Genomic DNA, 57,671 nt, shown 5'->3' with positions numbered 1-57,671 from the left:
TGCACGGGCCCTGTGCATGAATCCGCGCATCATGCTCTTTGACGAGCCCACCAGCGCCCTGGACCCGGAAATGATCAAGGAGGTCCTGGATGTCATGACCGAGCTTGCCGAAGAGGGCATGACCATGATCTGCGTCACCCACGAAATGGGTTTTGCCCGCACCGTGGCCGACCGGGTCATCTTCATGGACGCAGGGGAAATCATCGAAGAAGCGCCCCCCCAGGACTTCTTCACCAACCCCACCTTTGATCGCACCCAGCTCTTCCTCAGCCAGATCCTTACCCAGTGACAGGGCAAAAACAACTCCGGCGGCACCATGTGCCGCCGGTAACGCTGCGTTGCCCATACGACGCAGAGATGCCTTCCCGACGCACCTTGCGTCTGCAAGTCATGTGTCAGGCGTAAAGGCACCCCCACATTGTTATAAAACACCTGCATGACGAAAAGGACCTGCCCGTCCGTCATGCCTCATCGATATTGCCACCCCCGGCGTTGGCCCGCATCTGCCCCACCTGAAAGCTCAGGCCCACGCAGTGACCCCGGGAAAGGCAGGCGTCCACATCCGCTTCGTCCACAAAGGTCTTCATGGGCCGTTTCCAGCCCGAGGCTTCCACCACCCAGGCGTGTTCGTCTTTGTCGTAGGTGATGCGCAGGTCTTTGCCGCACTCGCCGGAATCCGGATAAAAGCTCCGAATCCTGTCACAGATATCCTTGCTGTTGAACATATACCCTCCTTTTCGGATCGCCTCTCGGCCTCTCCGGGATGCACGCGGCCCTTGGCCGGGAACCTCCGGCAGGCCGGTGGATGGTTCATCGCCACTTCAAGAACGGAAACCTGTCGGGAAGGAATATGAAAAAAGGAGAGAAAAGCAGTAAACGAAACGGGGCGAAGCGAGACGTGTGACGGTTTGTTTTCATGCTATGCCATTATACCATAAAACCAGAAGGATACTCTTCGAAAAAGAGGAAGGATCCGTAAACGGCCCAGGTCTCACCAGAAAGCCGTCCCCATAAAAAAAGCCCTTTGGTTGCATCACGCAACCAAAGGGCTTTGAAGGTGAAAGATCAATCAGCCGCTACACGGCTTCTTCGACCTCCATCTCGCTTAAGGGGGTAGAGGCGATCTCGCGGTCGAGATCCTTTTCAAGGGCCGCCACCACAAGGCCGGAGGAGTTGTCCCCGAAGATGTTGGTGGTGGTGCGGAACATATCGAGAATTCGGTCGATACCCGCCACGATGGCGATACCTTCCAGGGGAAGTCCCACGGATTCGAGCACCAGGGTCAGCATGATAAGACCGCCGCCCGGGATACTTGCCGTGCCGATGGAGGCCAGCACAGCGGTCATGACGATGGTCGCCTGCTGGGCGATGGAGAGATCCACCCCGTAGATGTTGGCCACGAACACGGCGCCGACGGCCTGGTAGAGGGCGGTGCCGTCCATGTTGATGGTCAGGGCCATGGGCAGGGTAAACCCGGAGACACGCTCAGGAACCCCGAGCTGCTTCTGGGCACGCATGGTAAAGGGAAAGGCCGCAGCAGCGCTGCAGGTACTCAGCCCCACAAGGGCCGGTTCAAACACCTTTTTGAAGTAGTGGATGGGGCTGACCCGCGCCAGGAACTTCACGGCGCCGGTATAGACGATGAGCACGTGGAGGGTACTTGCGATGAGGGTGGCCACGATCAGCTTGCCCATGGGCATGAGGATCGCCAGGCCGAACTTTCCGGAAGTCCAGGCGATGAGGGCAAACACCCCGTAAGGGGCCATGCGGATCACGATGTCGGAGAGTTTGAACATCACCTCGGCCAGGGCCGCAAAAAAGTCGGCCACGGGCTTGCCCTTGTCACCGGCAAGGGAGAGGGCGCCCCCGAAGAGAAGGGCAAAAATGATGATCTGAAGGACGTTGCCTTTGGCAAGGGCTTCGGCAGGGTTCAAGGGGACCATGTTGACAATCATCTGCATGGGAGAGACCTTGTCGGGCCGGGCAACGCTGGTCACCTCACCCAGGGCGAGTCCCGCGCCCGGCTGGAAGACGTTGGCCACCACCAGGCCGATGACAACGGCAAAAAAAGTGGTCACAATGAAGTAGGTAACGGTTTTTATCCCCAGGGAGCCGATCTTCTTGGGGTCCCCGGCACTGGTAACGCCGGTGACGAGGGTGGACAGGATCAGGGGAACCACGATGAGCCGGAGGCACCGGATGAAGATATCCCCGATGGGCTTCAGGTATTCGGCTTTCTCTCCCAACAGGATCCCGGCAAGAAAACCGGCAACCAGACCAATGATAATTTTGTGATACAATTTCAATTTCACGTCTTCATCTCCTAAGGGTGTAATAAATCGCAAAGCGACAGGATGCCTTCGGCGGTGCAGGCCGAAACCCCGTGCCGGAAGCCGTGGACCGGCTTCGCTGCCGCGGCATGGCCGGAATAAACAGCAATGCCGCCAGGCTGGACAGGCACGAACACAACAAACGTATGGAATGAGGAAACCAGGGCGCTGCCCGTAAAGCCCGTTCGATCAATGACGGCCTGTGGCAAGCCCGATTCGCATCGAAGCGCCTTAAGGGCGCGTGGGAAATTCTTCTGATGCGCTGTGGGATGGAAAATGTGATGACAGAAAAATCATTATCCGAATGGCAAATGATTGCAAGCAAAAACTGATGAACTTCATAAAAAATGTATATTATCAACAAAATAGGGGAATACCCCAGGCATTTTAGGGGTTTCCCCAATGGACACCCGGGGTGGGTATCGCCTACCTTGAGGGTCCGTGGAATAGAAAACATCCGTGGGGCTGAAAAAGAAGGTGTGATGACAATGCGGATCTATTATAGTAAATGCCCGGTCGTGGGAATCCGGGCGTTTATGACCACCACATGGAGCCGTACCATGAAGCCTTTTTTCAACGCAAAAAAAATTTCGACACGACAGGTCGCGACGGGTATCCTCATCCTTCTCGCCATGGCCTTCGGACGCCCCTTTCCCTGCGCAGGGGAAGGGGCCGTCACCCTGACCTACGCCACCAACACGGCACCGGTGGGCCTGCGCGGCATGGCCGAAAAAGCCTTTGTCGATGAGGTGGAACGCCTGGGCAAGGGAAAAATTCACATCAGGGTCTTCTGGGAACAATCCTATCTCAAAGACAAAGAGATCCTGGAAGGGGTCAAAGACGGCACCGTGGACATGGGGCACGTCAACATCAACTACTACCCCAGCCGCCTGGTCATCAACGGCGCCATCACCCTCTTTCAGCAGGGCCCTTCCGACTACGCCAACCGGATGTGGGTCTACGACACCATCTACGATGAAATCCCCCAGCTCAACGCCGAGTTCCTGAAGTACCGCCAGAAAATCGTCTACACCTATTCCGTGCTTCCCATTGCAGGGGCCTTTACCGAGCCCGTTTCCTCCCTTGCCGACTTCAGGCACCGCAGGGTGCGAGCTTCCAGCCGCTGGCTCCTCAAGGTTCTGGAAGGTGCCGGTGCCATCCCCGTCTCCCTGCCCTGGGCGGATACCTACATGGCCCTTAAAACCAACGCCCTTGAGGGGATCTACACCAACATCGACGCCATCCATCGCGTGGGGCTCGACAACGTGGCCCCCAACATCCTGGTATTCAAAGAGTTCTGGAACCCCGTCCCCTTCCATGTTACCATCAACATCGACACGTGGAATCGCTTGCCCCGGGAGGTCCAGGAGATCATCCGCACCGCATCGGCCAACTCCAAACGCCACTTCGCCGCCCTCTATCACCCCATGCTCAATGAAACGGTAGCCGCCCAGAGAGCGGCCGGTTGCGTCGTTGCCTTTGCCCGAAAAGAGGAAGTCGACACCTGGCTGAAGCTCCCCGAGGTTGGTAAAATCAAACAACTCTGGGTCAAGGAGGTAAGCCCCTTGATTCCTAAAATGGAGGCCAGGCGCATCCTGGAAAAGATGGAATCCATTGTGGGAGAAGGCATGGCAAAAGATCCCGACGCAAACTGAGAGGCATGCCCCCCCCTTCGTCTCCCAACCGTATCAAACTGTCCCACGAACCGTATCCAGGCGGGTCACTATGACCCAGGCCACCTCCTTTCCCTCACCGGAGCCCCCCTCGGTTGCCCTCTATTCCCATGCAACAAAAAGCGCCCCACATAAATATATTGACATATTAATTCATGCCATTGTGCGTCACACCGGGCCGGTGCAGCCACCTGAAAAATAAAAACACATCGCCCCTGGCCCTTCTTTTGCAGTTCCTGCATACCAACACGCACGGCGTGGGTTGAAAACAAGCATTCAACTGTCATCGTCACATCATACCCAAAGGAGTAACCACCATGACACACGCAGAAGCAGTCTACGGATTTTATATTCCCACCGTCACCCTCATGGGCGTTGGTTCCCATAAGCAGCTCGGGGAGCAGATCAAAACCCTGGGAGCCAAAAAGCCCCTGCTGGTCACGGACAAGGGGATCACAGACGCCGGTCTCACCGCACAGATCGCAGACCTGATCAAAGACGACACCGGCTGCGAGGTCGTTGTCTTTGACGAGACCGTGCCGAACCCCACGGATAAAAACGTGGCCGACGGCGTGGCTGTGTTCAAAGAGAGCGGCTGTGACATGATCATCACCCTGGGCGGAGGCAGCCCCCACGACTGCGGCAAGGGCATCGGCATCGTCGCAACCAACGGCGGGACCATCCATGATTACGAAGGGGTGGATCAGTCCACACAGGCCATGCCCCCCTTCATCGCCATCAACACCACGGCCGGTACGGCCAGCGAGATGACCCGGTTCTGCATCATCACCGACACCTCGCGCAAGGTGAAGATGGCCATCGTGGACTGGCGCGTGACCCCGGCCATCGCCATCAACGACCCCCTTCTCATGGTAGGCATGCCCTCTTCCCTCACCGCGGCCACGGGCATGGACGCCCTGACCCATGCCGTGGAGGCCTACGTCTCAACCATCGCCACCCCCGTCACCGACGCCTGCGCCCTTAAAGCCATCGAACTGGTCTCCGACTACCTCCGCCCGGTGGTGGCCAACGGCGATGACATCGAGGCCCGGGACAAGATGGCCTACGCCGAGTACCTGGCCGGCATGGCCTTCAACAACGCCAGCCTCGGCCATGTCCACGCCATGGCCCACCAGCTCGGAGGCTTCTACAACCTCCCCCACGGGGTGTGCAACGCCATCTTGCTGCCCCACGTCTCCCGATACAACCTCATCGCCCGACTCGACCGGTTCGTGGATATCGCCATTGCCATGGGGGAAAACGTGGAAGGGCTCTCCACCCGTGAGGCAGCGGAACTGGCCATCACCGCCATTCAGACCCTCTCCCGGGACATCGGCATCCCCGAAAACCTCACCGCCCTGGGCGTGAAAAAAGAAGATCTCCCCATCATGGCGGAGAACGCCCAGAAAGACGCCTGCGGCGTCACCAACCCCAGACGGCCTTCCCTTGAAGACGTCATCGAAATCTACATCGCAGCCCTTTAAGCGGAAAAACAAAAACACGGAAAAGCGAAAAAAGCCTCCGGCGGTCCTGCCGGGGGCCAACCTTTTGAAAAGGTTACCAAACAGGTTTTTATATAAGCTCACAGGTTGTGTGTGGGGGGGGGGGACGGGAGGGGTCCCGGTTTATCGGATATATCGTGGGGATTGATGGCACCGCCCCCAAAGGCCGGTAGCCCGTCGGGTGCACTCTGCGCACCGCGTTCGGGTCACCCAGGGTTTCGGTTTTACCGAGGCATTCGGGGCATGGCAGGCTTTCGTTTTGGTGCACGGAGTGCACCCTACGATTCGGCTCTTTCCAGGTCGCGGCCCAAAGGAGAACCAAAGCCTTCGATACTCCCCGAACACCCTTGTTCCCTGGAGTGCGGCGCTCCGTTTCGGCCGATTTTTCTCGGTTTTTTCGAGGGCCGTGGACAAACGATAACCAAGGCCCAAACGTCATTATAGACAAACGATTAACCCCATCTTTATGAGATCAGGCAAAAGTTTAGCCGCGGAGACATAAGCTGAATAGTTGCCCTAATGTTAGGGTTCCAGCAGCTTCCGGTAGAGGGTCTTTCGACTCACCCCCAGGAGCTCCGAGGCTTTGGACCGGTTGCCGTTGACGTGCTCCAGGACTTTGAGCATGTGCTTGCGCTCGATCTCTTTGAGGGGAAGAAAGGGGTCGTCGCCGCCGTCGCCACCCCCTGAGGCCAGGAGCTCGGCCGGAAGGGCCTGCTCGGTGATGAGGCTGTCTTCGGCCAGGATCACGCCACGCTCAATGACGTTATGCAGCTCCCGGACATTGCCGGGCCAGTCGTGGTTCATGAGGCACTGCATCACCTTTTTGGAGACCCGGCAGGCGGGCTGTTTGCCCACCCGAAGCTGTTCGAGGAAATACTCCAGGAGCACGGGGATCTCTTCCCGCCTCTCCCGCAAGGGGAGCAGCTCGATGTTGAACACATTGAGCCGGTGGTACAGGTCCTCACGAAAGCGTCCTGCGTCCACTTCCTTTCGCAGGTTGCGGTTGGTGGCAAAGAGGAACCGCACGTCTACTTTGCGCTCCTCCTTTTCTCCCACCCGCCTGAAGGTCTGGGTCTCCATGACCCGCAGCAGAGTGGCCTGCACCCCCACCGGGAGTTCACCGATTTCATCTAAAAAAAGCGTGCCTTCATGGGCCATGGAGAGAAGCCCGTCCCGGGACTCCGTGGCACCGGTAAAGGCCCCCTTGCAGTGGCCGAAGAGCTCGCTGCGCACCAGCTCTGCCTGAAGGGTCGCGCAGTTCTTGGTGATAAGGGGCTTTTCCGCCCGGGCGCTCTGTCGGTGAATCACCCGGGCCACCACGTTCTTTCCGGTTCCGCTCTCACCGGTGATCAAAACCGGCACCTGCACCGGTGAAACCTTGTCGATAAGAAACCGCACCCGATCCATGGAACCGGAATGGCCGATGATCTCCTGGGGATAGGCGGTTCGCTTCGCCTGCCCTCCTGACTGCCGGGCCATGGCCTCCCGCCGGGCCCGCACATGCTGAAAGGCCTTTTCAACCACCTGTTCCAGGGCATCCAGGTCAAAGGGTTTGGTGATGTAATCGCAGGCACCGTTTTTCATGGCCTCCACTGCGTCGTGCACCTCTCCGTAGCCGGTGATAAGGATCACCTGAACCCCGGGAAGGTCCTCCTGAAACTGCGCCATGAGCTCAAGGCCGTTGGCGTCGGGCAATCGGATGTCCAGGAGAATCACGTCAAAGGCCCAGCGGCGGATGGCGGCAAAGGCCTCGTCACCGCTGCCGGCTGTTTTGATGACCCGCCTGGGCGAGGCCATCTCTTTTTCGATGAGGCGGCGGATGGATTTTTCATCGTCCACCACCAGGATGTGCATCAGGTCCGAATGGGTCATTGGTTCTCCCCCATGGCCGGTATGGGAAGCTTCACATGGAAGGTGGATCCCAGGTTCTCGACACTCTCCACGGTGATCTCCCCTTTGTGCTGGCGAATGATGTTGTAGCAGGTGGACAGGCCGATGCCCGTGCCCTGGCCCACGGGTTTGGTGGTGAAAAACGGGTCGAAGAGTTTGTCCAGATTGTCCGACGGAATGCCGCAGCCCGTGTCCCTGACGGAGAGCACGATCCACCGGTCTGTTTTTCCGGTGCGGATGGTAATGGTACCCTTGTCCCTTATGGCCTCAAGGGCGTTGAAAATGAGGTTCAGAAGCACCTGCTTGAGCTCTGCCCCCACCCCCAGAACCGGGGGCACCGACTCATCCAGTTCCAGACAGATAAGCCGGGAGGTGCGACGGTTCAACTGGTACCGCAGCAGCTTCAACATCTCCAGCACCAGGGTTCGCAGGTCCACAGGGGCAAACACCCCCTCTTTTCTGGGGCTGAAGGTAAGCAGCTCGTGGACAATGTCCCGACACCGCTCCCCTTCACTTAAAATCGTCTCCAGGTACTCGGTAAAATCGGCCATAAGCTCCCGGGACTCGCGGGTGTCGTCCAGGCAGGCCTCCAGCCGGGACAGACGCCGGGTAAGCCCCTTGGCAAACCCGCTCACCGCCGTCAGGGGGTTGTTGATCTCGTGGGCCACCCCGGCGGCCAGCACCCCGATGGTGGCCATCTTCTCCGCGTGGTAGTACCGCGCCTGGTACTCCTTTTCCCGGGTCACGTCCCGCATCAGCAGGAGAAAACGGTAGCTCCGGCCGTTGGACCAGCGCATGGGAGAGGCCGTGATCTCGACCTGGTGGTTCTTCCCCCCCAGGGAAAAGATGGCCAGCTTCCGGCACACCCGGTTCGTCTCCCGGGCGATGACCATGGGGCAGTCCGGGCAGGGAGAGGTTCGATTCCTGAACACCCGGTAGCACACCTTCCCCTTCGGATCCTCCCGCTGAAACGCCTCGCTGAAGACGTGGTTCACCGAGATGATGGTAAAGTTAAAGGAGACCACCGCCATCACGTCGGTGATCCCGTCCAGAATGGCCTTGATCTCCCGCTGGCGGCGCTCCAGCTCTATGTTGGAGTCCCGGAGCTCTGCAATGGTCTTTTTGAGTTCGCCGAAAAAGCCCAGCTTGGTGTGCTCCAGGCCGATGATGTCTTCAAGGGTCGTTTGTCTCTTCATCACCATGCCGCCTCACAGATCCCCATCATATCCTCCACCGTGGCCTTCCGCGGGTTGCTCAGCACGCACGAGTCCTGGATGGCCATCTCACAGATCTGGGAGAGGTTCACCCGGGACGAAACGATATCCCTCAGGCGGGTGGCCACCCCCAGGGAAGCGAAATACGATTCCAGGCGCTCGATGCCCGCACGGGCTGTGGCCTCCGGGCTCGTCAGGGTTTTGCCGAGGATGATCCGCCCGATATCGGCCACCTTCTCCGGGCAGGCCGCCATGTTGAATCGCATCACGTGGGAAAGCAGCACGGGGTGGATCAGGCCGTGGACCACATCCAGCATCCCTCCCAGGGAGTGGGCCAGGGCATGGTCCACCCCCAGACCGGCGTTGCTGAAGGCCATGGCAGCAGAGGTGCCTGCGATGCTGAGCTGCTCCAGGTCGTCCAGACAGCCGGTTTCTAAGGCCCGGGGAAGATGGCGGATGATCAGCTCCATGGCTTTGAGAGAGTGAATTTCCGTGACAGGAAAGGCGATGGGGGAGAGATAGGACTCCACGGCGTGGGCAAAGGCGTCGATGGCCGAGGAGATGATGAGTTCACGGGACTTGGTGGTAAGCAGGATGGGATCGATGATGGAGATGTTGGGTACAAGGGTCCGGCTGATGATGGACATCTTCACGTGCCGCTCCACGTCCGTCACGATGGCAAACTGGGAGATGTCCGAGCCGCTCCCCGCGGTGGAGGGCATGAAAATCATGGGCGGCAGGGGCCGCTGGATCCGGTTTGCCCCTTCGTAGTCGTGGACACGCCCGCCGTTGCTTGCCACCAGCGCGATGCCCTTGGCCGCGTCCATGGGGCTTCCCCCGCCCAGGGCGATGACCACGTCACACCCCTCTTCCTGATAGAGCTCGGCCCCTTGCTCGATCTGCCAGTCCCGGGGGTTGGAAGAGACGTTGGAGTAGTGCACCCACCCCAGGTTTTTCTCTTCAAGGATCTCAAAAATAACATCGATCCAGCCGCTCTGTTCCAGCCCCGGGTCGGTGACGAAAAAAATCTTTTCCGCCCCCAGGCGCCTGGCACAGACGCTGGAGTACTTCAGGCTTTCCCGCCCGAAAAAAATCTCAGGCACGGAAAATTTCAGGACACCCATGGCAGTCCGCACACTTTCTATTCGTGGTCAGTATTTTATAGAAACCATAAATATATTTTAAGTAAATAGTTTCCTTATTTTTTGCAATCCTTCATTACCTGCAGCGTGGTGCCCTTGCCAATGTCAAGCCATCTTGAAAGGAGGGACTCCAGGAGCCATGGGCATGCTGCATGCAACCGCTGTTTCGATATCAAACCACCGTGATTTTCGCCAGGAAAATCCCTTCAAAAACGCCACGCAACGTCAGGGGCCCAGGCCCCTCGCCTGAAAACGAGCAAAGAGAATCACCACACCCGCTAAAAGCCCAACTCCACGAGTCCCTTGATAATGGCGTACTTGGTCAGCTCGGCCGTGCCGGAAATCTTGAGCTTCCGCTGGATATTGGCGCGATGGGCCTCCACGGTCTTGGGGCTGATGAAGAGCTGCTCGGCGATATCCCGGTTGGCGTGGCCCTCGGCGATGAGCTGGAGCACCTCCCGCTCGCGGTCGGAGAGCTTGTCGAGGCCTTCGGGTTCGGCGGTATCTCCCTCCTTCTGCTTCACGTAATAGGTGATCACCTTGCTTGAAATGTCCGGACTCAGGTAAGACTCGCCCTTGTGGGCCACATGGATGGCCTGGATGAGATCGGTGGTGGCCGATCGTTTCACCAGGTACCCGGAGGCACCGGCTCTGAGGGTCTCAAAAATGTACTCCTCGCTGGTGTGCATGGAGAGAATCAGGATTTTCAGCTCCGGGAACTTTTTTTTCAGCTGACGCGTGGCGTCCATGCCGTTTAATTCCGGCATGGTGATGTCCATGAGCACCACGTCCGGTGCGAGCTGCTCCACCATCTTGACGGCCTCCCGGCCGTTTTCCGCCTCCCCCACCACCTCGATATCGGGCTCCGCATGCAGCAGGGCGCAGAGCCCTTTGCGGACAATGGTATGGTCTTCGGCCACAAGCACCTTTATTTGGTTCATGTCGTCTCTTCCTTTTTTGCCTTCCACGGTATCTCCGTGACGATGGATGTCCCCTGGCCCGGGCTGGACCACAGGGTGAACCGCCCCCCCAGAAATGCGATGCGCTCACGCATCCCCAAAAGCCCCAGCTTGTGGTTCATGTCCCCCCCGGAGAGGACCGACTCCGGCTCAAAACCCACCCCGTCGTCCTCCACGGTAAAGACGATCATCCCGTCGGTGCGACGTTTCAGGGAGATGGTCACCCGGCTGGCCCGGGCATGTTTGACGATATTGTTCAGGGCCTCCTGGGCCAGCCGGTAGACGGCCGCTTCGATCTCCTCGGAGGGCCGCTCGGGAAAATCCGGGGCATCCAGGATAAGGGGGATATCCACCTTTTCACCGATTCGGCTCAGGTACCACCTCAGGGTGGGCCCCAGGCCAAAATCCCGCAGCATGGGAGGCCAGAGATTGATGGAGAGGTCATGGGCCTGCTCATACAGGCGGTTAACGATCTCTTCGGTGTCTGCAAGGAGCCCGGTGAGGTTGGCCCCGGCCCCTGAGTCGATCATCTTCTTCATGGCCGCAAGGTTCAATGTGGCGGCGGTGAGGGCCTGGCCGATCTCGTCGTGGAGCTCAAAGGAGATCTTCCGGCAGGTGGTCTCCTGCATCTCAAACACCTTGGCGGAAAGCCGCTCCAGCTCGTAGCCGTGCTGGAGGGTTGCCTGCATGAGGTTGACGCTCTGGATGGCCACGGCAAGGGAGGTGGCCACCTCCTTGACGATATCAAGGTTTTCGATGAGCAACCCGGGCTGATCAAACCGACACAGGTTCAAGGCCCCGATGAGCTCCTCGTTGGCCATGAGCGGGACACTCACGTAGCCGTCCATCCCCCCTTCCGACCGGTAGAACCCGGAGAGCAGTGCGTTTTTTCCGGCCTCATCTCCAGCCACCGTCATGCGCCGTCCCCGGGCAAGGGTTTCGGGATCAAACTCTCGGATTGGGTACGAGCTCCCTTCAGGCACCACGCGTCCCGAGGCTGTGTCCACGGCCACCACCGTGGCCCGCTCTTTGTCAAAATCAAAGGAGACCACACAGGCCCAGCGGCAGTCGTATAGATCCCGCACGTACCGGAGCACGTCCCGGACCGTCTCCGATGAGAAACTCCCGTCCAGAACCGCCCGGTCGATGGAGTTCAAGACGCGCAGCTGGTTGGAGTAGTAGGTCAGGGAAATCTCCACCCGTTTCCGCTTGAAGGTGTTGGCCACCAGCACCAGAATAATCATGCCCAGCCCGGCGATACTCAGGACAATGCCCCACACCAGCTTTTTGTAGGTGCTGTAAAAGGAAAAGGGCACATTGATCACCTCGGCCCCGGCTGGAAGGACGGCCTTTTTGAGCCTGAACCGCTCCATCTGGCTGTAATCGAACATATGCCGGTTCAGGCTCTCCTTGAACACCGGGATGGCCTGGACCGAGTTGCCGGACAAAAGGCGCAGGGCGATTTCGGCGGCTTTCTCTCCGTGGGCACTGCCGCTGGCCATCATCCCACCCACCACCCCGTAGCCCAGGTAGTTGTCCCAGAAGGTGTAAATGGGCGCGCTGGAGGCACGTGCCACGCGCTGGAGCCCCTCCTTCATGGAAAAGGTCCGCCCGGTGCGGTCCACGGTGAAATTGACAAACAGCACCACCGTGTCTTCAGGCAGGTGGCTCACCTCCCCCTGGAGCTCTTCCATGGTCATGGCCGGGATGAAACGAAAAAGGGACGGGTCGTCCATGGCTTTAAAATAGGTAACGATGGTTTTCAGGATGGCAATGCTGGTGTCGGTCTGGTCCACCACCACCAGAATCTCCCGGGTCCGGGGATGAAGGCGAAGGGCGGTGCGGACGGTCTCCAGGATGTCGATGCGCTCCACCACCCCGGTAAAGCGGTCGTGGCCGAACATCTCAAACTCTTCAAAATAGTTCACCCCGCAAAAAACCACCGGGGTGTCGGCAAAAATTTTTTTCTTCTCGTCCAAAAGAAAGCGGAAGGCCGAGTCATCCGTGGCGATGATCACGTCAAAGGGAACCTGTCGGTATTTTTCGTTGAAAAAATCCGCCAGGCGACGCGCCTGGCCCGCGTTGTCGAACCGTTCGGCGTCCATGTACTCGTAATAGACACTGAGGACCATGGACGAAGCGTCCGCACGCGCCAACCCTGCGTCAATGCCCTTTGAGATGCTGTCGTTCCACACGTGCCCCTTGTGAAAGGAGTGCAGGATCAGAATGTTCTGGTGGGGAGGTTCCTGGGCCTGGGCCTGGGGCACCAGCAACAGGAGGATCACGGCCGTGCACATCCATGAAACAAAAACCCGAACAGCTCTCTTGGCATCTGACACGATGGAAACCCCGAAACATAAAAACGGCCAGCGGCTGCACCCGAGGCCCAAAACAGGCCAACACCTTTGACCTGCGACAAAAACGCCCAACACCCTCGTTTGACGGGGGATGGTGGAAATCTATCAGCGTGCCCTGAAGAAAGCAAGCCGCGGTCCCTTGAAGGGAGCGCTTTTTCGTGTCATCAACGCAAAGCCCTTCCCAAGCAGAAACGTTTTCGATAACTATGGGCGTTAAAAGAGTCAACACCGAAACCCGGAGGCGTGTTCCACGGCCCCCAGAAAACGGAAAAACACGTACCTAATTAGCACTGAAGGACCACCCCCCATGCAATCCCCAACATTCGACCCCACCATGCTCCTGAAAGTCGCCCGAACCCCCATGCCCTTCGGAAAATACCAGGGCGTCCTCCTCGTGGACCTGCCCGAGCCCTATGTGGTGTGGTTTCATCAAGAAGGGTTTCCCAAGGGAAAGCTGGGGGAAATGCTGGGACTGGTCTATGAGATCAAGGTCAACGGGCTGGAGTATCTGTGTGAGCCGCTGAAATAGATAGTGAGTAGTGAGTAGTGAGTAGTGAGTAGTGCTCGGGAATTTTTACCCTCCTGCGTGTCAATGACTTCCGCACAAAAGCACGCCCCAGTTAGCAACCCGGCCAATAAAGGATTTTGCCCGGGTTTATTTCGGGAGTCGAGTGCACCTTCCTTCTGGTGTATTATTTTTGCGCCGCCCTCTATGACCTATTCACCATTACTATTCGCTATTCACCATTGACCACTTACTATTCACGGTTCACTATCCACCACATCCGTCCCCGGAGATCACCTTAAACGCCATCTTTTTGCGTTCCCTCTTCCAGAATTTTACGTTATGACAGCTCTATGACCACTCTCATCCTCACCGAAAAGCCCTCCGTGGCGGTTGACTTCTCCAAGGCCCTGGGCGTTCGCACAAAGCGCGAAGGGTACTTCGAGGGCAACGACACCCTGATCTGCTGGGCCGTGGGCCATCTGGTGGAGCTGTTCGCCCCCGAGGATTACAGCCCATCCTTTAAGAAATGGTCCCTGGATACCCTTCCCATCCTGCCGGAGCCCTTCAAGTACAAGCCCATCAAAAAAAGCGGTAAGCAGCTCTCGGTCATCAAGAAGCTCCTCAAAACCCCTGGACTTTCACGGGTGATTATCGCAACGGACGCAGGACGCGAAGGCGAGGTCATCGCCCGGACCATCCTGTTGCAGGCGGGATTTACGGACAAGGGGCGGATCATGCGCTTCTGGACAAGCCAGGCCCTTACCCCTGCCGTGGTGAGAAGCACGTTGAACCGGCTGAAACCCATCACCGACTACGACCGTCTCTGGCGTGCGGGGTACTACCGGCAGGTGGCGGACTGGATGGTGGGGATGAACGGGACCAGGGCCCTTACCGTGCGCCTGGGAGACCTCTACTCCGTGGGCAGGGTCCAGACGGCGGTCCTGGCCCTTCTGGTGCAGAGACGGCGGGAACGGGAAAACTTCAAGCCCGAGCCCTACCTTCTGATCAAGGTTCACTTTAAAAACGAAAAAGGCACCTGGATCGGCACCTGGTTCAAGGGCAAGGAGACGCGCCTCTTTGACCTGGAGGCAGCCGAGCGTTTAGTGGAGCGGCTCACCGCCGACACCTTGCCAGGCGAGGTGCTGTCTGCGGAAAAAGAGAAAAAATCGGAGCCCCCGCCCTTTCTCTTTTCCCTCACCGACCTCCAGCAGGAGGCCAACAAGCGGTTCGGGTTTCCCGCAAAAAAAACCCTGAACGTGGCACAGGGGCTCTATCAGGACAAAAAGTGCCTCTCCTACCCCCGCACCGACTCCCGGGTCCTGGGAACGCAGAATCTGGATATGGTCAAAAAGCTGGTGGAAAAACTCGCCCCGACAGCCCCGGCCCTGTTTGAAGGGGTGGACCACGGCCGCATCTCCCTTAGCAACAAGCGGGTCTTCAACGACGCCAAGCTCACGGACCACCACGCCCTGATCCCCTTAAAAAACCTGCCCCCGAGCGCCTCGGCAGACGAAGCAAAGATCTTTGAGCTGGTGCTCCGGCGGTTTGCCGCGGCCTTTCATCCCAACTGCCACTACGAAAACACAAAGATCGTCACCGGATTCTCGAAAGAGACCTTCCAGACCACGGGCAAAATCATCCTCTCTCCGGGATGGCGAAAGGCCTGGCCCGTAAAGGCCAAAAAAGAAGAAGAGGCCCACATCCCGCCCCTGGCCAAAGGGGACCCCGCCCACAAGCAGAAGGTGGCCGCCGAAAAGAAAGAGACCACCCCGCCCCCGGCCTACACCGATGCCCTGATCTTGAAAGAGATGACCAACCCGGGACGTTACGTTTCAGAAAAGGCCATGAAGGACCTCTTCCGGGGCGAGATCGGTATCGGCACCCAGTCCACACGCGCCCAGATTCTGGAGATCCTCATCATGCGCGAGTACGCAAAACGCGAGGGAAAAACCCTCACCGCCACGGACAAAGGCTGCTACCTGGTGGAGATGCTCCAGAAGACCGCCGTCAGCAGGGTCCTCACGTCGCCTGAAGAGACTGCCCGTTGGGAGATGAGCCTCAACCGCATCGCCTTAGGCGACAACGACGGTTCAAACGAGAATTTCCTTGCCGCCATCAAAGGGTTTGTCGAAAAATCCATGGAAGAGCTCAAAACCCTTGCCATGGAAGGCCAGGCGCCGGCCTCCCGCAAGAAGACCGGCGAGGTGGTGGGTCGCTGCCCGGCCTGCGGGGGCGAGGTCATCGAGGCCTACAAAAACTACACCTGCTCCTGCGGCTTCACCATCTGGAAAAAGATGGCCGGAAAGAACCTCACCCCGAACATGGTGGGACACCTCCTGCGCACCAAAAAGTCCGGTCCCTACAACGGATTTCTCTCCAAAAAGAAAAAGCGGTTCTCCGCCGCCATCCTCCTTGTACAGAAAGAGGGCACCTGGCAAACCACCTTTGACTTCGACACCAAGCCCAAAAAGACAGACAAAAAAAGCGAAGGCCCCGTGCCCTGGGCCTCCGAACGGCCTTCCTGCGAGTCAAACCAGGCCCAACAACCCGCACCCAAAACGTCCAAACCAGACGCAGCCCAGAAACCCCTGCCTCCCTGCCCCGCCTGTGGCGGCACCATCATCGAAGGCAAGAGGGGCTTTGGCTGCGCCAACTGGCCCGCGGACAAAGGCGGCTGCAGGTTTGTCATCTGGAAAACCCTCTTCGGCAGAGAGCTCACCCGCACCCAGCTCATCTCCCTGCTCTCCCTGAAACCCACCCGCCCATGCAGGCTCACGCGCCCCGACGGCCAGCCTGTCAAAACCCGCATCCGCCTCACCAACACCCCAAAGGGGTGGGTGGCCATGGCAGACCCGGACGAACTGGGACAGCATCATTTTCAGGTAGTTGCCTGCAGCCACGGCTAAACGTGTGCCCCCGGAAGCCAACCGTTTGTCAATTCTTATGAGCGGGGTTTCCGTCAAGGCGCAGCCCTACCGAAGCAACGGAACAGTGACAAGAACAAAGGAGTACCCCGCATCTTTGTTGCGAGGATTTTAGGGCTATGACAAAAATAAAATATACACGTATTGCCGTCTATAGCATTCCATGAAGGCCTTACCGATCGGTGAATTCCCGCCACCGCTCAAACGATCAATATTTCAGGATGTATAATTATTTTCCGGCCGAGCCCCTAGTTGCCTGACGCAAAGCGCGACACGTCAACGAGATGATTTTTTTTCCCGGAGGCAACCATCAGGGTGTGCATGGAAGGAAAGAGCAGCGGAACGCAATGTGATGCGACGCGGCTAAAAACAAGCCTGTTGCTTCCCTTGTTCACGTCTATCAACTCACCGTGGCTATGCCCTTGTCCCCATTTATCTTTAGACCCCATCAGGATAATTGAGTTCGGTCGCCCCCCTAAGGCAACGGCTGAATAAGCATGCTTGATACCCGATACAAAATGGTATTCTCTCGCAAGGCCCGGGACACTCCAGCTGTCGATCTGGCCTTTTTGTGTCACGGTATAGAGTTTGTCGCATGTATCGCTGAATGTAACGTTAATGACCCAGTTCCCCACTTCATAGGGTTGTATGGCCCCTTGTTTCACAAGAACAAGTTTATCGTCCTGACGCGTCACTTCCCAGACATCAATACCACCCGTTGAAGAGCCTACTGAAAGCCAGCGCCTGTCAGAACTCAAAGCCATTGATGTAGCAGAGCCCTCGAATTTATAGGTATCGTCATACATACCGCTTCGGGTGTCAAATACCTTTACGCGGCCTGAGCCGCATGCAAATACGACCTTGTAATCTTTTGTTTCTTCGAAGATTATAGACGCTTTACGCGCATCGGCAATTGTGGTTACCAAAGTCCCTGTCCTGAGATCCCACACTCTCGTTGCATCGTCAAAATGAGAATTTGTCAAGCCCATGGTACCGTCATCTGAGATGGTGATGTTGGTCACCCGCATGTTATGTGCCTTGAATTTCTGAGGAGCTTTCGTTCCGCTGGTATCATGCCACTCAACCATTCCGTTTTCATACCCCACACCCAGCACCCCGCACGCGGGGTTGTAGGCAAGCGCTTTAACCGAAGAACGTGTATCATACTGCAACCCCTCCAGGTATGCCCGCAGACCGGATTTCACGAATTCTGGTTTGGATTCCTGAAGTTCCGGGGCCTTTGGTTTGACGAACCGAGGGACCAGCAGGATGCAGAGGAGAACAAGCAGGACGGCTAACAACCCCTTTTTTTGGTATTCATTCATCATATATTTTTCTTTCAGCTATAGCGTAAATGATACATCAATTTCCACGAGACACCGTCTTTCGGTGGGTACCGGTCACATCAGTAAGAAAATGAGGCCCGAATCAACTTTTTTTCTTTGTACGTAAAATCAAATGCTTCCGGGAGCATGCCTTGATACACGGATCGATCAATTGCTCCCACGTGATATATAGGCGTGTCTTCGCGAATCCCGGTGACTGTGGAGGTCCCGGAATCACAGCAGATAAGAATACCGTTTACCTTGACATCGCTCTGATTATAAAAAATCCAGTTGATCGATGTCCGGCTCTCGAGAAACAGAAATACCGGGCCCTCGTCAGGGAGGGATACACGGACGTTATTGTAAAAATCGTCGGTGGTCTCACCCGAAATGTGAACGGTCCTGGCTGAATTCCTTAACGCTTTTTCAAAAAATACCTGGAGGTCATCTTTGCTGGGTGCATCGGGATAGTTCTTGACCGTTGCGCTAAAATTTGCCCTGTACCCATGGTTCTTGTACTCAATTCGAAGACGATGCGTTCCGGTTTCAAGGGGAATGGAAAGGCTCCCATTGGAGTCCAGCCCGTTGGGTATGGACACATCATCCAAAAAAAAGGAGGCCACTCCGTGTGTCGTCGAAGCGTACGATATGGGCAGGCTGCATGGCTCCTGGGCGTCAATGTTCGCCTCCCAAACGGCTTCAACGCTGCTGGCAGGAATTTTACAGAAAACGTCATCCTCATAATTAATGGAAGGACGCGGGACCGTTTCTGAGCTCACATGGTCCGTCCCGTTAAAATACATGGCCGAAAAGGTGCTGACTTTGTATGGCCGCGGTAAATTCAAGGGAGGCGGGTCCAATGGTTTGCTGGCGTCTGAAGGAACGCCAAGGCTGACTCCCCCCGTTTTTTTGAATCGCTGAAGCTCTTTGTTCAAGTATGACAACCGCGATCGTGTTGATTGTGTGGCAAGATTGAGATCAACAAAAAAACGTCCCTCACGGACTATGCCGCACGCCGTATTTCTCTCTTTCATCCACTGTATCTGTTCTTTTTTTAGCTTTCGTTTCTGCCTCTCGGTCAGAAAGCAACGCAATTGGTCATACGTTTCATTGAGTTGGGTATCTGCGGCCACATAACTCTTGGTGAGACAATAGACGCCATCAAAATCATTTGTTGGGTTGTCACAATTTCCTGCCAGAGCAAAGGCAGGCAGAAAAAGAAAAGCACTAAAAAAAACGGTCCGAAGTGTTTTCATCATACCCTACTTTCTAAAGATAAATATCGCGTAACATTTTCATGACTTAAGCAACCCCCGTCACCTTTAGACATAGCGTATAGAAAAGAAGTAAAAAAGTATATCTATATTATCTTTAAAGTGGAATACACCCCCTTACCTTCAGCCTGAGCCTCTCGCCCCCCCTCTTGTCTAAAAATAGTGCTTATGCTAAACCCTTTTTCAGTCAACAGGCGTTCCTTCCAGAGGACTTACCGCGTAACCATCCGGCGGCACCTCATACAATAGACACCCGCGCCGACCAGGCACAATACCTTGCGGGAAATCAGACTGTTTGCCTTTTTCGGCACCCGGCAGTGTGCGTGAGCGCCCGTATAGTCACACGCCGACGCCACGGACATATCTTAAAGGAAAGATCATTGAAGTTACTAAAACTGACGGTTTTACTTTTGGCAATTGGCTATTTTTCCGGGTGCATCGCAGCAAAACAGGGTGGCCCTGCTCCCCAAAACGCCCCAGCCAATGGCGCACGCTATACCCCCCTTGAAAACAGGATAAAAGAGATCGAGCACGCGTTAGGCGCCCGTGTGGGGGTCTCGCTGTATGAAGTGGAAACGTCAGAGTCATGGAGCTATAAAGGAGACATCCGCTTTCCGCTGATGAGCACGTTTAAGACATTGGCCTGCGCCAAAACCCTTCTTGATGTGGAACAAAAAAAGGTATCATTCGACGATTCAGTCGTTATAGAGAAAACGTCACTCATCACATGGTCACCGGTAACCAAACACCACGCAGGCCAGGCGTTCTCATTGAAACAGGCATGCGCTGCCATGATGATCATGAGTGACAACACGGCCGCAAATATCGTTTTAGATAAAACGGGTGGTCCAACGGCGTTGACAGCATTTATGCGCTCTATTGGTGATGCCGTCACCCGGTTGGATCGCATGGAGCCGGAGCTGGGTGAAGCCCTTGAAGGGGACGTGAGAGATACAACGACACCGAATGCGATGGCGGACAGCCTGCACGTCCTGCTTTTTGGCGATGTGTTGTCAAAGGCCTCAAAAACACAGCTCACACAGTGGATGAGGAGCAATAAGATCTCGGGCAGCTTGCTTCGTTCCGTACTTCCAGATGGCTGGACCATTGCCGATCGATCAGGGGCCGGCGGTCATGGCTCCAGGGGGATAACGGCTGTTGTCTGGCCTGAAACGCAGCCGCCATTTATCGTCTGTGTGTATTTAACACAGACAAAGGCCTCTTTTGACGAGCGAAACAAAGCGATTGCCGAAATAGGCCGGGAGCTTTTCAAGCTGTATGAGTAGCAACGCCGACGGACAGGCCCTTCCCTATCCTTCACGCCATAAGGAGCCTGTCCATCGTATGGATTTGTCCGGGCCTTTCAAAAGGCCAGCAGCCGTTTGTCCGAAGTGGAATAAAACAGACTGCCAAGCAAAGGGAAATCATTGTGATTGCATCAGAAAAAGAGGCGTTATGTCTCGTAAAAGACATGGGCGCGTCTGAACATTTGCTGAACCATGTCAGACTGGTTGGTGAGGCTGCGCAGATGCTTTTGCACCAATGTGAAAAACTGAACGTCCCCATCGATTCAGAGTTTGTTAAAATGGCTGTAGTCATTCATGATGCTGGCAAAATCGTCCATCCCCATGAGATATCGGCCCCCGGGTCCAACCATGAACCCGCGGGAGAAAAAATGCTTCTGGAAAAGGGTATCTCCCCCACGTTGGCTCGATGTTGCCTGTCCCATGCCCGATGGCAGGACATGGAATGCTCTCTTGAAGAACTGATCCTTGCGGTGGCTGATACACTGTGGAAAGGCAAACGGATCGACTCCCTGGAACTCCGGGTTATTGATCATATCGCAGGGAGCCTTAAAAAAGATCGATGGGATGTTTTTCCAGCACTGGACTCTCTGTTTGAAGCCATCGCAAACGATGGCGACAATCGCTTGAGTCGAAGCAAGGGCGGTTAATCCGGCATGCCATCAGCGCCGGGGCTGGACTATCGTTATTCGGAGCACAAACGCTAAACAAGACGCACATGCTTTCACCCCCTCAACGCCACCCTTGCATTGAACAAAGCAGCCATGACAACCTGCTGTTTCTTCGCAAACATTCACGCATTCAATTTCCCAGGACTTCCAAGCCCTTCTTTTCCGGGCGTCCTTGCACCGCCTGCAATGCCACCCCTACCATCACCTCCGGGCAGGACCCCGCGGCGTTGTCCTTGTCTTATCCTCAGCATATATGATAAACTCTTGGAAAGTCATAAAGATTCACCCCATAAAACTTCCCGTTTTTCATTTCAGGTTCCCCCATAAGATCACGTCCATGCCAATACCGGGCGAGCACACGAAAGTGGAAAAGGGCGTTTCAAAGCAGCCCTCGTTCCTCACACCACGTAATAAAACCTCACTCAGGCGAGTGTTAACAAAAAATATTGGAGGGCCAAATGAATTCTGGTCTTTTCGAATCCTTGCCTATTACTTGGTTCTATCTTGGTACAGCTATGCTCATGCTTGGATTTTATGAAGTGGGCTGTCAGATCGGCTTACGCGCGAAAGCCCGCCAGGACAAGGATGCCGAGACGTCCTTGGGGCCCATGGTTGGCGGCTTGTTGGGAATGCTGGCCTTTGTTCTGGCCTTCACCTTTTCCATGGCCCTGTCCCAGCACGACCTCAGAAAAAAGAATGTTCTCGAAGAAGCCAATGCGGTCGGCACAGCATACCTGAGATCCGACCTGATTGATACGCAGCACGGAGCGGAAGTGAAGCGGCTCTTAAAAGAATATGTGGACATTCGCCTGAAGGCGGCCATGAACCGCGCAGACATACATGTCGCGCTGGAAAAATCCGTCGAAATCCATGACCTCATATGGATTCAGGTTTCAGCCGCAGCGTCGGAAAACCCCACCACAAACACCGCACTGATGATACAGGCCACCAATGACGTCATCGACATGCATGAAAAACGGGTAACGGTTGCCATCCACAACCGGATTCCCCACAGTGTCTGGGTAGCGCTGGCTGCCATCACGGCCCTTACCATGCTGACCATGGGCACTCAGGTTGGCCTCACCGGTAAACGAAGATTCGTCGCAGTGATCCCCTTGCCCCTTGCTTTTGCGGTGCTCATGACCCTCGTCGTGGACCTCAATCGCCCTCAATCCGGTCTTATAACCGTGGGGCAACAGTCAATGATCAATCTTCAAAACACCATGGGACACGAATAAAAACAGGCCTTGGTACAAGCCATGCTCAATACCATTGCTCAATTTATGCCTTTCGTCGGGACCGTCGTACTGGTTGGAGCCACCCTGTGGGCCATCTTCTGGCTCCTCATCGGCAGGCACTCAGCCCTTGGAGATGAATTGAAGTTCCCTCGTCAACTCATCCTCCTCGGCCTGGCCATCATAGGAGTACTTGTCACCCTCCTTGTTTTGCCCGTAAGCGAAAACGCCCGGAACCAGTTGATAGGGTTCATGGGAATTTTAATATCCGGGGTCCTGGCATTTTCCTCCACAACCATCACCTCCAATCTTATGGCCGGGGTGCTGCTTCGCATAACAAAGCCATTCAGGGTCGGTGACTTCATCCGCGTCGGAGATAATTTCGGCCGGGTTTCCGAGCGGGGGTTGTTTGATACGGAAATCCAGACAGAAACACGTGACCTGATTGCCCTGCCCAACACCTACTTCATCAACAACCCGGTGACGACCACCCGCAACTCCGGAACCATCATCTCTGCAACGCTCTCCCTCGGCTACGATGTGAATCACCTCGAAATCAAGCGCCACCTCACCCAGGCAGCCCAAGCATGCGACCTTGAAGAGCCCTTCGTGCATATCCTGGAGCTGGGCGATTTTTCCATTACATACCGCCTGTCCGGTTTCCTCGGAAAATCAAAACACCTGATTTCCGAGCGTTCGAATCTGTACGGCTCCATATTGGATACATTGCACGCAGGCGGAATAGAGATTATGTCGCCCTCCTACATGAACCAGAAAAAACTTCGTGATGAGACGCGTGTGATCCCTCCCGCCCGCGCGGTTCACCCACCCGAGGAGGAAAAAACGCTGGCAGAAGACATTGCCTTTGACAAGGCCGAAAAAGCGGAAGAGTTAGAGAGGCAAAAGCAGATGTTCCTCAAAGAGATTGAGGAGTTGGAGAGCAGCTTAAATAAAACCACGGATGAGTCAGCAATAAAGAAAAAAAAAGACGCCATTGAGACAAATCGAAAGCGCCTGAAACTACTTATAGAAACATCCCGGAAGACCAAAGCCGACACCGAATGATTCGATCATTCCCCTAATTTTCAAGGCCTTCCACCAGCCGTGGCTGGTGGAAGGCCTTATTTTTATAAGATTCCTATATTATGCTGTTTTGAACCCAAGACAGTCGAGAATCCTCGGAAAAACACCCTGTGGAAAAATAAACGATTTTACTCTGCCTCATCCATTTTTTTCTGTAACCAGGCCAATGTTTCCGGAAAGGTCTTGAAGGTCACGGCCGTGCCTGTTTCATCGTAGGACTCACCGATAATACTGGCCCTGGTTCTCAGTTGACCCAAAACATGACCTTTTGCGTAAGGGATCACCATCGTGCCTTCGACCATGTTCCCCTGAAAAAAATCAAGGATTTCCTTTCGAACCGAGGCCACATCCTCGGGGTTATGGGCAGAAATAAAAATGCCGTCGGGGAATTCATCCTGCAGCGCTTCCAGCTCTTCTGTTGTGAGCTTGTCCCTTTTGTTCAGGATCAAACGGCTCGGGATATCTTCTCCCCCGATCTCCTCCAGGACCGATTTCGTGACCTCCAGCTGCGACCGAAATGCGGGATCAGAGGCATCCACGGTAAACAAAAGCAGCGATGCGGCCAGGGCCTCATCCAGGGTGGATTGAAATGAGGCCACCAGGTCGTGGGGTAGTTTCTTGATAAACCCAACGGTATCCGAGACGAGAACGGGCGGAAAAGCCTCCGGCTGCATGGATTTCACGCGGGTGTCAAGGGTTGCAAACAGTTTATCTTCAACCAGCACGTCGCTGCCGGTGAGCTTTCGCATCAGCGAAGACTTTCCGGCATTGGTGTAGCCGACAAGGGAAACCTGAAAATTTTCTTTCCTGCGACTGCGCCGCCTGACCTGCTCCTTGTGAATATCGACAAGGCGTGCCCTGAGCTCGGATATGCGATCCCGGATGCGCCGCTTGTCCAGTTCGTGGGACGTCTCCCCTGCCCCTTTGGCCCCGATGCTCCCGCCTTGACGATCCCCCCCCATGCGCGAAGCCCGTATCCTCGGCGCCAGATAAACCAACTTGGCAATCTCCACCTGAATGAGGGCCTCCCGGCTTTTGGCGTGGCGGCTGAAGATTTCGAGGATGACTCCGGTTCGGTCCAACACCTCAACCCCGGTGGCCTCCTCAAGGTTCTGCAGCTGCTTGGTGGTGATTTCGCCATCATAGATGACAACATCGGCATGGGCGGAGTCCGGTGCCATGGGGCCACCACTTGAGACCCCGTCATCCGGATCATCCAAGCCGTCGGAGAAATCATCCTCGTCCACGTCGTCACAGTCCGTGTCCTCTGACTTTCGACTGAACCCTTCGACAACGCCGGTGCCCCCGGTATAGGCGGCAAGCTCTTTCAATTTGCCTTCCCCCACAAGGGTTCCCGTGTTCGGCTTTGGCCGGCGCTGCGTCAGCGTGGCCACGACCTCAAGCCCCATGGTTTTGACAAGGCGCTTCAGTTCAAGGAGCGACGACTCGTTCTCGTCGTCGGAAAGGCCTTGGGTTTGAACTGAAAACAAGACCGCCCTCTTTTTTCCGTCGTTGTGCTGTGATTGATGAATCATCGTTTGGTCTGGCCATCCGTATTCAGTTTAACAGGTTGTTTTTATCTGTCCGAAGGGATCTATCCTCATTGTTCCTGCTGTGGTCTACCCCATTGTGTCACAGGAACGCAACAGATCAAACGCCTGTCTGTTTTTATGTGCCACGGGGCACCCACCCGATGAAGCCCTCTACGGAAATGAAATATCAAAACCAAAGGGGGGACAGGCACGATACGCCCCCCACAAATACTCTCATCGCCAAAACCAGATAGCTTTTTATTGCAGCACATTCGTCTCCATAGTATATATAATTAATTTTTTTATATTGTTCCAAGCCATTACCTCTCGCAAATACACAACAAAAATAAAATTATTTCTAATCCTTAACCATATTCGCCCAATGCGTGTTTTCAACAAACCACAGAGGTGCTCACCTTAGGAATCGGTTCCGGCGCACGGTATCACCGACATCAAGTATAGACGGGAGACAACAATGAATAGTAGAAAAGCCGCAACATGTTTAGGACTTGTAACACTTATTATCATTCTGCTTTGTTTACTGCCTGAAAGCATACTGGCCCGGGCCGGGGGAGGAGGCGGAGGGGGCGGTTTCAGTGGCGGTGGGAGTGGGGGTGGGGCTGGCGGGTCACTCATCGCCATTCTCCTGGCCCCATTTCTTTTTGTCTATTCATTGGTTATGACCATCCTGCTCGCCAAAAAAAACACAAAGAGCAAAGCCCTTCTGTCCCGGCTTGAAGCACTGGACAGCTCATGGGACATGAACAAAACCAAAGCACGTATTGAAATGGCTTTTTTCAAGGTTCAGGAAGCGTGGACACGTCGAAACCAGGAGGTTGCAAAAGCCTACATGAGCGAACGCCTTTACAACAAACACAAGACCCAGACAGACCAGATGCTTTCCCAAAACAGGCAAAATATCCTGGAACAGATAAACCTGACCAATGCTCAAATTGTGGAGGTGGCGGACTTCAAGGACGATACCAAGGACCGGCTCTGGACTTTTATCCGTGGGAGCATGATCGATTACACCATTGATACGGAAACAGGAGACATTCTTTCCGGTAAATCCGATACAGCGGAGTCTTTCCAGGAGTTATGGAAGTTCATGAAGAACGATAAAAATGAATGGATACTGGATGAAATAGACCAGAATATCGAATTCACGGATTTAATGGGCTTCACCTCGTTCAGCGAAGAGTTACCGAAACAGGCCTAACCCTTCAGACCATTTACCTTCCTTTCCCCTGCAGATACACCACGGCGCCCCCTCCTGGAGGGAGGCGCTGTGCCGCACACAAAAAACCCACCCAATACCAACGGCTCTCCGCTTCCTTTGTTGCAGGATCGAAACGCCTTATTCCAGGGAATCGACACCACCAAAGGACTCATACCAGTCGACTTTCCTTGTGATGACCATGATGGCGACAAGAATCAGGAACAGACCAGCCGAGCCCAATACCAGAGATAAGTTTTCGAGCTGCAGGATGACGTAAAAGGCCCCGAAAAGGACAGACAGCAGCATGGAAACAATGACGGAGTCCTTTGCGCCGGAGAGAAAACCCGCAGAGTAAAACCCGATGGATGAAATGCTCGCGACTCCGGCAATAAGATATGCACAGGAAAACCCAAGATGCTCGGACAGGGAGAGCAGGAGCAGGTAAAACAGGGAAAGGGAAATACCGACCAGGATATAGTGCATGGGGTGAATACGGCTCTTTTTCACCACCTCAAAAATAAAGAACGTTAAAAAAGTAATGGTGATGATCACCAGGGCATACTTCACCGACCGCTCGGATTTTGTGTAGAAATCCACGGGCTGGACCAGCTGCACCCCGAAGGAAAGGGGATCCAGAGTCGATGAAGAGATGAATGCATGCTCCTTGCCCGACGTCCAGGCCCGGGCAAGGAGTCCGTCGTAATTGGTCACATCCCAGTGGGCGGTGAACCCGTCCGGGCTGATCTCCCTGGATGTGGGAAAGTATCGGCCCTGGAATCCGGGATGCTCCCAGGTGGAGCTAAGATCCACGATATTGGTGTTGCCCACGGGGGTGACATTCAGCCGCCCGGCTCCCTGCAAGGGCAGGTAGATCTCAAAGGAGAAGGGGTGAACACTGTCGTCCGGCGAGCCCTGAGCATGAAGTGCTCGCCCCAGGGCACTGTTTTCAAGCAACACCGAGGCGTGAAGGCCATTTATTGGGGCCCCCGGTGTCTTTCCGTGACGAATTCGGCACGGCTCATCCTGCCAGAGAAACCGGGCCTTGCTCTGGACCCCCTGGAGCTGCGAAATCCCCGCACTTAAAAAGGCTTTGTCCCAGAGGATCCTGTCCACGGCCGGTTCGCTCTCAAAAAACGAAGGAAGCGCAAAGGTTCCCTTCAGCGTGATTTCCGATTTATAGACAACCACCTCGTAAATTCCCCGTCGCCTCTTTTCCGGGACCAGTTTTCCCGAGGCTTCAAGTGCTTCGGGCATAAAGTGGACATAGCGGGTCGCATTCTCCTGGTCGACAAAGGGAATGGTCAGCACAGGACCGGTGACCGTCTGCTCTCCGCCCCAGGTTTTGGAGACCTCGCGGGCAGCCTCCATGCCCCGCGTCCTCCGCTCGGTGACAAGTGATTTTATGGCGGTGAGCGGCACAAACATCACAACAACCAACACGGCGATAATGCCGGTTTTCTTCAAAAACAACGCATTCATGGTCCACGTCTCCTGCTGATTTTTTATTGATATGATCGACTGTCGAGGCTATAAAATCAGGGCCGGAAGGCGTGTGCCTGTCTGCATGGCCCAGGTGGAGCTCCGAAATCGCCGGCCCCAATGAGGCCATCACACGCACACCCTTTTTAGCCCGGGGACATGAACCCAATATGAAGTGGATATGAAAAGAGTATAAATTATGGATTCTCTTGTCCTGATCGTGGAAGACGAACCGGCCATTGCCGAGAACATACGATATGCCCTGACCACAGAAGGGTTTGAGACCCTGTGGCAAACCGAAGGGGTGGGTGTCCTGAAGCTCCTTGAGGAAAGGCGTGTGGATCTGATCGTTCTGGATATCGGCTTGCCCGATATCAACGGAATGGAACTGTGCAAAGCCATCCGAAAAAACCACACGGTACCTATCATCTTCCTGACGGCAAGGTCCCACGAAGTGGACAGGATTGTCGGGCTTGAAATTGGGGCGGATGACTACATGGTCAAGCCCTTCAGCCCCAGGGAACTGGCTGCAAGGGTCAAGGCCATTTTGCGAAGGACGGCCGTGGCCACCGCCCCTCCTCAGAAAATAAAGGGGGATCAGCTCTTTCAGGTAGACGAATCACGCCTGAAGATCAGCTATTTTTCCACCCCCCTTGACCTCTCCAGGTATGAATACAGGATGCTGTCTCTTTTTATTTCCCGGCCAGGCCAGATCTTTTCCCGGGACAGGCTCATGGAGAGGGTCTGGGACGAGCCGGGCATGAGCATGGACAGAACCGTGGACGTGCATATCAAAAACATCCGTGCCAAGCTCAAAAAAATACGGCCGGACATGGATCCCATCCGGACACACCGAGGCATCGGATACTCCCTGAAAGAGACGTCATGAAGCTTGCAGCCCGGATCCTCATCGCCTTTTTCCTGATACTCTCCCTTGGATTTTACTATATCACCCACGATACCCTGACCAGCATACGGGGCCGCTACCTGGAAGGTGTGGAAGAGTCCCTTGTGGACGGAGCCCGAATCATGGCTGCCATTGTCTCCCATGACATGGAAACCGGCACTTTTGCCCCCGACAAGCTCCGGGGTGCGTTTGCCCATGCCTATGCCCGGGAATTTGCCTCAAAAATTTATCACCTGAACAAAACCAGCGTGGACATGCGGGTCTATATCACGGACAACCGGGGAATTCTTCTCTTCGACTCCCTGGACAAAGAGCCGGCGGGTACCGATTATTCACAATGGCGCGATGTCTCACTGACCCTCGAAGGAAAATACGGCGCACGATCAAGCCGCGAAGGCGTCGACCCGAATGCTCCGACGGTTCTGTATGTTGCAGCCCCCATCCTCATCGAAGACCAGATCAAAGGGGTCCTCACCGTGGGCAAGCCCACCACCAACATCAACAGTTTTTTGCTTATTGCCAAATCAAAAATCATCAAACGAAGCATCATCGCCCTGACTGTGGCCCTCGTGGCAGGTTTATTCCTCATCCTCTTCATCACGCGTCCCATCAAAAGGCTCACCCGGTATGCCGAGGATATCCGAAACGGAAAAAAAGCGGCCCTGCCCAGCCTGGACCAAAGTGAAATCGGCGAAATGGGACGGGCCTTCGAAAGCATGAAAGAGGCCCTTGAAGGACGCCAATACGTCGAAACCTACGTCCAGACCCTCACCCATGAAATCAAAAGTCCCATCTCGGCAATCCAGGGGGCCGCAGAGCTTTTGGAGGAGGAGATGCCGGCACCGCAGCGCCTGCGCTTTATCCGCAATATCCAAAATGAGTCCAGGCGAATCCGGGAGCTCGTTGACAGAATGCTGGAGCTGGCAGCCATCGAAAACATGAAGGGGTTGAAGCAGGTCGAGCCCGTGGCCTTCCACTGCCTGACCGACAGCGTCACCGAACGGCTATTGCCCCTTGTCACCCAAAAAAGAATCCATCTCGTCCAGGAAATCAACCGGGACCTTACGGTCACAGGGGATATCTTTCTGTTGAAGCAGGCCATCTCCAACCTCATCCAGAATGCCCTCGATTTCAGCTCCCCCGGTGAAACCATCCGCATCGCAACCGACAGCACAGGTTCATTGGCCTTTTTTTCGGTTGAAGACCGGGGACCCGGCATTCCCGACTATGCCCAGAGCAGGCTCTTTGAAAAATTCTTCTCCCTGCAGCGCCCCGGGAACGCCAAAAAAAGCACCGGCCTCGGGCTGAACTTCGTCAAAGAGATCGCCGAGCTGCACCGGGGTGATATCACGATAGAAAACCGAACCGGTGGCGGTGCCCGGGCGACCCTGACCGTGCCTGTAGCCTAACCCGGAGAGTCCATGAGAAAACGACGGATTCAAATGTGCTCGTATTTCGATTGATTTCGCCTGAAATGCATGCACCCGAAAAGTTTTTGCGGTGCTTTATCCAAAAAGCGACCCGCCGGAGGCAACTTGCAGTTCAATGCGTTTGCCCTGCCCCCAGCTCTGCATGATGGATGACTTTTCCCATGGATGCTGTATACTCGTTTGACGCGGCAGGCGTCTCTTCCAAGTACTCTTGCAGAGACTCGCAACCAACGGCCGAGGCTATCCAAGCGGTCGTGTTGGATAAAAAAAAATACTATACATTATCAATAAAGGATAATTAAGATGTCTAACAATGAGGATTTACTGCGAATCAACGCCAACGTCAGCATCACCACAGCCACCCTGCAGGCCATTGTTGCCAACGTCAAACGCAAAACCGGGAAAGATGAGCGGGGAATTTACCGCGTGGACACTGCGGACGCGGTGAGCGATATGATCACAAAGTTCCTGCTCGAACAGGATTTTGAGTCCTATGCCATGGACGAAGCCAACTACTGATGCCTCCCCGCACAAGCGAGGCACACCATAAAAAAAGGCGAAACACATCGCCCGCAAACCTGTGTTGCGGGCGACGCCCGGACCAGGCCCCGAATCAGGAAAAAATATCGCTGGGCTTATAGGGGTGCGTGCCTTCCACCACCTCCACCCCGGCCTTGGCCTTGATCTTGTTGATCAGGGTCTCGCTGTGGGGACAGTGGTCGGTGATACAGGGGGCAATATGAACCTTGGTGGGGGTCTCACCCATGGGCTTGTTCCACAGGTTCACCTGGGCCAGCCGCGTCACGATGGTGGCCCCGGGGCAGTCCCCGCAGTTCAAGAGCCCCATCAGCTCGGCGTCTTCTTCATACCGCTGAAACTCGCCTTCACGGCGGTTGAACCCCACCATGCACCGCGAACAGCCGATACACACATCATCCATGGCCTTCTTGCAACCGACAATCAGAATCTTTTCCATGTGCTCCTCCGAAGGTTGATATGATCAGGCCCCGGGCACAACACAATGGCTGGAATCCGTGGATGTGAGCTGCCATTCTGGTGCTGCGGATTCCCACCCCGCCACACATGCCGGGTTGAAAATACCCTTGCCATCGAGCCCTGGACCTTTACTTTCCAGCCCACATTTCCTACGCTGATAATACTTAAGCCATATCTCTATAGATTTGCAAGGAAGGGATTATTTTAATCAGGAGTCAAAACACTATGAACCTGTTCATTACCGGCGCGGCAGGTAATCTGGGTGGGATGCTCGCATCGCATATCGTGGCCGAAAACGCCCCCGCCAAGCTGATCTTGATGGAACACCGAACCCCCGTGAGCAAGGCCCTGCGCAACAACCCCGAAATCGAGATACGCAAAGGGGACCTTGCAAGGCCGGAAACGCTGAAGGGTTGCCTGCACGGCGTGGACACCATTGTCCACTTTGCCGGAGTCCTCTTCAAGGCAGGCCCGGAAAAATTCCTGCCCACCACAAACACCCTATACTTTAAAAATCTTGTGGACGCGGCAAAGGCCGAAGGAATCCGGAAGGTGATTCTTATCAGCTTTCCCCACGTGGAAGGCCCGACAACAAAAGCCTCACCCGCGACAGGACATCTGGACGGCTCCCCTGAGTCCGTCCACGCACAGACACGCCTTGCAGAAGAGAAATACCTCTTTCGTGAAATGGAGACACCCATTTCCCTGCGTGCGGGCATGGTGTACGGCAGGGGCATCCTGATGATAGATGCGGCACGGTGGTGCGCCGCACGATCTCTTCTCGGGGTATGGCGCGACCCCACCCCCATCCACCTCATCTCCCGAACAGACTTTTGTCGAGCAGTCGTGGCCGCGGCAACAAACAAGGAGGCAAAAGGCATCTACCATGTGGGCGATGAGGGGGACGACACCCTGCAGTCGTTCCTCGACCTATCCTGCGACCTGTGGGGCATGCATCGCCCCTGGCGGATGCCTATCTGGATGATCTACACCGCCGCAGCCGCCTGTGAAGGGTTCTCCAGGCTCTTTGGAACCCGCAGCCCGCTGACCCGTGACTTCATCACCATCGGCCGGGTGGGATACCACGGCGACACCCGACGGTTTCGTGCCGAGTTGCTCCCTGAGCTGGTTCACCCCACCGTGGACTCGGGCCGTGAGCTGTTGAAGACAGGGCCCCCACCTGCAGCCCAGACAGCTTGAGGACGGGTTCACCCAAGGCATAACATATCCGGGTTCCGCCCTTTCGCCTCAGCCCATGGAATGCGTTCAGGCATCATGGACAGGCCTGAGCCCCCTCTTCCTTTCTCTTTTGCTCATCCGATTCATTTCTGCTATAGTCCGTCGTTTTTTGCCGGAGCCATACCTGTCGGACGCATGTCACATGCCCTTTCCCCACGGTCAAAAGCACCTGCCAAGAAGAATAAGAAAACCGTTTACCCCGAGATTAAAAAACAATCATGACCCACCAGTCATGCCATCTGAATTAAGCCCATTTGCGGAGTGTTTCCATGGAGCAGTTTCATACAACAAACAAAATAACCTTTGACCCCCAAGACATCCGGTCTATCAAGACGGGTCTCCAGACATACGGTCGTCTTATACGTTCTGAAGAAGCCTTTACCGAGGACATGTTCTCCTACTGCAACGTATATGTCGAAACCGAGTCCGGGACGGCCATAACCCTTTCGGACATCGAAAACACCTCCCTTGCCGAGGAGGTCTACCGGTTCAAAAGGGGCTCGGCCGCACCCGTGGAGAGCACCCGCCTCGACGAGTTTCTCTATTCCGAGACCCACCTCTTTCTCAAGGCCTGTGACCACCCGGAGCTAAAGGCAGAAATCCTGGACGCGGCCATGGCCATCGTGGAGTACGCCCGCAAGCAGAACGACACCTCGGCCATGTGGATTGACGATGTCGCCGTGTTCGGTGTGGACATCCTGTACATCATTGCACGCAGGTTCCCCGAGTACACTTATCTCCTGGGGGCCTATTTCATCCCTTACTGGGACACGGAGCACGCCGACTACATTCTGGGCTACCTCCCCATGCTCGTACGCCGGTGCGGCATCACCCGGGACCTCATCAAGGCCTTCTGTTACTGCGACAACGCCGAGGTACGAACCATGATGTTTGCCTCCCACGGCATGGACACCGAAGGGATGATGATCGATGCATCGGAAGAAGAGCGCGACCTTCTGCGGCACCTTCGCAAGCACCCCGACGACCACGCCTACTTCAAAGAGGCCATGAAGGAACGGTTTGCCAGCCAGCCTTTCCTCCAGTACAGCGAAGATGAACGGGACCATGTGGAGCGCCCCATTGACGGGTTTTACATCACCATGCTCACCAGCGGCGAAGAGTATGTCGATGAAGACGACCACCTTGAAATCCTCAGCCGAAAAGGGGTGCGGGACCAGGCCGACAACGAGGCAGCAGAACTCCACGACGAGATCGAGGCATTCCTGGGTCGTCCCCTGGTCTCTCCACGACCCGCCGAAGAAGAGGATGACGACGACTGTTATTACTACCGTGGAGAGGCCACGGAGCAGTGGCAGTCTTTCATTGAAGGGGCCTTTGACAACGGGGAGGCCATCTGGGCTTATGTTGAGCACGGGCATAAACCTGAGGTCCTTGACACCCTGGCGCCCTGCGATCCCATGGACCTGGCCGGAAAAGGCAATCACAAAATCCTGAAAACCTTTACCTGGCATGTGGGAGGGTTTGACAGCCTCCTTGAAGAGTTCCACGCCACCATCCGGGACCTTGTCTACGACCACTGCGACGAGGACCTCACCTCCTCAGAGGTCGCCCGGGGAGAACAGTGCATCCTCCGATTTTTAGATGTGTTCCACCGGTTTTTCGGTCAACAGCCCTTTGCCATGGACACGGTGGATTTCATCACCGATGAATGGGAGATGCTATCCGAAGCGGACTTCCAGACCCGATACGGCTCAGACTGGCGCCAGGCTTTCAAGCAGAACCTCAGCACCTTCACCGGAGACAACGACAACGTCTTCGGCAAAAACCTTACCGCCTGTACCAGGCTGCTGCGCGAGCACCGGGAGGACGCCACGTCCCTCCTGGCCGATCTCTTTTCCCACAAAGATCCAGGCCTCATGACCCTTGCCGCGTGCGCGCTTCACACCGACTTCACCGAAAACGCCCACGACACCCTCACCGATACCCTCGTCACCTACGTGGAGACCCATTTCCTCCCCTTTTTCTTTGACGAGGTGGAAGACCACTCCAGCTTTATCTGCGCAGAAAAAGCCCAAAAGCTCCGTGACCCGAACCGGCCCGAGCACATGCGCCCCACACAGGAAGAGGCAGAAAGGCTGGAAAAAGCCCTGGCAGACTGGAACCGAGTCAAAACCTACGTCCGCGGGGTGAAGCCTGCGGCCCCTCCAAGGGACCTCATCATGAAAGCCATGAAGGTGGGCAAAGAGGGACTCACCCCCGAGGAGCTGGCTCAGCTCCAGCCCCCCAAGGGGGAGCGCCTCACCCACGAGGAAGCCCTTGAGATCATGAAAACCCGCCTTGGGGTCCGCGAAAGCCGAAGCCATGCCAGGCAGGCCCATTATGAACTCTTCACTGGCGTCTCCGACCACATCCAGAAAATCCAGATCACGGCCTATTTCCTGGCCCTCATGCCCCTTTCCATCAGCAAAGCCGCTTCGCGCGCCCTGATGCTCATGGCTGATCTGGCCCCGGTAAAGAGCCTGCGAAACCTGAGTTTCATCCACCGGGCCTCCTACCGCGATGAGTTCATGGACACCGTCACGGACGAAATCACCTTTGAGGACAACCTGGAGAGGCTCAAATTTCCAAAACCCGGTATCTGGGCATGGAAGGTGGAGCGGTGCCAGAACAACGAGGACAAGGCCTCCCTTTACCACAGCCTCATGGAGATGTTCACCGAAGGGGAGACAGAGGAAGACCGCAGCTTCTTCGGAAAAATCCACGCCAACAACAAGCGGGACCTCAGGGACGGGCTCGGGCTTCTGCCCAAGTCCACACAGCTCCATTTTTTCAAAGACACCCAGGAAGCCTTTCCCGACTTCGGGTTCGACCTGGGCCGGCAACTCTTTTTCGACACCCTCACCACCGTGCTCAACTCAAGCCTGACCTGCCCGGAAAGCGTCTTTGTCAGCCGCGCCCGAAGCCATGGCGCCATCCTGTCAGTGGCAGACCCCACAGCCAGCGCCCCCATCCTTGGGAAGGTGAGTCCTGTCCCCTCCGAGGCCGAAGCCCTGGAGCAGGCCGAGTTGGAAGAGGCCGCCAACCCGGGGGACAACGGCTACCGATGGCTTCTCCTCCAGGAAACCGACACCGGATACGTCCCCCTTCTCCGCCCCTGGATAGTGCCCATCCTCTTCAGGGAGATGGCCCAGGGGTACGGCTCCTTCCTGTACAGCACCCGTGTGGCGGTGGTCTCGGCCTCCTGCCCCCCTGAGCTGATTGAGAGCCTGCACCAGGAAATGACCCGGGATTCCTTCAAAGCCGCCATGGCCGACGATGCCCTGGCCTATGTCCGTGGAGAAAAGCCCTTTGACGAGGTGGCCCCCATCGCCGCCCACGCCATTGAAAAGCTCTCCTTCGAGATGGAGAGTTACTACGACTGCAGGATAAAAGACTTCATCTGGACCATAGACGAAGCCACGCGCCTCCGCGCCCTCACCTTCCTGGCAGCGGCAAGCCCCGAAGGCCTTGAAGCGGGTTGGGAAGAGTTCCAGGGATCCTTTGGCGCGTATATCGCCTACGTCAAGCAGGTGAATCCCCCTGTACATTGCCTCTTTTCCTTTATCCTGGACTGCAGGGAGGCAAAGGCCCTCTTGGAACTGGCAAAGGAAGCGGATCTCGTCCCCTGCCTTGCAGGCCTCAAGCCCCAAAAACGCCTTGAGGCCCTTGAGCTGATCGACGAAGAGCCCTCGGCCCTGACCCTTCTCCTGGCCTTTAAAGACGACGGTTCAAGGCAAATCCGTGACCTGGTGGCCCGAGCGAAAAAAGCCGCCCCCGAGGCACAAGCCCTTCCCAGGCTGACCCTTGTGGACTTCGGGCCTTACGCCCTGGAGCCTGACGCCTGCGACGAAACGCCTGCACCGGGTGCCTCGGTCATGGCCCACAACCCACGGATCCTGGAGGAGACCCTCCTGATCCCGGCCCAGGTCGGTACCAGCTTCGGTATCCGGTTCACCTGCAACGACGCGGACGCCCCCGAGGTGCTGTCCCATCGCGTGCGGATTCTCCACCCCGCCCTTTCGGGTGAACAGGGAGCCGTCACCAGCACCGAATGGGCTCAAAACGGTGTGGGCCAGGGACGCATCTTCGCTGGCTGGACCTTTGAGACGGCAGCCGAATGCGTTCCGGGCATGTGGACCATCGAAATCCGGGACACGGACAACTCCCAGACCCTGCTCGCGCAAACCTTCCGGGTGGTGGCCCCTGCCGCCGCGCCTCCCGGACTGGAGCGCATTATCCGGGAAGGGGCCGCCGCCCCTGGGATCGAGGAAATCCAGGCCCCGGGAGCCCTCCACCTTATTTCAGGAGAGCTCGTGGTCTGCGATGCAAGCCATCCGCACAAGGCCATCAGCCTGGTTCACCCCCTGCCCAACGGCACCCCCTCGGTCCGTCTCCACCTTCAAAAAGAGACCCGAAAGATGGCCTTTGGCGAAATCAGGTACAGCAACGACGCCGTTGCCAGCTGGCACCCCGCGCCTTTTTCCCATGGAAAGACAGGAAACTGCCCCGATGTCTGCATCACCTCGGGAACCCTCTGCATCATGGACCGGAAAACCCACGACCTGTGCATGGCAAAACAGGTCTCCTTCGGGGAAGCCCCAGGCCCCCTCATGCAGCCCGACCCGGACAAGGCCCACAACGCCTTGGTGTTGAAGGCAGGCACCTCACGCGTCACCTGCCACGGCGGGTACAATGTCTCAGGGGAGTTGGCCACCTTGGCCTTTGCTTTTGATGACTAAATTATGGTGATGCCTTACCTGGGCAAAGTGCATAAAAAAGCCTGCGGCACAAACCATGCCGCAGGCTTTTTGAAAGCTTGTTGTAACTGTTCAGCCGCTAAAAAGAGGCCCCATGGGGTGCCCAGCATAAAGAGCCTGTCCCCTGTTTCCTGTCCCCTGTTTCCTGTTTCACTGTTTCTGAGTCCACCGGGCCCTGATTGATTGCCAGGGTCCGGAACTTTTCCCACCAAAACAAAAAACGCCGTGCCCATGGGGCTTCCCATGGTGCACGGCGAACATAAAATCGCGCGTTGCTATGACTTAAAAATTAAAATTATTCATGACGTCGCTGAAACCGTCCACCACAGTGGCCACCTGATGGGCCATCATGATATCCCGCAGCAAAAACACTGCCACCATGGCCCAGATACCATAGGTACAGACCTGCAATTCCAAGCCGGTGCTCTCGGTTTTCTGCTTCATCAACAGGGCCACGCCCGCTACGGCCACGGGGACCATCAGCCACCAGCGGATGGAGAGACCTCCGATAAAGCAAAGAATAACAAAAAGAAGGATCAGACCAACACCCGCAAACGTCAGGGGGTTGAACGTCTTAATGGCCTCCATGGCCTGCTTCTGATCCATCGGTTCAGTCTGGGTGGTCTCTGTCTGTTGTTCGTCCATCATGTCCTCCGTCAATCAACGTCATTCATTTCCGGGACACCAAGCAAAGAAGCCCAATACTTCGCATCCCCCTGCAGCCAAAAGCCCGGTGTACCAGGAGACATTCGTGGTCGGCCCGGGGCTTCGAGCCAAAAACAAGACATCCAAGCCAGTGATTACTCTTTTAAGAGTAAAATTACAACACAATCTCCGCAAAACAAGCCCATAAACATAAGGCGTTACAAAATACCTCTAAAAGGTTCCTTCACCGGAATCAAACAGCACAAATCCAATACCTCTCATGATCAAAATACATAGAAAAGCACACCTTCTATGGTGAAAGTGCATGGAAGAAGGCCTCCGGCGGCGGGGTGTGCCACCTCGAAAGCAGGTAACGAATGCGTTTTCCCCTTCGTTCCTCAGGGAAAATCGCACTCGCTATTGATTCAGATTAAACCGAATCTGTTTATCTAATTTTTCAAAAATTTGTCCCCCGGCAGGGCCGCCGGAGGCACCTTTAACCGAGTGGCCTCCGGCGGCAGGGTGAGCCACCTTGAAAGCGGGTTTCCGCTGCGCTTTAACGGTCACCCGAGGGGCCAGGCAAAAAAAAAGCCTGCGGCACAAACTGCTGCCGCAGGCTTTGGTTGACCGTCTTTTTGTCTTGGTCAAACCGCCGAGTAATAACTTGAAGGCACACCGGTGTAGCGCCCGATGTAGCCAGGAAACCTCTTTTCGCCCTGCTCCAGTATCTCCCGGGCCTTGTCCGGCTGGTTGAGTTCCGAGTACACGATAGAGAGGTCATAAAAGGAATCCATGTGCCGGGGCGTGGCCGCCTCGGTGGCCTTGAGAAGGCTTGCGATGCCTTCCTCCGTCCGATTGAGCCGGTGAAGGCTCAGCCCTAAACCTTTCAAGGCGTACGGGTTCTCCGGGTCCATTTTAAGGACCTCTTCGTTGGCCTCCTTGGCCTGGGTAAAGTTGCTCAGGTTGTAACTGACAAAGCCGAACAGCTCCAGGGCATCCAGCCGCTGGGGAGCAAGCTCCAGGACGCGCTTCAGGGTCAGGGAGGCGAGCTGCCATTTCTGCTGATTGGCATACGCCCAGGCCGTCTCCATTAGCTCTTCCGTGTCGGTATATACCGCCAGTTTTTCCCGGGTGACCTCCATGGTGGTGTGGTAGACGCAGTACTGGTTCTCCGCATGGATGGACCCGTTCAAGGTCAATCGGGTGTTGGGACAGCCCCCCAGGCAGGCATCGCCATAGGCGCACTCTCCGCAGAGGCCGCTGAGGTCCGATTTCTTGAGGCTGCGGGACCAGTTGAACGCATCGGGATCGTTCCAGATCTCTGTCAGCGGGCGCTCCCTGATGTTTCCCTCGATCATGGAGGCGTCTCGGATGGACGTGCACCCCAGGATATCCCCGTTATGGAGGATGCCGAAACTTCGCTTGCCCGCGTTGCACCCCTGCCACAGCACCGCCGTGGGGACATTCATGCTGATCTGACGGACGATGCTCTCTTTCTCCGTGTAGTACCCCAGGCAATCAGCGGGGAACACCTTGATGCGCCCTTCCATCGTAACCTGATGGGAGTAGTCGATGAGGTATTCGATGACCGAGGGATCCACCACAGACTCCCGATCTTCGGCTATGTTGCCCATGGGCAGGCCGATCTGGATCTGCCAGAGGTCCACGTTGTTTTCAAGGAGGATTTCTTTTATCTCGTCGAGCTGGTGGAGGTTGTGCTTGGTCACCGTGGTGTTGGAAGCGCTCACATGGTTGCAGGCGTTGAGGACCTGAAAGGCGCTGATCACCTTGTCAAAAGCCCCTTTTTTCCGAATGGCGTCGTGGGTCTCACGGTTGCCGTCCAGGGAGATGGAAATGGTCTCCACCCCGTTGGCCTGGGCCGTCTTCACCATCTCCTCGTTAACCAGCCAGCCGTTGGTGATGATGTTTGGCTTGATGCCGTTGGCGGTGAGTCGACCGGCGAGCTTCGGCCAATCCGTTCGGGTCAGGGGCTCCCCCCCGGAGAGGGTAATCCACTTGAGTCCCACCCTCTTCAAGTCATCACAGAGGTCCAGGGCCTCTTCCGTGGTCAACTCATCCGGCAGAGGCTCCGCACAGGACGACCCGCAGTGGTCGCATCGCATGTTGCACCCCATGGTAATTTCCCAGACAGCGGTAACAGGCAAATAATCCATGCTCCGATCCTTTTCGTATGTGGGTTCCGGGTCAAGGACTGCAGCCACCGCGTTGTCCCGGTGGCTGCAGGACGAATCCGTTAACAGCAGCAGCCTGTGGCGGGATTACAGGGTGCGGCGTAAGGGGGCATTGCAAAGGATGCCTGTGCCATGGGCGCAGCGTACAGGGCCTGCACCGGCGTGAAGGACGGTGCGGCGTACAGGGGCTGGGCCGAGGCACCACTGCGGGTCATGGGGGCGGCATAGAGGATGGTAAAGGGCGGCAGACCCATTCTGGGATCCGCGGTTTGACAGGTGGCCGGGGCCGCATACATGGGCATGGGTTGCGGCATGGGCGCCGCATAGACCGGCTGAGCCATGGCGTTGCCCTGCATCATGGGAGCCTGATAGAGCATGTTCGCGGAGGCGGCGGCCGTGCACGGATCCGTGGTGCAGGCCCCGAGGGGTGCCGCGTACATGGGCATGGGCTGAGCCATGGCATTGGCCTGCATCATGGGGGCCTGGTAGAGCATGCTCACGGAGGCAGCTGCCGTGCACGGATCCGTAGTGCAGGCACCCAGGGGTGCGGCATACACGGGCATGGGCTGGGCCATGGTGTTGGCCTGAGCCATGGGGGCCGCATAGAGAATGACCGGGCCGCAGGATGCGCAGGCGGCCTGTCCGGCGGTTGCCATGGGCGCCGCATAGGCAAGCATGGTGGCCGAAGCATCCATTCCAGCCATGGGAGCGGCGTATTTCAGGACAGGTGAGGCCATGGGGGTGGCATACTTCAGCACCATGGAGGGCCCGGACTCCGGGCTCACGGCATCGGCGCTGGTGAAACGCTGGGATTGCATGGCCTCTTCAATATCGTCGGCCGCGGTTTTGGACGGAGCCTTGATCTCAATTTCATAGGTTTCGGTCTGGGCCGGCTCATCAAGCCGCCACGGGGCAATAAGGATAAATTCTACTTTGTAGGTTCCCTCTTTCAACGCCAGGAAATCAAAGGCATGGTTGGAAGGGCCGCCATAGGCGGAGGAGGCGGGTGTTACGCAGGAGCCAAAAAGTGCGATTCCGCCGTCCAAGGAGGAGAGATACCACCCATACCCGGTGGATCCCACGTTGGACTGCAGGACAATCTGGAGCGGTTGCCCCACGATGGCCGTGACGCTCTTTGCTTGCGACATGACAGTTCTCCTTTGTTCATTGGGGTTATGTGGCACCCGAGGTGTCGCGAAGGTTCGAAAGGCCTGACGCCTCAGGGTTATGGGCCATATCGGGGTAATACTTCAGGATGGGCTCGGGGGTGCAGCTCTGGACCATGTCCGGGGGAGCCTGTGCCTGAATCGCCTGAAGATGCCGGTTGACCTCGTGGACTTCGGACGGTGCAAGGGCAACCCCGCTTCGAAAGAGGTAGTTGCTGCCGAAGAACCCGAAATCGTCGTAGAGGGCCTCATGGAGGACCTCCGTTCGGCGTTGCTCGTCCCAGAGCCTGGAGCCCGGAATCTGGCAATACCACTGGATCAGAATGCGTATACCGTAGGTTTCCTGAAGGCCCGCCGCAAAATCGATGGTCTGCATCACCTCATCACGGGTCTCCCAGGGCAGGCCGATAATAAAAGAGAAATCGGCTCGCCCGGCGATGCCGTATTCGTTCAGCAAGGCAGCCGCCCTGGTGATATTTTCCGTGGTGGTCCCCTTGCCCGCTTTCTTTAAACCCTCATTGTACCCGCACTCGGCCCCCACCAGGAATTGATGGGCAAAGGGAAGCGCCGACTCCACAAACGTCGCGTCGAGCATGTCGTTTGCCCTGGAACTGAAAATCGCCTGTACCTGAAGCCCTTTTTCCCTGAAGCCTCGAAAGATCTCGATGGCCCGCTCTTTTTTCACGCTGAACTCGTCGTCAATGATCTGAATAATCCCCTGGGTCGTGAGGTGAAGAAACCCCATCATGATCTCCACACGCCGGACAAACTCCTCTGCCGGAAGCCCCCGCCATGTTTTCCTGTGAGCCGTGGAGCAGAAGATGCAATCAAAGGGGCAGCCCCTGGAGGATTCGATACCAAGGCTGGGGTAGATCCCGGGATGGATGCAGCCATAGTCCGGCATGGGCAGTGAGGCCATCTCGGCTTCTGAAAGCAAAGGGGCGGTTCGGGTCCGGTGGATCTTGCCGTCGCCTCCTTTGACGGTCAGGTTGCTGACCTGAGACAGGTCCCCACCGCGCTCCAGCGTGTCGCAGAGCCTGGGAAAGGCGACATCCCCCTCCCCCCGGATGCAATAATCGGCCGATGTCGTGGCAAGCAGGTACGTATCGAACAGGGTGGCATGGATGCCCCCCAGAACGATGGGAACCCGTGGATGAAACCTCCGGACCTGATCGATGCATGTCCTGGCCGTGGGCCAGGCAAGGGAAGTGGTGCCGATCCCCACCAGGTGACTGGACATGATCAGCCCGGCGTGATGGGACAACTCATTGGAACCCTGGGCGATGAGGTCGATGATGATGACCTCGTGGCCGTGCCTGCGAAGAATCGTCGCAAGCAGGTAGATGCCGTACGGGGGACAGGATTTCACCGCATCCATGGCAATGGGGGTCAGGAGCCCCTCATGGTAGTCCATCAGGGGAGGCGCAATCAAAATGATCCTCATGGGTTTATCCTTGATCATACAGCCGAAGGCAAGGGGGTATCAAAGCGCTGTATACGCCTGTTGCATGGAGTCGGTAAGAAAAGCTCTGGGGAATGGATGCCGGCGCTATAGCCGAATTTTCAAGATGACGGGAAGCGCTGCCTATCTATTGAAATTTTAGATAATTGCGATTGGTATTTTGGTGCAGATTAACGTATCGTCAATCAAAAATCAACCACTATGTCGCCCCCGTTTCGCCAATCGGCGAAATCCCCGTTCAAGCCTTGTGCCAACGGGCCTGAACCCCTCTTGGAGTATCGACGATATGACGGTCTCCGAAAAGGTGGCGATAAATGCTCGGGACTCGTAAAACACCCGGGCTATGCACATGCATGCAAAGGCAGGGAACAAAAAAAAGGGGCCCCTTCTTCTTACCGCACCTCCTGCATGTCCTGTCGCCTCCCACCCGTCGCGGCCCAAGGCCCTGACCTCAATGACAATGCCGGGGTTTCTCATGAGGATGGTTAAACAAAACTAAAACAATTGACATATTCCCTCATCCCCGTTAGAAAAACAGGAAGGTTTACGCAAGAACACTTTGTTCACATTCATTCGAGTTAGGAATGAATGCCGTATGGTAAAGACCTTTATATAACCAAACCCTTTACACGTCTTTTTTTACGAGCCCAAACCCTGGGTACACTCGTCGGGGAACTCACAGCCCACTCACGCGGCGGAGCATCTTACCGTCAACGGGTCGCTTCTCAAAGCGGCCGCCACCTCACACCCACCAACACAGGGGTAGCCATGCTGACACAACGACTAACAGGCCTGATTGCTGGCGCACTGCTTCTTTTAACACCTGCGGTATATGCATCCGATGTATCCGACTACAGGGGGAGCTGGGAATATCGCGCCCTGTCTCACCAGGGAGAAATAGATCGCAACGCCCCCTTTGGCAAGGCAAGTTTTCTCACCACCCACAACTCCTACAACGCAGGCGTCTACTCCCAAAACGGGAGTTACATCGACCCCAACCACAAAATCAGCCTCACCGACCAGCTTCAGATCGGCATCCGCGCCCTGGAGCTTGATGTGCACCACACTTTCTCGTCAAGCGGGTTCTGGCCCTGGGAATGGAAGTTCTCCCAGGAGCTGAAGTTGAGCCACGCCAACGGGGACACCGGCACCCACCCCAACGACCGCTTCTTCACCCAGGGGCTGCAGGAGATCAGAAACTGGCTCAACGCCAACCCCGACGAGGTCCTCATCATCTATCTGGAAGACCACATGGAAGGCCACTACGACAAGGCCATCGGCGAAATGAACGGGATCATCGGCGATCTGGTTTACAAGCCCGGCGGATGCAAGCGCCTTCCCATGGACCTCTCCAAGGCCGATGTCCTGGCCGCAGGCAAGCAGATCCTTCTCATCGGCGGCAACTGCGCCACCACCAACTGGGCCAACTACGTCTTCAACGGTCATTTTTCCTCCACGGAATCACTGGAGAACTTCGTGCCCTGCCCCACCTGCACCGCAGGCAACAAAGACGTCGCCTATATCCAGAGCCACCTTGTCCGCATCTATGAGGATTCCACCACCCTCTCGGCCCTCTTCGGGGACCCGGGCCCGCCCATTACCGCTGACGACGCCGCCCAGATGGCCGAATGCGGCATCGGCGCCATCGGCCTGGATCAGGTGGTTCCCTTTGATTCGCGCCTCAAGGCCCAGATCTGGAGTTGGGGAGAAAACGAGCCCAACGACGCCGGGGGCGAAGACTGCGCCGAACAGCGCAGCGACGGAAGATTCAACGACCTGCCCTGCTCGACCATGCGCTGCGTGGCCTGCATGGACCCGTCAAACGGAGACTGGTTCATCACCGACGGCATCTACACCTGGGCCGAAGCCCGCACTGCCTGCGACACCGAATTTCCCGGAGAAGGCCTTGTCTTCGGCGTCCCGGTCAACGGTTATGAAAACGCCCTGCTTCGGGACCTCAAAGCAGGCTTCGGCATCGACGCCGTCTGGATCAACTACTCAGACCGCCTGAACGAAGGCCAGTGGGTCGCCAACCCGTACGACAACCGCGCCCTGGGCAAGCCCACCGCCCAATCTTCCACCTACAACGGCACCGCCCACGCCTCCCGCGCCGTGGACGGCAACCCCAACGGCAACTGGGCCGCTGGCTCCGTCACCCACACGAACAACGATCCCAACGCCTGGTGGCAGGTGGACCTGGGTACCCAGATCGACATATCCCGCATTGAGCTTGCCAACCGCACCGACTGCTGTGCCGACCGCCTCAGCCACTTCTACCTCTTCATCTCCGACGCCCCCATGGACAACCGCCCCCTTGCCGACCTGCTGGTGGACGACTCGGTGACGCGCCACTACCAGGAATCCCTGTCGGTAACCACCCTGACGCTTCCCGTCTCCGCGCAGGGCCGTTACGTGAAAATACAGCTCGACGGCACGGGTATCCTCTCCCTGGCTGAGGTGGAGGTTTACGGTGAGTAAGCATTGAAAGGAACAACCCACATGAACGTCGCCTCCGGCAATCCTGCCGGAGGCCTGTTTGAGCTGAAAGGCTATGAAACCGAGGTACCAGGATGGAGAGCACCGTGGATAACAAAGGTGGCTGGACATTAAGCGGAGATGGCCCGGAAGCGTATGAAAGGTATATCGTGCCTGCGTTCAGTGGGGCCTGGGCACAGGATATGGTGAACAGGGCCCGGCTGCAGGGCGGGGACAGGGTCCTGGACCTTGGATGCGGCACGGGCATTGTTTCCAGGCATGTATGGAAAGCCATGGGTGAATCGGTCTGCACCAGCGGCATGGATGCAAACGAGGCCGTCCTGCAAAAAGCACGCGCCCTGAGCCCGGAGCGCACCGTTAACATCGGATAGAACCACGGCAATGCAGAGTCTCTGCCCTATTCCGATGCCACGTTCAGTGTTGTGTTGTGTCAGTAAGACTTGCAATATTTCAGTGATGCCTGCGCTTACCCCTCTTTCCGGCCCCCTTTTATTGGGCAGTTTACCCACCAACTAATTATTTGATTTTATGTGCTTAAACATCACAGCACTGCAATTGCATGGAATACCACAATCGGGGCACTTATAATTAAGTTCTTTGCTTTCTTCATGCCAAAATTTTGGAAATTCATGACAATTGACGAAGCCAAGAGATGATAGTACACCACCAATATTAACACCTTTTTTTCCTTTCCAAGCTGTACTTATTATAACTTCCGCCTCATTTAATGGTTCGCTTTGAATTGTTTCTTTAACAATTTTTCTTCCGATACCACGTCCTTGAAAAAATGGTTCGACAGCTACTGTATTAATAATGACGAGTTTATCCTTTTGTGAGCTATAAACAATATCTTTGAATTGAGAAATTTCCTTATTTTTTAGTTCTTTTTTCAAAGATGACTCGTTAAGGTATTTTGATCTACTGAAACCAAGAAATTTGTTTGTCTTTTTGTCGCATGCCACAAAAACAACGTCTTGGTCTGTGAAATCATTTTTGGTCAAATAGTCAACACCTAACGTTCGCGATGATAAGTCCAATATGTTTGTTGTGTATTTACCTTTGGTATCTATAAAAACGTTTATTTTTATTTTTTTATGAAAAAAGTATTTACCTGAATTGATCATCTTATTTTCATGATCAAATCCAGACCAAATACCTTCTAAGTCGCCGTTAGAGTTTTTTTGTAAAAAAAAATTTCCAACCCCAGTATCGTAAATACTTTTTGCAAAATAGACGCCATAAATTCCGTTTGTGCTAACTTTCCCCTCAATCACCCAAGATTTCCCAGGAGTTAATTCTGTTTCACCTTTTATATTTACACCATTTTGATTTATGTTCGCAGGTGCTTTAGCAGTGACAGTTTCACCATCAACGATATCTTCAAAGCTTGTTAAATAATGTCCTGAAATTTGGAATTTTCTATTTAAATACCAGTTACGTATTTGAGCTGAAAAAAACACAACACAACTAGCCCCAATAGCTCCTATTAAACCAGTAGTTAAATTGATCAGTATTGATTCGAACATGTTAGCCCCTCGATTCAAATGCTAACGAGCCTGTAAAACAACCCCCTTTTTCAGGAATGTCTCTCCAGGCTGATTTTAAAGTCAACTTTTCAACCGACAACACAATTCAGCCAACGGAAATACTCACGCCACATCTGAACGTTATGTAGCCCTATTATCAGGTCTGAATCACATTTTGCTGCCACAGAGATTACCATCGTGAGTTTCTCGGCCAGCGTCCTATCGCTAAACACCAGGCATATCGAGCCAGCTTCACTATATTATGAACCATAGCAAAGAATTTCCATTGCGTATCGACCTTAGCCCGCCCTCTCAGGGTAAACCGATTCTGCCCGAGGGTGCTTTTGATGTTGCTGAAGACCGGTTCAATGGTGCCCATACGCCTGCTGTACCAGAATCTGCCTTTGGGTGTGTCAAAACGCTTAATCATAATCAAACGCATGGTGTTGGTAAAGACGGTTACATGCCTGTATTCGACTTTGTTCCTGCGAATGCATTTGGCTCGAAGCTCACAGACCTTGCAATCCGTTTTCTTTGCCACGTATGTGATTCCTTTAAGACCTTTCTGGTCTTTAAAGTTGCTGTTTTCGATATAGAGTTCATTTCCGGCTGGACAGATGAGCTTCTTCTTTTCAAGGTCGTACACAACCTCACTGGCTTTGAAATACTTTACCTTTTTGACGGTTTTCCATTTGGGACAACCCCGGTTTGAGAACTATCGAACCCGATTACACCCGGGCATATTCGTATAAACTCATGACCCCTAACTTCGTGACAAGTCGTGTCCCTTTACAATCACGACCTCGAAGAGGTGCGCAAGTAGATCATGGATGCCATGCAGGGAGAGGATATCATTCCACCACCCCAGCTCCCTGCAAAGCCATCGCTATACAAATCCTGTGGAGACGTGCAGAAATACGTCTGTGGTATTTATGCATTGAATCGTCTACCCCACGATGAAGGGTGATGGGCTCTTGCCGACAAGCTGAATGTTAAAGAGCTGACTTCATACCAAGGATCAGTGCCCTTGGGGTGCGCCTTGAAGCATGGACGAACCAAAACACGAAGCACGCCGATCCACAAACCACGAGACAACTCAGTGGAACCGATCCGACGGGCCACCACATCACGTCAGTGAATCAGTCCACCTCGCAACCCCGAGGTTGGTTCCCGCCTGTTTGCTGATAAGCAATACCCTATAAGCCCATCGACTAACGAAAAACGGCCTTTTTGAACAAAGGATTGATATAACCTTCAGTCACGAGCAATCCTTAATGTTAGGCTCTATTTTTCATTAACGTTAAAATCTCACGAGTGTAATCAGCATTGTCTACCATTGCCTTTGTAATCTGTGAACCTGCAATCAAGAATAAGCCTGATACTGCAGTTGCTAAACCAGACAATAAACCAAGAATCATGAAGCCAGCGTCTTGGGATGCACCCAAAATGCCTATCAGAACAATTAACCCACCAATGCCAATTACCCCCCAACCAATAAACTCCATCAATGAAGTTATTTTTTGGGCAATACCGTAATTTGATTTTGTTGCTTCAGACTTACTCTCAAGGTTTTGGGTTGGAGCTGTTTTTATTTTGGTGAGTTCAATTCCTTCAGTGGTTTTACTGCATTTTTCACAGAGTTTTGATTCTGAGTTTCCATAGTTAATCATTGAGTTTGCGCCACACAAATCACACTTCATGCAACCCTCCTTATAATTGTTTTTTTATTTAACTAAGGTCAGCTATGATAACATCAGTCGTTGTGTTTTATTAAGTAATCAATGTTTAATAAAATTGCAACAAAACATATCACAACATACAAGGACTTAATTATACTGAGCATAGCCTAACGCTGGAATTCACCGAGCGGGCGACAAGGGCCGACAACGGTGAATAGGTGTAATTGTTTGAAAACCTCAAGCGCTTGGGACCGGCCACCTGTAAGCCCGTCCGGTGAAATAACTTGTTCAAGAAGGCCGCTACGCGACAAATCATTCCTCAACCTGCATAGAAAAATCAATATCCCTGCAGACCAGCATATTTAAAACGAAAGAAAAACATCGTAACCCTCCGGTAATTCGACCAATTCTAACCAAAGAAGACTACGATACACGACTATTATGAAAAATCAATGCGCGCTTTGCAACTGGCAGGTTTGGGAAAGAGCACCCAAAAGGCATACACACGCGCTGTTCGTAAGCTTGTCGATTATTGTGGCAAGACGCCTGACAAAATCACGGAAGAAGAAATTGAAGCCTACTTTTTTCATCGTCGAAACGTTGACAGGTGGTCCGCCTCCACCATGGATATCGCCCATTACGGAATCAAGTTCTTCTTCACCAATGTGTTAAAGCAAGACTTCCATCTCTTTTCTTACCTGAAGGCCAGGCGGGAAAAAAACCTGCCGTGTATCCTCAGCCGGGAGGAAGTCTTCCGCATATTGAATCATGTGACAACCCCACACAACCTAGCGTTTTATCGTACGGTCTATGCATGCGGCCTCAGGTTGTCTGAAGGCCTCAATCTTCGAATTTCAGATATCGACAGCGCCCGAATGATGCTTCACGTCCATCGCGGCAAGGGGGCCAAGGATCGTTATGTACCTTTGCCGGAACACACACTGGGTGTCCTGAGGCAATACTGGCGCAACCACCGCAACCCCACCCTGATTTTTCCTGCTCGGGGACGTGGGAACACAGAAGCCCCCATCACCGATAAGGTCATGCCCATCGAAGGCGTGCAGGGCGCCTTCCGAAAGGCCCGATATGCCGCGGGCATCATGAAACGCAGGGTCTCCATCCATACATTGCGCCATTGTTATGCCACCTACCTGCTTGAGGCAGGCGTCAACCCGAGGGTCGTGCAACGTTATATGGGGCATAGCAACCTCAAAACCACCATGGCGTACTTCCATCTCACACAGAAAGGGATTGAAGATTCGTACCGGATCATTAATCACGTGATGAGAGGAGACAGCCATGAACAAGATATCTGAAATCTTCCGGGAGTTCGCCCCCGAGTATCTAAATCGATTTGGGGCCTCCATGCCGAAGACCCATCGCAAAACCATCGGTGCCATCCTCTCTTGCCGAACGCAGGCCCATGGGCTGCTTTACTATGAGTGCGAAGCATGCGGTAAAATCCATGCTTTCTATCGTTCCTGCGGGAATCGCCATTGCCCGGCGTGCCAAAATCATAAGGCCCGCCAGTGGATGGCTCATCAGATCAAGCGGCAGCTCCCGGGCCATCACTTCATGGTGACCTTTACCTGCGGAATGTGATCCGCTCCAACCAGAAGGCTTGCTATGGCATGATGTTCGCGGCCTCCTCCCAAGCCATGTCAGAACTCGTGGACAGGGGACGATGGATGAGGGGTAAGGCACCGGGATTTTTGGGCGTGCTGCATACCTGGGGACGCCAACTTCAATATCATCCCCATATCCACTACCTGGTTCCCGGAAGCGCTGTCTCAGGCGATGGAAAGGCTTGGCACCCAACAAGCGAAGGCTTTTTGCTCCCCTACAAGGTACTGTCCGCTCTGTTCCGTAAGAAGTTTAAGGCGCTGATGGAAAAGGCTGGTCTGCTTCACAAGGTGTGCCCCGATATCTGGTTTAATGGGTTTAATGTAGACGTTGAACCCGCTGGAGGTGGCCAGGAGTGTATCAAATACCTGACGCCCTACATCTTTAAAGTCGCCATCAGCCAGAGCCGCATCGAAAAGGTCGAAGGGCGCGAGGTGACCATCACTTACAAAAAAAAGGTTCCCGACGCCCCAGGCGACTGACACTTGGGGTGATGGAGTTCATGAGGCGTTACCTCCAGCACGTGATCCCCACAGGGTTTATGAAAGTTCGGTATTACGGCTTTATGAGTCCGGCGTCGGTACTCGACCTCAAAGAGGTGCGAAAGCAGGTCATGGATGCATTGCAGGGTGAGGATATCGTTCCACCACCCCAGGTCCCTGCAAAGCCATCGCTATGCAAATTCTGCGGAGGAGTGCTGAAATACGTCTGTGGTATATATGCCTTGGATCTTCCACCTGACGAGTACGGGTGATGGGGTCTTGCCGACAAGCTGAATGTCAAAGAGCTGACTTCATGACAAGGATCAGAGCCCCTGGGGTGCGCCTTAAGGCATGGACACGCCAAAACAGGAAGCACGCCGAGCCACAAAACACGTGACAAATCAGTGGAACCGATGCGATGAGTCACCACATCACGTCAATGAATCAGCCCACCTCGCAACCCAGAGGTGGGCTCCCGCCTGCTTGCTGAAAAGCAATACCCTATAAGACCATCGACAACCGAAAACCGGGCTTCTTGAACAAAGGATTGATGTGACCTTCGGTCACGAGCAATCCTTAATGTTCTGCTTTGTAATATTGTTAGCTGGAAACTATTTTTAACTGTTCTTTATCAACAGTTAAGTGCTCAATTCCAAAATCCGATACACTACTAAAAAGATAATTCAAATCTGCTTCAGGATAGGTCCCTTCAAACGCACATTTCATAAGTTCCAATGCCATTCTGAGATAACCGGAAAGTGACTTGTTAGCTCGTTTTGGTTTGTATGAGAAAAATCGCCATATAGTTTAAAGCGATTAGAATTAAAGATGGTGTTACAATAACAGCATACTTTTTTATGAATGGCTTAGAAGCTTTGAACGAATATATTTGGTGTTTTTCAAAGTTTCTGTTTTTAATGTACGAAAGATAACTCACTAAGAGAAAAGTGTATATTGACGAAAATACAAAAAATAGTAACGACTTGTCTTTAGTTGTAAATAAAGGAAGAAATGAAGAAAATGTAAATAGAAATAAACTGAGAATTACAAAGTGAGGCGCTTCAGTTGTTTTGTCTGTTTGTATTTGATTTGGAGTTCCACGATGTACACGTGTTTTAAAGATGAGGTCATGAAATGCTGTTTTGTTTTTTGTAAAACCTGCCATTCCAAAACAGAATGCTACAACAACAAACACAACCCATGTGATGTATGGACTGACTGTTAAAAATGTATCTAATAAATTTGGTATGAATACAATAAAAACAACGATAGTCCGAAAGAAGGAGGATTTATGGGAAATTTTTGATTTGTTGATTTGGGAAACATAAATATTACAAGCTACTTTTCCGAAAGTTGCTTGTTTTGTATTTGAGTTAGACGCAGTGAAATAACCCAAATAAATTAAGGGTAATAACAATAGGAATATATTATAATTGAACGGTAAATTTATATTTTGGTAACTACAAAAAAGGATGATTAATGTACCTAATAAACAGATCGGTAATGTGAAAATCGTTAAGTCAATATTGAATGCAATGAATCGTGACCAAAAACCAGCAAACTGAGTGTTGTCTTCTTTGGAACTCATAGATGCATTCCTTTGGGCTAAAATATGAGAGCTAACGAGGCTGTAGAATAAGTCCCCGTTGAAATTTTCCGTTATAACGCTTGTCTAAATTTAATTTAAAAACGGCCAGCTACGCAAAATATGGCGATGTTTTCAGCTATAAGTCTGTAAAATGTAATGTCCTCGCGCTATTCGAAGATCATTTTTCCACAAATGGACTTATTCTACAGACTCAACGCATGCTTCACCCGACGGGTGCCGAAACACGACAAATTTTGATATTTGATAAAAATCGGGCGACGAAGTCGGCCGATAAAGACGCACTTGCACCCGGTCGTGAAAGAGACTGTCAAATAAACTGTGTATCTGGCATTTAAATCAAAGAGGGACTCTTCCTTCAAATACAATTTGAAAAATAGTTGAGAGCAGCGGCCCAGCCCCTGATGGGACGCGACCACTTCTCAGAAGCCTTTCATATTGCCAGATACAGAACCTTTCGCTCTAAATCTCCTGTTGGAAAAGCTACCCGTTTCTTTGTAATTTTCTTCAATGATGCGTTCAAAGATTCGATAGCATTTGTCGTATAAATGACTTTACGTATCGGTTCTGGGTAACGGAAGAACGGCGCAATATTTTCCCATTTAGAACGCCATATTTGGCCGATAATTGGGAACCTTTCTCCCCACTCTTGCTCAAATTGATCCAAAGCTCTCAAATCAACTTCTTCTGTGGGGGCAGTGTAGATTTCCTTTAAACTCTTTACGACGTTCTTTCGCTCTTTCCAACCAACGTATCTCAAAGAATTCCACACCATATGAACGACGCAGAGCTGGACATCCGTCTGAGGAAAGGCGTTCCCAATGGCTTCAGGAAAGCCCTTCAAACCGTCAACACAGGCGACCAAAATATCATTTACCCCTCGGCTTTGAAGCTCAGTGAGGATGCCAAGCAAAAATTTTGCACCCCCAGCCTCTCCAATCCAGAGGCCAAGAAGCTCTTTGTTACCTTGTAAGATTTACACCTAATGCCAGATAAACAGCTCGATTTTCAACATGGCTGCCTTTACTAATCTTTAGATATATCGCATCCAGATAAACGATGGGGTAGACCGTATCCAACGGACGAGACTGCCACTGACGAACATCATCTATGACGCTGTCGGTCACATTGCTGATGAGTCTCGGGGATACTTCAACACTATAGAGATCTTTGAGATGGCCCTGGATCTCTCTCACTGTCATTCCGCGAGCATATAGTGCAATGACCTTGTCATGAAACCCTGGAAGCTTTTTTTGGCGCTTTCTGACTAACTGCGGTTCGAAATCACCATCTTGATCCCTGGGAACCTCAATATCAAGTGAACCTCGATTCGTAATAGTTGTCTTTTTTGTTATGCCATTACGGGCGTTTGTCGAGCAACTCATTTGGCGTTCATTCTTCTGGTAGCCGAGATGATCGGTCAGATCGCCTTCCAAGGCGCGTTCCACAAGGCGTTTGGTTAAATCTTCAAGAAGTCCATCTTTATTAAATAGTTCTTTAGGGTCTTCATCTTTGAGCAACTCATCTAAAAGTGCATCTATACGACTCTGCTTTTTGGCCATGGTGACATTCTCCTTTCAGGAGGTTAATACCACAGCCAGATACACAGATAAATTTACACTCTCCTTTTGCCTGTCCGAGTGCATTTATCTTGTTAGGTACTCTTTCTGTTATCTCATATTAATCCAGACATTGCCCTTTTGATTACATTCCCAAGTACCAGTTAAACGTATCTCGTTATCATCCATATCAAGATTATAGACACATCCAATTATTGCATTTCCTTTTTTAATGAAATCGGTTTCTTTGAACCTTATCATAGTCCCAATAATTGTACCTTCGACTTTGTGTACAGCATTTAATGTTATCCATTTCATTTCTCCCGCCCACTTTCCATCAGAAGCGTCAAATGATTTTATTGTCAAAATAAATGGCCAATTATCTTTTCGACTACTTGCCTCACCTTTGAGTATCGATCCATCAGAGAATGCTGAATGTACCGCTTTTTGTCTTCTATCGAACCGTTTCTTCTCCGCCTGTATTCTTTCTTCAGCTAATCGTTGCTGTTCTGCTTTATACTCCTTCTCCTCAGGAGAGCCTTTAATAATAATATTTGGTGAGTTAAACATGCTTAATGGCACACCAATGTTTCTAAGTGGTGAACCATCAAGTTTTAGAGAATTTTGCCAAGAACCAGCGTAAAGCTTAGATTCAGCGCGACCATAAACCTCTATGTTTTCGCCCTTTTTCTTGACAGGAAGAACAAAAAGGACGTTGCCCTCATCCCTTTGCTCCAAAAACGTATCAGCATTTATCTGTAGACTTGCCCGGAACCTTGTTTGATAAAGAGGATCTACCTCAGTACCAACGTCTTGGGATGCCTCGATTTTAAAACTTGCTATATTAATAAATGCGGGCATATGAACTGCAAGGGTCTTCTCGATTTCATTTTCACTTGGACCTTTATTCGATGAACATCCGAACGTCAGGAATATTAAAAAAAGTAATCCAAAAGTTAGAGGCATTATTTTTTTCATAATGTTAAGGTTTCTCCTATAATTTTTTATTCAGTTCACAACATCGCTTATATAACTAACGAGCCTGTAGAATAGCCCCATTTTCAGAAATGCCTCACCAGGCTGATTTTAAAGTAATTTTTTCAGTCTCTACCACAATTCAGGCAACAAAAATACTCATGCCATATCTGAACTTTATGTAACCCCTGCAGGGCGAGAAAATACCATTCTTTGCCGCCATTAATGGGACCGCCGCGAGCTTCTAGACCGCCCGCCTCCTGCTCAGCACCAGGCATATCGAGCCAGCTTCCCTATGTTGTGAACCATGGCAAAGAGTTTCCATTGCGTATCGACCTTGGCCCGCCCCCTCAGGGTAAACCGATTCAACCCCAGTGTGCTCCTAATGTTGGCGAAGACTGGTTCTATGGTGCCCATACGCCTGCTGTACCAGAACCTGCCCTTTGGTGTATCAAAGCGTTTAATCATGCGACTGACAGGCGTATCCGTCTGGCGCATGGTATTTGTAAAAACGGTCACATGCCTATGCTCGACTTTTTTCCCGCGAATGCACTTGGACCGAAGTTCACAGGCTCTGCAATCCGTCTTTTTTGCCGCGGATGTAATTCCTTTAAGACCTTTCTGGTCTTTAAAGTTGCTGTTTTCGACATAGAGTTCATTTCCGGCCGGGCAGATAAGCTTCTTCTTTTCCGGATCGTACACAAACTCGCTGGCTTTAAAATATTTTGCCTTTTTGACGGTTTTCCGTTTATCCGTGGGCCTTTTATGCCTGTCGGCCGTGGCAAAATTAGGATCTCGCTTTCGAAACAGTTTGTCCGGGATATACGCTTCGATTTTTTCATCTTCGATCCACTTGAGGCCATCGGATGAATGAAAGCCGGTATCCGCCGTTACAATGGTATCCTTGAGAGAATCGTTATCCCCTTCAGCCTGGTTCATCGCCTTACGCGCACCATCAATCATATCCTTTAAATAAAGGTGCTCAGTTGATGAACCATGGGCTTCGGCATGGGTAATAACCTGATGTAAGTCATCCGCAATAGCAATGCCAGTATAGCCCTGAATCACACCATGCGACGTGGACATCTTTGCGCTTTCGTTGTCAGTCAGGTTGCTTTGAATGGGCTTGCTTTGGACTCCGATTTTTTCCTTTCCCTCGTCCAACCAAGCCTGAATCTTGTCCGCTTTCTTTTTAAGGCTTTTGACAGCTTTTTTCTCTTTTGCCGTCATATCAAACCCTTCGTCACCACCTTTATCCTGGGCCTGGTGCTTTTTAAGGATCAACTGAATAGATTTTTCGATCTTTGCCTTTTTGCGATCGAAATCCTCACGGGTTCCACTCCACTCTTTTGAAGCGTTCGAGCTGAGCTTACAGCCGTCAATTGCAAACATCTTTTTGCCGATTAGCCCTTCCATGGAACAGATGGCAATCACTCGGGTCAAAAGCACCGAAATCTCTTGCCCATATGAAGAAATGAATTTTGCAATGGTTGTGAAATGGGGCCGGGTATCACCGGCCAGGGCGATAAAAGTCACATGACACTCACAACAAGATGCAATCTTGCGGCTGGAGATAATGCCCAGGGAATAAGCATACAAAATGACTTTTAAAAGGACGGCAGGGTTATAGGCGGGAGCTCCCGTTTTGTCGTTGCTGTAATGCTTGTCAAAGATCGAAAGGTCAAGTTCGTTATCCACCAAATGGTCAATGGCATGAACGAACGTGCCGGGAATGATTTGCTCGTCGAACCGGACTGGAATAAACATCGACTGGGCTTGAGAATAACTTTTGTATCGGGCCATACTCACCTCGCTGGTTTATTTGAGAAGAGCATAGCAAATATTAAGCTTTAAATACAGCTTGATATCTTATAATTTTACTTATTCTACAGGCTCAACGCCATGCATGTGGGGCCGCCGAGCGACAGCGAGGGAACCCGGAGCGCAGCGGAGGGCGGTCCGACACAATGCAATTGTTGGCAGATGCTTATTCAATGAGAGTTTTCAATTTATCATTAAAGGCGGTAGCGTTGTCTTTGACTTGATATAATTTTTCACCTGTTAACCCATCAAATATCAGCCAATAAATACTACCTTCTGTTTCGTTTTTTTCTTGGTATTGAAGTTTTAAGCAGAATAGGCATGTGTTTAATTTATTCGAATAATGAATTTGCTCTGCCAATTCTGCTCGGTTGTAAAAATTTGATAATAAAAAAGAAGATGTGAGTTCATACATTTGCTGTTTTGAGTTTAAGCATTTTATTTTTTCATTGAGCTCAGTATCACTCGTTGCACCTTTGCATGACACAAAAAATGTAATGGCTATTAATACAAGCAATATGTAGTTTTTATGTGTCATTATTGAAGCCTGCCAACGTTACGCATGTGGGGCCGCCGAGTGAAGCGAGGGAACTGGCGCGGAGCGCCAGCGGTCCCTTACTATGCGTTTGTTAGGGTTTTAGTAGAATCAGCGATTAATATTAAAGTGTTAATAGCCAATGCTTTTTAGAATATTACTGGTGTTGGTGTTTCAAGCTTGTATTTGTGAGATAATTGTTGAAGCTCAGCTTGTTTACCGAAAATAACGCCGTCAGTCCAATTATCCCATTCGAAAACCAACCGAATATTACCCTTCTTTAAGACAAGTTTACCGTAATCAATCCACGCATTAAATTGTTTATACTTGTTCTTATATGACCAGCCATCATCAATCAAATCTTGGAGGATTTTATTGAATAATTCAGTTCGAATATTGTCTATTCGCGCTCTTCTAAAAAAGCTAATCATCGTATACTCTTACGTACCCTAACGAGCCTGTAGAATAACCCCTTTTTCAGGAATGCCTCTCCAGGCTGATTTTAAAGTTAACTTTTCAGCCGACAACACAATTCAGCCAACGAAAATACTCACACCATATCTAAACTTTATGTGACACCGCTTGGCGGGGTAGGACCATATTTTGCTGCCATCAAGTGCCCGTAGATAGCTTCTCAAACAGCATCTTCTTGCTCAACACCAGGCATATCGAGCCAGCTTCCCTATGTTGTGAACCATGGCAAAGAGTTTCCATTGCGTATCGACCTTGCCCCGTCCTCTCAGGGTAAACCGATTCAGCCCGAGGGTGCCTCTGATGTTACCGAAGACCGGTTCAATGGTGCCCATACGTCTGCTGTACCAGAATCTGCCTTTGGGTGTGTCAAAACGCTTAATCATACGACTTATAGGCGTATCCATCTGACGCATGGTGTTGGTGAAGACGGTTACATGCCTGTGTTCGACTTTTTTCCCGCGAATGCACTTGGCTCGAAGC

At 53.5% G+C, this 57,671-nt stretch carries 44 protein-coding genes and 3 pseudogenes (1 of these 47 running past the window's edge); 20 read left to right on the top strand and 27 right to left on the bottom strand.

The genetic code is table 11. The features are described from left to right. Positions 1 to 289 carry the final stretch of an amino acid ABC transporter ATP-binding protein gene (locus BLQ12_RS16120; protein ID WP_092211898.1) on the top strand. It extends 455 nt beyond the left edge of the window, so the window shows 289 of its 744 coding nt (coding positions 456–744); its start codon lies off the left edge, out of view; the stop codon is at positions 287 to 289. 172 nt (positions 290 to 461) lie between these two features. Here the strand turns inward: BLQ12_RS16120 and BLQ12_RS16115 are convergent, their stop codons facing one another. Both BLQ12_RS16115 and BLQ12_RS16110 read right to left on the bottom strand, forming a co-directional pair. Continuing rightward, positions 462 to 725, bottom strand: coding sequence for a hypothetical protein (locus tag BLQ12_RS16115; RefSeq protein WP_092211896.1), 264 nt, complete (start codon positions 723 to 725; stop codon positions 462 to 464). 351 nt (positions 726 to 1,076) lie between these two features. Further along, positions 1,077 to 2,312 (bottom strand): dicarboxylate/amino acid:cation symporter, encoded by a 1,236-nt coding sequence (locus BLQ12_RS16110; RefSeq protein ID WP_092211894.1) that lies wholly within the window; start codon positions 2,310 to 2,312, stop codon positions 1,077 to 1,079. A gap of 554 nt (positions 2,313 to 2,866) precedes the next feature. Here BLQ12_RS16110 and dctP point away from each other — a divergent pair. Together dctP and BLQ12_RS16100 are read left to right on the top strand one after the other, a co-directional pair. Continuing rightward, positions 2,867 to 3,985: a TRAP transporter substrate-binding protein DctP gene (gene dctP, locus BLQ12_RS16105; protein ID WP_175469863.1), complete on the top strand. Its 1,119-nt coding sequence runs from the start codon at positions 2,867 to 2,869 to the stop codon at positions 3,983 to 3,985. Positions 3,986 to 4,320: 335 nt separating this feature from the next. Then, on the top strand, positions 4,321 to 5,487 hold the full coding sequence (locus BLQ12_RS16100) for an iron-containing alcohol dehydrogenase (RefSeq protein ID WP_092211890.1): 1,167 nt from the start codon (positions 4,321 to 4,323) through the stop codon (positions 5,485 to 5,487). A 540-nt stretch (positions 5,488 to 6,027) separates the two neighbouring features. Here the strand turns inward: BLQ12_RS16100 and BLQ12_RS16095 are convergent. From BLQ12_RS16095 to BLQ12_RS16075, 5 genes are all read right to left on the bottom strand, one after another. After that, a complete protein-coding gene (locus tag BLQ12_RS16095; RefSeq protein WP_092211888.1) occupies positions 6,028 to 7,377 on the bottom strand; it encodes a sigma-54-dependent transcriptional regulator in 1,350 nt (449 codons plus the stop codon). Then, the gene (locus tag BLQ12_RS16090; protein WP_175469862.1) at positions 7,374 to 8,591 is read right to left on the bottom strand and encodes a two-component system sensor histidine kinase NtrB; all 1,218 of its coding nucleotides are present in this window, start codon (positions 8,589 to 8,591) and stop codon (positions 7,374 to 7,376) included. The genes BLQ12_RS16095 and BLQ12_RS16090 overlap by 4 nt, the downstream gene beginning before the upstream one ends. Then, on the bottom strand, positions 8,591 to 9,733 hold the full coding sequence (locus tag BLQ12_RS16085) for an iron-containing alcohol dehydrogenase (protein ID WP_092211886.1): 1,143 nt from the start codon (positions 9,731 to 9,733) through the stop codon (positions 8,591 to 8,593). The genes BLQ12_RS16090 and BLQ12_RS16085 overlap by 1 nt, the downstream gene beginning before the upstream one ends. Positions 9,734 to 10,029: 296 nt before the next feature. After that, positions 10,030 to 10,692, bottom strand: a complete 663-nt coding sequence (locus BLQ12_RS16080; protein WP_092211885.1) for a response regulator — start codon at positions 10,690 to 10,692, stop codon at positions 10,030 to 10,032. Continuing rightward, positions 10,689 to 12,995: an ATP-binding protein gene (locus BLQ12_RS16075; RefSeq protein WP_175469861.1), complete on the bottom strand. Its 2,307-nt coding sequence runs from the start codon at positions 12,993 to 12,995 to the stop codon at positions 10,689 to 10,691. The genes BLQ12_RS16080 and BLQ12_RS16075 overlap by 4 nt, the downstream gene beginning before the upstream one ends. Positions 12,996 to 13,374: 379 nt before the next feature. Here BLQ12_RS16075 and BLQ12_RS16070 point away from each other — a divergent pair, with 379 nt between their 5' ends. Further along, a complete protein-coding gene (locus tag BLQ12_RS16070) occupies positions 13,375 to 13,596 on the top strand; it encodes a DUF3820 family protein (protein ID WP_092211881.1) in 222 nt (73 codons plus the stop codon). Between the two features lie 329 nt (positions 13,597 to 13,925). Beyond that, positions 13,926 to 16,481 (top strand): DNA topoisomerase III, encoded by a 2,556-nt coding sequence (gene topB / locus BLQ12_RS16065; protein WP_092211879.1) that lies wholly within the window; start codon positions 13,926 to 13,928, stop codon positions 16,479 to 16,481. 266 nt (positions 16,482 to 16,747) lie between these two features. On the opposite strand, the gene BLQ12_RS16060 is transcribed toward topB, so the two are convergent. Both BLQ12_RS16060 and BLQ12_RS16055 read right to left on the bottom strand, forming a co-directional pair. Next, entirely contained in the window at positions 16,748 to 17,827 is a 1,080-nt protein-coding gene (locus tag BLQ12_RS16060) for a WD40 repeat domain-containing protein (protein ID WP_092211877.1), read from the bottom strand. Positions 17,828 to 17,904: 77 nt separating this feature from the next. Next, on the bottom strand, positions 17,905 to 19,083 hold the full coding sequence (locus BLQ12_RS16055) for a lysozyme inhibitor LprI family protein (RefSeq protein WP_092211875.1): 1,179 nt from the start codon (positions 19,081 to 19,083) through the stop codon (positions 17,905 to 17,907). 452 nt (positions 19,084 to 19,535) lie between these two features. Between BLQ12_RS16055 and bla the strand changes: the two genes are divergently transcribed. The 4 genes from bla (at position 19,536) to BLQ12_RS16035 (ending at position 23,373) form a co-directional block, all read left to right on the top strand. Further along, the gene (bla, locus tag BLQ12_RS16050; RefSeq protein WP_092212104.1) at positions 19,536 to 20,384 is read left to right on the top strand and encodes a class A beta-lactamase; all 849 of its coding nucleotides are present in this window, start codon (positions 19,536 to 19,538) and stop codon (positions 20,382 to 20,384) included. Positions 20,385 to 20,527: 143 nt separating this feature from the next. Continuing rightward, positions 20,528 to 21,052: an HD domain-containing protein gene (locus tag BLQ12_RS16045; protein ID WP_217640331.1), complete on the top strand. Its 525-nt coding sequence runs from the start codon at positions 20,528 to 20,530 to the stop codon at positions 21,050 to 21,052. 479 nt (positions 21,053 to 21,531) lie between these two features. Beyond that, positions 21,532 to 22,311, top strand: a complete 780-nt coding sequence (locus BLQ12_RS16040) for a bestrophin-like domain (protein ID WP_139164003.1) — start codon at positions 21,532 to 21,534, stop codon at positions 22,309 to 22,311. 21 nt (positions 22,312 to 22,332) lie between these two features. Further along, positions 22,333 to 23,373, top strand: coding sequence for a mechanosensitive ion channel domain-containing protein (locus tag BLQ12_RS16035; RefSeq protein WP_092211871.1), 1,041 nt, complete (start codon positions 22,333 to 22,335; stop codon positions 23,371 to 23,373). A gap of 146 nt (positions 23,374 to 23,519) precedes the next feature. Here the strand turns inward: BLQ12_RS16035 and hflX are convergent, their stop codons facing one another. After that, positions 23,520 to 24,881 (bottom strand): GTPase HflX, encoded by a 1,362-nt coding sequence (gene hflX, locus BLQ12_RS16030; protein WP_217640330.1) that lies wholly within the window; start codon positions 24,879 to 24,881, stop codon positions 23,520 to 23,522. A gap of 517 nt (positions 24,882 to 25,398) precedes the next feature. On the opposite strand from hflX, the gene BLQ12_RS16025 reads away from it, so the two are divergent. After that, a complete protein-coding gene (locus tag BLQ12_RS16025) occupies positions 25,399 to 26,142 on the top strand; it encodes a Tim44 domain-containing protein (RefSeq protein WP_092211867.1) in 744 nt (247 codons plus the stop codon). 138 nt (positions 26,143 to 26,280) lie between these two features. Here BLQ12_RS16025 and creD read toward each other — a convergent pair whose 3' ends face one another. Further along, positions 26,281 to 27,621, bottom strand: a complete 1,341-nt coding sequence (gene creD / locus BLQ12_RS16020) for a cell envelope integrity protein CreD (RefSeq protein ID WP_092211865.1) — start codon at positions 27,619 to 27,621, stop codon at positions 26,281 to 26,283. 199 nt (positions 27,622 to 27,820) lie between these two features. Here creD and creB point away from each other — a divergent pair, with 199 nt between their 5' ends. The 3 genes from creB to BLQ12_RS16005 all read left to right on the top strand — a co-directional run bounded on the left by creB (position 27,821) and on the right by BLQ12_RS16005 (position 30,477). Further along, positions 27,821 to 28,510, top strand: a complete 690-nt coding sequence (creB, locus tag BLQ12_RS16015; protein WP_092211863.1) for a two-component system response regulator CreB — start codon at positions 27,821 to 27,823, stop codon at positions 28,508 to 28,510. Further along, positions 28,507 to 29,937, top strand: coding sequence for a two-component system sensor histidine kinase CreC (gene creC / locus BLQ12_RS16010; RefSeq protein WP_092211861.1), 1,431 nt, complete (start codon positions 28,507 to 28,509; stop codon positions 29,935 to 29,937). The genes creB and creC overlap by 4 nt, the downstream gene beginning before the upstream one ends. A gap of 324 nt (positions 29,938 to 30,261) precedes the next feature. After that, positions 30,262 to 30,477, top strand: a complete 216-nt coding sequence (locus BLQ12_RS16005; RefSeq protein ID WP_092211859.1) for a hypothetical protein — start codon at positions 30,262 to 30,264, stop codon at positions 30,475 to 30,477. 94 nt (positions 30,478 to 30,571) lie between these two features. Here the strand turns inward: BLQ12_RS16005 and BLQ12_RS16000 are convergent, their stop codons facing one another. Then, the gene (locus tag BLQ12_RS16000; protein WP_092211857.1) at positions 30,572 to 30,934 is read right to left on the bottom strand and encodes a CGGC domain-containing protein; all 363 of its coding nucleotides are present in this window, start codon (positions 30,932 to 30,934) and stop codon (positions 30,572 to 30,574) included. Positions 30,935 to 31,179: 245 nt separating this feature from the next. On the opposite strand from BLQ12_RS16000, the gene BLQ12_RS15995 reads away from it, so the two are divergent. Beyond that, positions 31,180 to 32,154 (top strand): NAD-dependent epimerase/dehydratase family protein, encoded by a 975-nt coding sequence (locus BLQ12_RS15995; protein ID WP_092211855.1) that lies wholly within the window; start codon positions 31,180 to 31,182, stop codon positions 32,152 to 32,154. 308 nt (positions 32,155 to 32,462) lie between these two features. Continuing rightward, positions 32,463 to 36,932 carry a DUF3859 domain-containing protein gene (locus BLQ12_RS15990; RefSeq protein WP_092211853.1) on the top strand — a complete coding sequence of 1,490 codons (4,470 nt, stop codon included), beginning with the start codon at positions 32,463 to 32,465 and terminating at the stop codon, positions 36,930 to 36,932. A gap of 14 nt (positions 36,933 to 36,946) precedes the next feature. On the opposite strand, the gene BLQ12_RS15985 is transcribed toward BLQ12_RS15990, so the two are convergent. From BLQ12_RS15985 to BLQ12_RS15965, 5 genes are all read right to left on the bottom strand, one after another. After that, positions 36,947 to 37,183 (bottom strand): hypothetical protein, encoded by a 237-nt coding sequence (locus BLQ12_RS15985; RefSeq protein ID WP_092211851.1) that lies wholly within the window; start codon positions 37,181 to 37,183, stop codon positions 36,947 to 36,949. A gap of 49 nt (positions 37,184 to 37,232) precedes the next feature. After that, positions 37,233 to 37,598 (bottom strand): hypothetical protein, encoded by a 366-nt coding sequence (locus BLQ12_RS15980; protein WP_139164002.1) that lies wholly within the window; start codon positions 37,596 to 37,598, stop codon positions 37,233 to 37,235. Between the two features lie 641 nt (positions 37,599 to 38,239). Continuing rightward, the gene (locus tag BLQ12_RS15975) at positions 38,240 to 39,769 is read right to left on the bottom strand and encodes a radical SAM/SPASM domain-containing protein (protein ID WP_092211847.1); all 1,530 of its coding nucleotides are present in this window, start codon (positions 39,767 to 39,769) and stop codon (positions 38,240 to 38,242) included. A gap of 80 nt (positions 39,770 to 39,849) precedes the next feature. After that, positions 39,850 to 40,935: a protease inhibitor I42 family protein gene (locus BLQ12_RS15970; RefSeq protein ID WP_092211845.1), complete on the bottom strand. Its 1,086-nt coding sequence runs from the start codon at positions 40,933 to 40,935 to the stop codon at positions 39,850 to 39,852. 25 nt (positions 40,936 to 40,960) lie between these two features. Continuing rightward, positions 40,961 to 42,397 (bottom strand): B12-binding domain-containing radical SAM protein, encoded by a 1,437-nt coding sequence (locus tag BLQ12_RS15965; RefSeq protein ID WP_175469860.1) that lies wholly within the window; start codon positions 42,395 to 42,397, stop codon positions 40,961 to 40,963. Positions 42,398 to 43,183: 786 nt separating this feature from the next. Between BLQ12_RS15965 and BLQ12_RS15960 the strand changes: the two genes are divergently transcribed. Together BLQ12_RS15960 and BLQ12_RS15955 are read left to right on the top strand one after the other, a co-directional pair. Next, positions 43,184 to 44,893 (top strand): phosphoinositide-specific phospholipase C-related protein, encoded by a 1,710-nt coding sequence (locus BLQ12_RS15960; protein ID WP_175469859.1) that lies wholly within the window; start codon positions 43,184 to 43,186, stop codon positions 44,891 to 44,893. Positions 44,894 to 44,997: 104 nt separating this feature from the next. Continuing rightward, positions 44,998 to 45,282 carry a class I SAM-dependent methyltransferase gene (locus BLQ12_RS15955; protein WP_175469858.1) on the top strand — a complete coding sequence of 95 codons (285 nt, stop codon included), beginning with the start codon at positions 44,998 to 45,000 and terminating at the stop codon, positions 45,280 to 45,282. Positions 45,283 to 45,423: 141 nt separating this feature from the next. Here the strand turns inward: BLQ12_RS15955 and BLQ12_RS27070 are convergent, their stop codons facing one another. Beyond that, positions 45,424 to 46,437: a GNAT family N-acetyltransferase gene (locus BLQ12_RS27070; protein WP_139164001.1), complete on the bottom strand. Its 1,014-nt coding sequence runs from the start codon at positions 46,435 to 46,437 to the stop codon at positions 45,424 to 45,426. Between the two features lie 190 nt (positions 46,438 to 46,627). Continuing rightward, positions 46,628 to 47,083, bottom strand: coding sequence for a transposase (locus BLQ12_RS28380; RefSeq protein WP_092211838.1), 456 nt, complete (start codon positions 47,081 to 47,083; stop codon positions 46,628 to 46,630). Positions 47,084 to 47,236: 153 nt separating this feature from the next. Here BLQ12_RS28380 and BLQ12_RS28500 point away from each other — a divergent pair. Beyond that, positions 47,237 to 47,404: pseudogene (locus BLQ12_RS28500) on the top strand (IS91 family transposase); the annotation flags it as partial. A gap of 310 nt (positions 47,405 to 47,714) precedes the next feature. Here BLQ12_RS28500 and BLQ12_RS15945 read toward each other — a convergent pair. Continuing rightward, entirely contained in the window at positions 47,715 to 48,137 is a 423-nt protein-coding gene (locus BLQ12_RS15945; RefSeq protein WP_092211836.1) for a hypothetical protein, read from the bottom strand. Between the two features lie 431 nt (positions 48,138 to 48,568). Between BLQ12_RS15945 and BLQ12_RS15940 the strand changes: the two genes are divergently transcribed. Beyond that, positions 48,569 to 49,432 carry a site-specific integrase gene (locus BLQ12_RS15940; protein ID WP_092211834.1) on the top strand — a complete coding sequence of 288 codons (864 nt, stop codon included), beginning with the start codon at positions 48,569 to 48,571 and terminating at the stop codon, positions 49,430 to 49,432. Next, positions 49,416 to 50,493 (top strand): annotated as a pseudogene (locus BLQ12_RS28375) (IS91 family transposase). The gene BLQ12_RS15940 and the pseudogene BLQ12_RS28375 overlap by 17 nt, the downstream one beginning before the upstream one ends. Before the next feature lie 494 nt (positions 50,494 to 50,987). Here the strand turns inward: BLQ12_RS28375 and BLQ12_RS15920 are convergent. From BLQ12_RS15920 to BLQ12_RS15895, 7 genes and pseudogenes are all read right to left on the bottom strand, one after another. Then, a complete protein-coding gene (locus BLQ12_RS15920; RefSeq protein WP_092211826.1) occupies positions 50,988 to 51,809 on the bottom strand; it encodes an RDD family protein in 822 nt (273 codons plus the stop codon). 357 nt (positions 51,810 to 52,166) lie between these two features. Continuing rightward, positions 52,167 to 53,389, bottom strand: a pseudogene (locus BLQ12_RS15915) (IS256 family transposase). 108 nt (positions 53,390 to 53,497) lie between these two features. Next, a complete protein-coding gene (locus BLQ12_RS15910) occupies positions 53,498 to 54,364 on the bottom strand; it encodes a hypothetical protein (protein WP_092211824.1) in 867 nt (288 codons plus the stop codon). A 261-nt stretch (positions 54,365 to 54,625) separates the two neighbouring features. Then, a complete protein-coding gene (locus tag BLQ12_RS15905; protein WP_092211822.1) occupies positions 54,626 to 56,164 on the bottom strand; it encodes an IS1182 family transposase in 1,539 nt (512 codons plus the stop codon). A 184-nt stretch (positions 56,165 to 56,348) separates the two neighbouring features. Continuing rightward, positions 56,349 to 56,720: a hypothetical protein gene (locus BLQ12_RS27065; RefSeq protein ID WP_139164000.1), complete on the bottom strand. Its 372-nt coding sequence runs from the start codon at positions 56,718 to 56,720 to the stop codon at positions 56,349 to 56,351. A 146-nt stretch (positions 56,721 to 56,866) separates the two neighbouring features. Next, complete coding sequence (locus BLQ12_RS15900) at positions 56,867 to 57,148, bottom strand: hypothetical protein (protein WP_092211819.1); 282 nt, start codon at positions 57,146 to 57,148, stop codon at positions 56,867 to 56,869. A 222-nt stretch (positions 57,149 to 57,370) separates the two neighbouring features. After that, positions 57,371 to 57,671 (bottom strand): transposase (locus BLQ12_RS15895; protein WP_175469857.1); only part of this gene is annotated, 301 nt, incomplete at its 5' end.

The organism is Desulfoluna spongiiphila, from assembly GCF_900101345.1.
Taxonomy (GTDB): Bacteria; Desulfobacterota; Desulfobacteria; order Desulfobacterales; family Desulfolunaceae; genus Desulfoluna; species Desulfoluna spongiiphila.
The sequence above is the reverse complement of the archived record's forward strand: the minus strand, read 5'-3'. Positions and strand labels throughout refer to the sequence as shown.

Coding starts and splice junctions, on each gene's coding strand:
- topB (WP_092211879.1), top strand. CDS start 13,926: ATGACCACTCTCATCCTCACCGAAAAGCCCTCCGTGGCGGTTGACTTC.
- creD (WP_092211865.1), bottom strand. CDS start 27,621: ATGAATGCGTTGTTTTTGAAGAAAACCGGCATTATCGCCGTGTTGGTT.
- BLQ12_RS15920 (WP_092211826.1), bottom strand. CDS start 51,809: ATGAGTTCCAAAGAAGACAACACTCAGTTTGCTGGTTTTTGGTCACGA.
- BLQ12_RS27065 (WP_139164000.1), bottom strand. CDS start 56,720: ATGACACATAAAAACTACATATTGCTTGTATTAATAGCCATTACATTT.
- BLQ12_RS16040 (WP_139164003.1), top strand. CDS start 21,532: ATGAATTCTGGTCTTTTCGAATCCTTGCCTATTACTTGGTTCTATCTT.
- BLQ12_RS15945 (WP_092211836.1), bottom strand. CDS start 48,137: ATGAAGTGTGATTTGTGTGGCGCAAACTCAATGATTAACTATGGAAAC.
- BLQ12_RS15990 (WP_092211853.1), top strand. CDS start 32,463: ATGGAGCAGTTTCATACAACAAACAAAATAACCTTTGACCCCCAAGAC.
- creC (WP_092211861.1), top strand. CDS start 28,507: ATGAAGCTTGCAGCCCGGATCCTCATCGCCTTTTTCCTGATACTCTCC.
- BLQ12_RS15975 (WP_092211847.1), bottom strand. CDS start 39,769: ATGGATTATTTGCCTGTTACCGCTGTCTGGGAAATTACCATGGGGTGC.
- BLQ12_RS16115 (WP_092211896.1), bottom strand. CDS start 725: ATGTTCAACAGCAAGGATATCTGTGACAGGATTCGGAGCTTTTATCCG.
- BLQ12_RS16090 (WP_175469862.1), bottom strand. CDS start 8,591: ATGAAGAGACAAACGACCCTTGAAGACATCATCGGCCTGGAGCACACC.
- BLQ12_RS15905 (WP_092211822.1), bottom strand. CDS start 56,164: ATGGCCCGATACAAAAGTTATTCTCAAGCCCAGTCGATGTTTATTCCA.
- BLQ12_RS16035 (WP_092211871.1), top strand. CDS start 22,333: ATGCTCAATACCATTGCTCAATTTATGCCTTTCGTCGGGACCGTCGTA.
- BLQ12_RS16100 (WP_092211890.1), top strand. CDS start 4,321: ATGACACACGCAGAAGCAGTCTACGGATTTTATATTCCCACCGTCACC.
- BLQ12_RS16025 (WP_092211867.1), top strand. CDS start 25,399: ATGAATAGTAGAAAAGCCGCAACATGTTTAGGACTTGTAACACTTATT.
- creB (WP_092211863.1), top strand. CDS start 27,821: ATGGATTCTCTTGTCCTGATCGTGGAAGACGAACCGGCCATTGCCGAG.
- dctP (WP_175469863.1), top strand. CDS start 2,867: ATGACCACCACATGGAGCCGTACCATGAAGCCTTTTTTCAACGCAAAA.
- BLQ12_RS16095 (WP_092211888.1), bottom strand. CDS start 7,377: ATGACCCATTCGGACCTGATGCACATCCTGGTGGTGGACGATGAAAAA.
- BLQ12_RS16080 (WP_092211885.1), bottom strand. CDS start 10,692: ATGAACCAAATAAAGGTGCTTGTGGCCGAAGACCATACCATTGTCCGC.
- BLQ12_RS16000 (WP_092211857.1), bottom strand. CDS start 30,934: ATGGAAAAGATTCTGATTGTCGGTTGCAAGAAGGCCATGGATGATGTG.
- BLQ12_RS15970 (WP_092211845.1), bottom strand. CDS start 40,935: ATGTCGCAAGCAAAGAGCGTCACGGCCATCGTGGGGCAACCGCTCCAG.
- BLQ12_RS15940 (WP_092211834.1), top strand. CDS start 48,569: ATGCGCGCTTTGCAACTGGCAGGTTTGGGAAAGAGCACCCAAAAGGCA.
- BLQ12_RS16070 (WP_092211881.1), top strand. CDS start 13,375: ATGCAATCCCCAACATTCGACCCCACCATGCTCCTGAAAGTCGCCCGA.
- BLQ12_RS16005 (WP_092211859.1), top strand. CDS start 30,262: ATGTCTAACAATGAGGATTTACTGCGAATCAACGCCAACGTCAGCATC.
- BLQ12_RS15900 (WP_092211819.1), bottom strand. CDS start 57,148: ATGATTAGCTTTTTTAGAAGAGCGCGAATAGACAATATTCGAACTGAA.
- BLQ12_RS15910 (WP_092211824.1), bottom strand. CDS start 54,364: ATGAAAAAAATAATGCCTCTAACTTTTGGATTACTTTTTTTAATATTC.
- BLQ12_RS16085 (WP_092211886.1), bottom strand. CDS start 9,733: ATGGGTGTCCTGAAATTTTCCGTGCCTGAGATTTTTTTCGGGCGGGAA.
- BLQ12_RS15965 (WP_175469860.1), bottom strand. CDS start 42,397: ATGAGGATCATTTTGATTGCGCCTCCCCTGATGGACTACCATGAGGGG.
- BLQ12_RS16060 (WP_092211877.1), bottom strand. CDS start 17,827: ATGATGAATGAATACCAAAAAAAGGGGTTGTTAGCCGTCCTGCTTGTT.
- BLQ12_RS15960 (WP_175469859.1), top strand. CDS start 43,184: ATGCTGACACAACGACTAACAGGCCTGATTGCTGGCGCACTGCTTCTT.
- BLQ12_RS27070 (WP_139164001.1), bottom strand. CDS start 46,437: ATGTTCGAATCAATACTGATCAATTTAACTACTGGTTTAATAGGAGCT.
- BLQ12_RS15995 (WP_092211855.1), top strand. CDS start 31,180: ATGAACCTGTTCATTACCGGCGCGGCAGGTAATCTGGGTGGGATGCTC.
- BLQ12_RS15980 (WP_139164002.1), bottom strand. CDS start 37,598: ATGATGGACGAACAACAGACAGAGACCACCCAGACTGAACCGATGGAT.
- BLQ12_RS15985 (WP_092211851.1), bottom strand. CDS start 37,183: ATGGGCACGGCGTTTTTTGTTTTGGTGGGAAAAGTTCCGGACCCTGGC.
- BLQ12_RS16055 (WP_092211875.1), bottom strand. CDS start 19,083: ATGATGAAAACACTTCGGACCGTTTTTTTTAGTGCTTTTCTTTTTCTG.